Source organism: Staphylococcus simulans (genome assembly GCF_002902285.1).
GTDB classification, from domain to species: domain Bacteria; phylum Bacillota; class Bacilli; order Staphylococcales; family Staphylococcaceae; genus Staphylococcus; species Staphylococcus simulans.
Window position 1 is genome coordinate 1 of the sequence record NZ_PPRU01000007.1, and the last position, 57,671, is coordinate 57,671.

Annotated in this window: 27 protein-coding genes, 1 tRNA gene and 1 pseudogene (1 of these 29 running past the window's edge); 23 read left to right on the plus strand and 6 right to left on the minus strand. The window is 37.6% G+C overall.

The genetic code is table 11. The features are described from left to right. The 4 genes and pseudogenes from CD112_RS01425 to CD112_RS01435 form a co-directional block, all read left to right on the plus strand. Positions 1–1,562 (plus strand): Rib/alpha-like domain-containing protein (locus CD112_RS01425; RefSeq protein WP_142380800.1); only part of this gene is annotated, 1,562 nt, incomplete at its 5' end. Positions 1,563–1,860: 298 nt separating this feature from the next. Then, positions 1,861–2,691, plus strand: a complete 831-nt coding sequence (locus tag CD112_RS01430) for an AraC family transcriptional regulator (RefSeq protein ID WP_023015618.1) — start codon at positions 1,861–1,863, stop codon at positions 2,689–2,691. 195 nt (positions 2,692–2,886) lie between these two features. Beyond that, positions 2,887–2,986: pseudogene (locus tag CD112_RS13925) on the plus strand (YSIRK-type signal peptide-containing protein); the annotation flags it as partial. A gap of 1,778 nt (positions 2,987–4,764) precedes the next feature. Then, the gene (locus tag CD112_RS01435) at positions 4,765–12,132 is read left to right on the plus strand and encodes a GA-like domain-containing protein (RefSeq protein ID WP_373364847.1); all 7,368 of its coding nucleotides are present in this window, start codon (positions 4,765–4,767) and stop codon (positions 12,130–12,132) included. Positions 12,133–12,415: 283 nt separating this feature from the next. Here the strand turns inward: CD112_RS01435 and CD112_RS01440 are convergent. Beyond that, positions 12,416–12,505 (minus strand) — tRNA-Ser (locus tag CD112_RS01440). A 370-nt stretch (positions 12,506–12,875) separates the two neighbouring features. Here CD112_RS01440 and CD112_RS01445 point away from each other — a divergent pair. Further along, complete coding sequence (locus tag CD112_RS01445; RefSeq protein WP_002480021.1) at positions 12,876–13,709, plus strand: helix-turn-helix domain-containing protein; 834 nt, start codon at positions 12,876–12,878, stop codon at positions 13,707–13,709. A gap of 155 nt (positions 13,710–13,864) precedes the next feature. After that, positions 13,865–14,977, plus strand: coding sequence for a hypothetical protein (locus CD112_RS01450; RefSeq protein ID WP_103363714.1), 1,113 nt, complete (start codon positions 13,865–13,867; stop codon positions 14,975–14,977). Between the two features lie 89 nt (positions 14,978–15,066). On the opposite strand, the gene CD112_RS01455 is transcribed toward CD112_RS01450, so the two are convergent. After that, the gene (locus CD112_RS01455) at positions 15,067–16,353 is read right to left on the minus strand and encodes a YhgE/Pip domain-containing protein (protein ID WP_070462683.1); all 1,287 of its coding nucleotides are present in this window, start codon (positions 16,351–16,353) and stop codon (positions 15,067–15,069) included. Positions 16,354–16,516: 163 nt separating this feature from the next. On the opposite strand from CD112_RS01455, the gene CD112_RS01460 reads away from it, so the two are divergent. Then, a complete protein-coding gene (locus tag CD112_RS01460) occupies positions 16,517–17,116 on the plus strand; it encodes a TetR/AcrR family transcriptional regulator (RefSeq protein WP_070462685.1) in 600 nt (199 codons plus the stop codon). A 523-nt stretch (positions 17,117–17,639) separates the two neighbouring features. On the opposite strand, the gene CD112_RS01465 is transcribed toward CD112_RS01460, so the two are convergent. Further along, entirely contained in the window at positions 17,640–18,752 is a 1,113-nt protein-coding gene (locus tag CD112_RS01465; protein WP_103363715.1) for a DsrE/DsrF/DrsH-like family protein, read from the minus strand. Positions 18,753–18,935: 183 nt separating this feature from the next. Here CD112_RS01465 and CD112_RS01470 point away from each other — a divergent pair, with 183 nt between their 5' ends. The 3 genes from CD112_RS01470 (at position 18,936) to CD112_RS01480 (ending at position 23,328) form a co-directional block, all read left to right on the plus strand. Next, a complete protein-coding gene (locus CD112_RS01470) occupies positions 18,936–19,391 on the plus strand; it encodes a MarR family winged helix-turn-helix transcriptional regulator (RefSeq protein WP_002480016.1) in 456 nt (151 codons plus the stop codon). Between the two features lie 160 nt (positions 19,392–19,551). Then, positions 19,552–21,195: an alpha-keto acid decarboxylase family protein gene (locus tag CD112_RS01475; RefSeq protein WP_103363716.1), complete on the plus strand. Its 1,644-nt coding sequence runs from the start codon at positions 19,552–19,554 to the stop codon at positions 21,193–21,195. Between the two features lie 516 nt (positions 21,196–21,711). Then, positions 21,712–23,328, plus strand: a complete 1,617-nt coding sequence (locus CD112_RS01480; protein ID WP_031262674.1) for a BCCT family transporter — start codon at positions 21,712–21,714, stop codon at positions 23,326–23,328. A 120-nt stretch (positions 23,329–23,448) separates the two neighbouring features. On the opposite strand, the gene cudC is transcribed toward CD112_RS01480, so the two are convergent. Continuing rightward, positions 23,449–24,003, minus strand: a complete 555-nt coding sequence (cudC, locus tag CD112_RS01485) for a choline uptake/conversion transcriptional regulator CudC (RefSeq protein ID WP_002480012.1) — start codon at positions 24,001–24,003, stop codon at positions 23,449–23,451. Positions 24,004–24,227: 224 nt separating this feature from the next. Here cudC and betB point away from each other — a divergent pair, with 224 nt between their 5' ends. The 10 genes from betB to CD112_RS01535 all read left to right on the plus strand — a co-directional run bounded on the left by betB (position 24,228) and on the right by CD112_RS01535 (position 52,289). Continuing rightward, positions 24,228–25,718: a betaine-aldehyde dehydrogenase gene (betB, locus tag CD112_RS01490; protein WP_103363717.1), complete on the plus strand. Its 1,491-nt coding sequence runs from the start codon at positions 24,228–24,230 to the stop codon at positions 25,716–25,718. A 119-nt stretch (positions 25,719–25,837) separates the two neighbouring features. Beyond that, complete coding sequence (betA, locus tag CD112_RS01495; protein ID WP_070848703.1) at positions 25,838–27,526, plus strand: choline dehydrogenase; 1,689 nt, start codon at positions 25,838–25,840, stop codon at positions 27,524–27,526. 337 nt (positions 27,527–27,863) lie between these two features. Beyond that, a complete protein-coding gene (locus CD112_RS01500) occupies positions 27,864–43,709 on the plus strand; it encodes a G5 domain-containing protein (RefSeq protein ID WP_103363718.1) in 15,846 nt (5,281 codons plus the stop codon). Between the two features lie 427 nt (positions 43,710–44,136). Further along, on the plus strand, positions 44,137–45,342 hold the full coding sequence (locus CD112_RS01505; protein ID WP_070848701.1) for a DegT/DnrJ/EryC1/StrS family aminotransferase: 1,206 nt from the start codon (positions 44,137–44,139) through the stop codon (positions 45,340–45,342). Further along, on the plus strand, positions 45,339–46,448 hold the full coding sequence (locus CD112_RS01510; protein WP_070462695.1) for an ATP-grasp domain-containing protein: 1,110 nt from the start codon (positions 45,339–45,341) through the stop codon (positions 46,446–46,448). Before CD112_RS01505 ends, CD112_RS01510 begins: the two co-directional genes overlap by 4 nt. Continuing rightward, positions 46,449–47,354: an NAD-dependent epimerase/dehydratase family protein gene (locus CD112_RS01515; RefSeq protein WP_103363719.1), complete on the plus strand. Its 906-nt coding sequence runs from the start codon at positions 46,449–46,451 to the stop codon at positions 47,352–47,354. Then, entirely contained in the window at positions 47,332–47,922 is a 591-nt protein-coding gene (locus CD112_RS01520) for a sugar transferase (RefSeq protein WP_061055164.1), read from the plus strand. Before CD112_RS01515 ends, CD112_RS01520 begins: the two co-directional genes overlap by 23 nt. A 16-nt stretch (positions 47,923–47,938) precedes the next feature. After that, positions 47,939–49,195, plus strand: a complete 1,257-nt coding sequence (locus tag CD112_RS01525) for a glycosyltransferase (protein ID WP_070626790.1) — start codon at positions 47,939–47,941, stop codon at positions 49,193–49,195. Between the two features lie 104 nt (positions 49,196–49,299). Beyond that, on the plus strand, positions 49,300–50,757 hold the full coding sequence (locus tag CD112_RS01530) for an O-antigen polysaccharide polymerase Wzy family protein (RefSeq protein WP_002480002.1): 1,458 nt from the start codon (positions 49,300–49,302) through the stop codon (positions 50,755–50,757). A 2-nt stretch (positions 50,758–50,759) separates the two neighbouring features. Further along, positions 50,760–52,289, plus strand: coding sequence for an oligosaccharide flippase family protein (locus CD112_RS01535; RefSeq protein ID WP_103363721.1), 1,530 nt, complete (start codon positions 50,760–50,762; stop codon positions 52,287–52,289). An 80-nt stretch (positions 52,290–52,369) separates the two neighbouring features. On the opposite strand, the gene CD112_RS01540 is transcribed toward CD112_RS01535, so the two are convergent. Beyond that, positions 52,370–53,095, minus strand: coding sequence for a hypothetical protein (locus CD112_RS01540; protein WP_103363722.1), 726 nt, complete (start codon positions 53,093–53,095; stop codon positions 52,370–52,372). Between the two features lie 230 nt (positions 53,096–53,325). Between CD112_RS01540 and CD112_RS01545 the strand changes: the two genes are divergently transcribed. Then, entirely contained in the window at positions 53,326–54,852 is a 1,527-nt protein-coding gene (locus tag CD112_RS01545) for a DUF6056 family protein (RefSeq protein ID WP_103363723.1), read from the plus strand. A gap of 73 nt (positions 54,853–54,925) precedes the next feature. Here CD112_RS01545 and CD112_RS01550 read toward each other — a convergent pair whose 3' ends face one another. Then, positions 54,926–55,498: a TetR/AcrR family transcriptional regulator gene (locus tag CD112_RS01550; RefSeq protein ID WP_103363724.1), complete on the minus strand. Its 573-nt coding sequence runs from the start codon at positions 55,496–55,498 to the stop codon at positions 54,926–54,928. A gap of 235 nt (positions 55,499–55,733) precedes the next feature. On the opposite strand from CD112_RS01550, the gene CD112_RS01555 reads away from it, so the two are divergent. Beyond that, the gene (locus tag CD112_RS01555) at positions 55,734–57,233 is read left to right on the plus strand and encodes a glycosyltransferase (RefSeq protein WP_231911523.1); all 1,500 of its coding nucleotides are present in this window, start codon (positions 55,734–55,736) and stop codon (positions 57,231–57,233) included. Positions 57,234–57,398: 165 nt separating this feature from the next. Further along, positions 57,399–57,671: the beginning of a bifunctional glycosyltransferase/CDP-glycerol:glycerophosphate glycerophosphotransferase gene (locus CD112_RS01560; RefSeq protein ID WP_002479996.1), read on the plus strand. It continues 1,902 nt past the right edge of the window; 273 of the gene's 2,175 nt are visible here — the first part of the coding sequence; it begins with the start codon at positions 57,399–57,401; its stop codon lies off the right edge, out of view.

Sequence of the window (57,671 nt, forward strand, 5' to 3'; positions counted from 1 at the left end):
TAAACGAAATCGTAAATCAAGTAACTGTACCTGATTATCCAACAGAAGGTAACCAACCAAAAGTAACAGTAGATAATCCAGCATTAATTCCTGATGGCAAAGTTCCAGGTGAATATGAAGTACCAGTAACAGTCACATATCCGGATGGTACAAAAGATCATGTATCTGTGAAAGTAGTCGTTGGTCCAAAAGATTCAGATACGTATGAACCGACAACTCAACCAATTGAAAAACCATATGGCAGTCATACAACGATTGATGAAATTGTAGGTAAAGTAACTGTTCCAGGTTACCCTGATACTGAAAAACCATATAAAGTTACAGTGGATAATCCAACATTAATCCCAAGTGGTTCAATTCCAGGTGTGTATGATGTACCAGTAACAGTCACTTATCCAGATGGCACAACTGACCATATAAATGTCACAATCACTGTTCATCCGCAACCAGATGCTGATGTATACAATCCTGGATATAACGATGTCCAAGTGAACCCTGGAGAATCTATTGAAATTCCTCAAGTCAAAGATGATGTTCCAACTGGCACACGCTTTGAAATTCCGAGTGAATCAGGAATAGATAAAGATTGGACAGTTACAGTAAATCCTAATACTGGTAAAATTACAGTTACAGTACCAGAAGATGCTGCTGAACGAGATGTTGTTACAGTTATAGTTAAAGTGACATATCCAGATGGTTCAACAGAAAATGTTACTGTTGATGTCACAGTACATGATTCAATTGCACCAGAAGCACCAGTTGTGAACCCAATTGAAGCAGGAGACAGAACTGTCACAGGAACTGGCAAAGAACCAGGTTCAACTGTAACAGTGACATTCCCAGACGGATCTACTGTAACAACTAAAGTAGATAAAGATGGTAATTGGAAAGTAGATGTTCCTGAAGCTGTAACATTGAAAGATGGAGACAATGTGAAAGCAGTAATTACTGATGAAGCAGGCAATGTTTCAAAAGAAACAGTAACACCAGTTAAAGATACAGTTGCACCAGAAGTACCAGTTGTTAATGTAATTCATGCTGGAGATAAAGTAGTCACAGGTACTGCTGAACCAGGTACAACAGTTACTGTAACGTTCCCTAATGGCACAGTAGTTACAGTCAAAGTTGGACAAGATGGCACATGGTCAGTGGATGTTCCTTCTAATGTAATGTTGAAAGATGGAGATAAAGTAACTGTAGTTGCTACTGATGAAGCAGGTAATGTTTCTAAATCATCAACTGCAATCGTAGTAGGCGACAAAGAAGTTGTACCTGCTCCGAATAAAGAAAAAATTAATACACCAGAATCTGATGGAACAAACACAATTGATACGAACACAACTGATACAAACAATAAATCTTCTAAAGTTGGAGTATCAACAGTGAAAGATGAATCTTCAAATAAAACAGCTGACAAATCAAAAGCAAAATCAACTGCTAAAGCTTTACCAGATACAGGTAAAGACACTGTTAATAGCGGCGTATTATTTGGCGGATTATTCGCAGCCCTAGGTTCAATCTTGTTATTCAGAAGACGTCGTAATCACGATGACAATAAATAAAACTAAATCATAAGTAGTTTTTAGACCGTACACTTTATTGGGTACGGTCTTTTTTATGCATATAGGGAAATCCCCGATTTTGTAATTTAGTACAATTGAATTTAGAAAAAAGTATTCAACTTTTACGATTAATAAGCTATGATAAACAAAGTTAACTCTCATAAGAGCCCCTTTTTAATTCCTAACACAAACATTTTCTAGTTTGTTTTGACACTTTTAATTCACTTCTAACTATCACTTTTTAATTCATTTTTTAGACACCTTTTTCTTAATTTTATACTTGATAGGAGAATCAATGATGGACTATACCTACAATATTTTTACTTCGTCCGTATGTAATTTTGACTTAATGCACGACAACCAATATATTACTGTGTACTTTGTGATAAGTGGTTTGGCTAAAGTAACTATTGATGAGATCGAATTAGAATATGGAACTGGCGATATATTTGTCACAACACCAGAAATGAAATACTCACAGATCCAAAGTATCGATGGCAGTATTGTTTGCCTCTCTATCAATAAAGTACACTTCAATAAATATTATTTAAGAAATGCGCGTAACATCACTAAAACAGACCAAACACAGCTTAGTATGAAAAAAGCGTTTATGAACTATATTCGTTTTATGTATGAAGAAGATTTATTTATGGCTGATATCAATATCATTAAACTCATTAATTATTTGCATATATACTACAGCGAAAGTGAAAGCTATGTTTTTAATTTCACTACAAATGAGAATGTGTTAAAAGCTGTTTCACACGTTAATCATAATTTTAAAGCACCATTAAAGTTAAGCGATGTCGCGCAAGTACTTTATGTAAACAGTAGTTTTCTTTCGAGAAAGTTCAAAGAGGAGATGCAGATAGGTTTTAATGAATATGTAAGACGACTCAAGCTTTATAAATTAGCTGAAGAATTACTCATCCGCGGTAATGAAAACGAGTTATGGAAAGAATATAATTTTGCGAGTTATCGTACATATTTAAAAAACTTTAAAAACCAATTTCACATGAGTCCCAAAGAATTTATCAACCAAGCTCAATATTATAAACGGGCAGAAAATATGATATCTGAATTGATTTATAGAGAAGCTTTGTCCTATTTAGAAACAGTAAACAACTAAAAATTTAAGGGGTATTCATCGCTTGCACTTTTTTTACTTTTGACATGCACTTTTTTTACTATTCCTTTGATGTCTATTTATTTTCGAAAAAAATCAGTTAATATAAATTTTGTTCTCTTAAAAAGAGGATGTAAGCAAATGATTTTTAGAAAAGAACACTCAGCATATAGACACAGACACATCGGAGGAACAACAATGAAACAACCCAATCGTAGACTTGATTTTTTGCCTAATAAGCAAAACAAGTACTCTATCCGTAAATTCACGGTAGGAACCGCTTCTATCCTTGTAGGAGCAACACTCATGTTTGGCCTCAGTCATGACGCCCAAGCAGCAGAAGAACATACATCTAGTACAGACACCACTCAAACTCAGTCTGAATCACCAAATCCTAACTCAGACACAACGTCTCAACCAACCCAAGAGACAAAAACAACAGCAGTCGTTACACCACCTGTAACAACAGAAGCTCCTGCCTCTGAAAATACTGCACCTCATAATCCAGAATTAAACCAAACAACATCAGAAGCACCGACAACTATAGAACAAGCACCACAACCAGAAGAAACAAATCCAACAGCAAAAGACACAACTTCAGAATCAACACCAACGATTGACCCAACATCAGAATCAAATCCAACGATTCATACACGTGAAAAGCGTTCATTAGACACAGAACCACAAGTTGAAGCACCCGTTAATAATGAAACGTACAATGGAAAAATCATTGATTATACTGGTAGCGATTTAGTGAAGAAAGTAGCGAATCCAGGACAAATAGTTGTACCAGATTACATTGATTTTTCACCTAAATTTAAAGATCATGACAGTAAATCTTATTCTTTCCTGACAAACAAAGAAACAATGACAAGTAAAAAAACTACAACTACAAATGGTGGTGGCATTCATGCGTATCTAGGTGATTATATTACTCTTGATGATACTCAACCAGAAGCCTATGTATATATCAATAATGTAGGTACAGCGAACGGTCATAAAGTAGATGCATTGGTGCATGTCAAAATGGATGAACCATCTAGAAAGTTTCCAACTAATAAAAGATATTTCTTCACTTCAGGTCGAGACATGTTGTCTATGACTTCTCAAGATGGTGGTGGTGCAACAGCTAACATTAAATTCATGTCTAATATCGATAAGACAAAACTAGACGGTTTTTATAATAAGGTTACTAACGGTACGTCTATTACTTCTGTAATAGAAGAGCTAAAGACTCTCAATGATAAACTTCATCCTGTAAGCGGGTTATTAAATATTTATGATCTTGATGATTATGATCGAAATAAAGAAGTAGATGTTAGAAAGTCCGTCACTTTTAACCGAAATGAAATTAACGAACTGTATATTAGTAGTAACACTCTTTCAGAGGCTACAGCTAATTTAGAGTTAAAAGATAATAAAGTCATTATTTCGACAGGTGAACACCCAAGAGGGGCTGTTGAAGATTATCCAAATAGAGTAACTGCCACTTTCAAAGATAAGAGTGAATTGACTTATAGTATGACTGGAAGAAATGCATCAGGTACAGCGTTTCATGTAAAAGGTATCTTACTAGTACCAGTACAACCTTATACAGTTCAAGTCGTTAATCCAACTGGAAATGATGATGCGAAAGTAACAATCACCCAGTATATTCCAACAAGAGAAGTACATCAAACAGCGACTTTACCAAGCAAAATTGAAATGACAGCAGAGTTTCCACAAGACATCGTTGCAAATGTTCAACCTAATACAAATTACTTTGCTGCCACTCAAAATAATACAAACAAAGTGATACTAACTAACAGCAACAATGCTTTATCACAAGCAGCTTTCTATGATAAAACTTATACGCCTTCAATCACTTTGAAACATAACTTAACAACTGAAGATATCAGCACAAGTTCAGAAAAATGGACACGATTAAAAGAATATTACGATGGAAATGCATTAAACGTTCCAGTGAAGTGGTCATTTGATAATGGGACAAAGCACATTGAAAACCTAACAACAGATTATCAAACCGTTGCATTAAAACTCTCTGATGAACTTAAAAAAGAAATTGATAAGCAAATTATGGCAGAAGCAACCGCTTCGATTGAAGAAGCTAAAAAAGCGCATGCCCAAGCAAAAGCAACAGCTCAAACAATCGCTGCCGACCAACTTGTAAGCAAAAATGAAATGGACGGTTTGCAAAATGAAATTCAAACAGCAACATCTAGAAAAAATGAAGCGCAAATAAAAGTGAATCAATTGCCGGAACGTTTAAAAGCAACATTACAACAAGAACTAGATCAATTAACTGAGATTGAATTACCAAAAGTAAATGATGAAAATAACAATTCAATTTCTGATGATCAAGACAAGTTGATAGCAGATGCTGAGCAACTGTTAAAAGAAGCGCAAGAGGCTGAAAGCAAAGCGAAAGCAACATTAGAAACATCAAATGAAAACAATGCGATTTCTCCAACTGAACATGATAATTTATCAGCACTTCAAAAAGAATTTGAAACTAAGAAAAAAGCAGCAGAAGCAAAGATAAAAGAAGTTAATGAGAAACATCAATCTCCATTAATTGAAAAATTGAATAAGCTTGTGGGTATTACAGTTCCTGTAGCAAACGACAAGAACAACAATGGTAAACCAGACGAACAAGATGAAAAGGAACAACTCATAGCAGCTTTAGATAATGTTGAAGACTTAGTGAAGAAAGCAGAAGTTGCAGACCAAACAGCACAATCACAATTACAAAACGCAAATGAAGACAGTCTAATTAAGCCGCAAGAGCATACAGAATTAACCGCTGCAAAAGAACTTGCAACATCAACAAAATCAACAGCAGAAGCAGCAGTTAAAACATTACCTCTGGAGCAACAACAATCATTCTTAGACAGATTGAATCTTTTAAAAGGGATTGTTGTACCAGAAGTTAATGATAAAAATGAGAATGATATTCCAGACACCCAAGATGAGTTAATCAAGTTGGCAGAAGCAGCGATTAAATCAGCAGAAGATGCTGAGAAAAAAGCAGTTTCCGAATTAGCAACAGCACAAGAAAACCAGGCTATCAATCAAGAAGAAAATGCGAAATTAACAGAACTTCAAAATGACTTTGAAACTCAAAAACAAGCAGCAACAGAAAAAGCTAATGCAGTTGATAAGAAATATAACGATAAACTATTACAACAAATCAATGCGTTAAAAGGAATTGAAGTTCCGGTTGTTAACGATACTGATAATAATGGAAAACCGGATACTGCTGATCGTGCCGAAACAGACCAAAACTTAGCAGAAGCGAAAGCGGCAATTGAGAAAGCAAAACTTGCTGATAAAGCAGCGCAAGCTAAATTAGCTGAAGTAAAACAAGATGATGTAATCTCACTCAAAGAATTAGAAGGATTATATGTTGTAGAAAATCAGGCTGACGAAGCAAATTCAACTGCAAGAGGTTTAGTAGAAGTACTTCCAGAAAACATGCAAGCTCCTTTATTAGACGAACTTGATGCATTGAACGGTATTGAAATTCCATCTATTAATGATACTGACAACAACAACATTCCAGACGAACAAGACGCATTAATCGCAGAAGCTAAAGATTTATTAGCCGCAGTTAAAGCAGCAGATCAAAAAGCAAACGAAGAATTAACTAAAGCTGAAGCTGATAAAGCCATCAATCAACAAGAGCACGACAACTTAGAAAACTTACAACAAGATTTTACAACGAAGAAACAAGCAGCTAGCGATAAAATCAACCAGATTGAAGAGAAATATCGTGGTGATTTACCAACACAACTTGAAGCATTAAAAGGAATTACAGTTCCTGCTGTTAATGACACAAATAGTAATGGTAAACCAGATGATCAAGATGCAAAAGAACAACAAGATGCAGCATTGAAAAACGCAGAAGATTTAGTTAAGAAAGCAGAAGCTGCAGACCAAGCAGCACAAACACAATTACAACAAGCCAATGCAGATAACTTAATTAAAGCTCAAGAACATCAAGATTTAACTGTCTCAAAAGAAAATGCAGATACAACAAAAACAACAGCAGATAAAGCAGTTAAAGCCTTACCATCAGAAGTACAAACATCATTATTAGAAAGATTGGCTAAGTTAAAAGGTATTACGGTACCAGGCATTAATGACAACAATGATAACAACATCCCTGATGAACAAGATGCGTTGATTGAAGCGGCTAAACTTTCTATCAAAGCAGTTGAAGCAGCGGATAAATTAGCTAACGAAGAATTGGTTAAAGCTAATGATGACAAAGTTATTAATCAACAAGAACATGACAACTTAGATAAGTTACAACAAGATTTCACAACGAAGAAACAAGCAGCTAACGATAAAATCAATGCGATTGATGTACAGTATCGTGGAGAATTACCAACACAACTAGCAGCGTTAAACGGTATTGTTGTACCAGAAGTAAATGATAAAGATAATAATGGTAAAACAGACGATGTTGATCAAGCTGAACTAGAAGCATTGCTTAAAGAAGCACAAGTATCTTTAGACAAAGCAAAAGCAGCAGATTTAGCAGCGAAACATAACTTAACAGACGCAACACAAGATAAGCTGATTAATCCGAAAGAACATCAAGATTTAACAGAAGCTCAGAAAACAGCTGTTTCAACAAAAGCAGAAGCAACAGAAAAAGTGAATGCATTACCTGAAGTATTACGTACACCTTTAGAGCAAGAACTAGCAAAATTAGATGGTATTCGTGTTCCAGACATCAATGACGATAACAACAATATGATTCCAGATACTCAAGATGCTTTAGTTAAAGCAGCAGAGGAAGCAATTGAAAAAGCAAAAGCAGCTGATGCTTTAGCAAAATCTGAATTAACAAAAGTAAACGAGAATCAAACTATTTCACCAGAAGAACACCAGACACTACAAAACTTACAACATGATTTTGAACAAAAGAAAGCAACAGCACAACAAGCATTAGACGCAGTTGAATCAACATATCAAGGTGTATTGCCTGGGAAATTAAAAGCATTAACAGGTATTGATGTACCAGAAATGAATGATGCTAATAGTAATGATGTAGCTGATGATAAAGAGGCTGAACTCAGAAAACTTGTACAAAAAGTTATAGAAACAGATAAAGCAGCAAAAGCAGCGATTTTAGCGATACAAGATGATGGATTAGTTAATCCAGACGAAATCGAATCATTAAGACCTTTCAAACTTGCTGCATATGAATCTAAAATGAATGCCTTTACCGATGTTCATAATCTCTCAGATGGAACACCTTTAAAAGCAGAGTTACTGAGCGTTTTAAGACAATACCCTGATTTAATCGTTCCACCAGTAAATGACAACAATGCAAATGATATTCCAGATTCAGAAGATTTATTAATACGCTTTGCCGGAGATGCATTGAAAGAGGCACAAGCAGCAGATAAAGCAGCAAAAGAAATGTTAGCTGAAGCACTAAAACCAAATGAATTAATTGATGAAACAGAACACCAAGCATTAGTAGCAGCACAAGCTAACTTTGAACAAAAGAAAGCATTAGCAAATGAAAAAATTAATGCGATTCAAGAAGTATACCGCAAAGACCTGCCACAACAACTTGCGGCATTAACAGGTATTACTGTACCAGAAGTGAATGACAAGGATAAAAACGGGATTCGTGATGACGTAGATCAAGCCATTCATAAAGCGAAAGAAGCGGTAGAAGCAGCAAAAGCAGCTTATAACAATGCATTGACGCAAATGGATGATATTCAAAAAGATAATATCATTACACCAGAAGAAAGCGCAGATTTAGCCAAAGCAATTTCATTAGCAGAGGACAAAAAAGCAGCAGCACAAACGTTAGTAGACGCATTATTATCAGAACCTGTTAAACAAACGTTACAACTAGAACTCGATGCATTAACACCAATTGGACTACCACAAGTCAACGATGAAAATCATAATGGTGTGCCGGATAAAGAAGATAGCTTATTTGATGAGGCAGCCAAAGCTTATGAAGTAGCTAAAAATGCAGAAGCAGCAGCACAAACAGCATTAGAAGAAGTTCAAGCAGATGGTGTGGTAAACCCTGATGAACAAGCACAATTAAAAGCGTTACAAGAAGAATTTAAACAAAAGAAAGCATTAGCTGAAGAAAAGCTTGAAGCAGTTGAGAGTAAATACAGACAAGATTTGCCTGAAAAAGTACAAGCGTTAACAGGAATTTCAATTCCATCTGTGAATGATAAAAATCAAAATGGTATTCGTGATGATATTGATACATTAATAGACAAGGCACAACAATTAATCAATGCGACTAAAGATATGGCGCAAGCAGCACAAGCTAAAGCAGATGAGGCATCAGTAGACGGTTTAATCAATCCTAGTGAATTAGAAGTTCTAAGCGGTGCTAAAAATTTAGTAGAAGCTAATAAAGCTGCGGCGCAAGCAGTAATTGATGCTTTACCAGCAGCATATCAAAAAGACTTGCAGTTACAATTAGATGCGATTAATGAAATTACTTTACCAACTGTCAATGATCAAGATAATAACCACATTGATGATCATACAGATGCATTGAAAGCAGCTGTTCAAGACTTAGTTGATGAAGCAAAACGTGCACATGAAACAGCAAAACAACAACTAGAATCAATTCAACAAGATCAATTAGTCACACCAAAAGAACAGTCAGAATTAATTAACCAAGTCAACTATGCGAAGACAGCGAAACACTATGCTCAAAAAGCAGTGGATATGATTGATGAAAACTTAAGACCGGAATTCCAACAACAATTAGATGCGTTAAAAGCAATCGATATCCCAGAAGTGAATGATAAAAATGCAAATGGTATCGATGATAACCAAGATCAATTGATGAGTGATGCATTACAAGCAATTAAGGCAGCAGAAGCAGCAGAAAAAGTTGCGAAAGCAGGATTAGAAACAGCTCAGGACAATGATGTTATCAACGACGATGAACATGATATGTTATCAAATCTTCAAAAAGCATTCTTAGCACAGAAAAATATTGCTAAAGATAAAATTGCTTTAGTTGATGATGCACTAAAAGGTGAACTTCTAAAAATGCTTGATGCTTTAACAGGTATTGCAGTACCAGAAGTTAATGACCACGACCATAATGATGTAGATGATACGTTAGATCAAACACTTCAAGATTTAATAAATGCAGTAAAAGCTGCACATGAAACAGCACAAGGTGATTTAACAAAAGTGACTGCAGATCACTTAATTACACCACAAGAACAAGACACATTGATTGAATCACAAAATCATGCATCAAAACTAAAAGAACAAGCAACTGAGACGATTCAACAAAGTAAGATTCCAGCAGCAGTTAAAGATGAATTAGTGAATGCTTTAGCGCAAATGCAAGCTATCTCAATTCCGGACATCAGTGACCAAAATGCTAATGGCATTGCAGATGATATTGATACATTGCTAGAACAAGCAGAAGCACGTGTGGCACAAGCTGAAAAAATGAATCAAGAGATACAATCTGAACTTGATACAGCAAATGAAAATGGCTTGATTACACCACAAGAATATCAAAACTTATCACAACATCAAGCATTGTTTGAAGGTGCTAAAGATTCAGCACAACAAATTGTGAAGCAATTACCAGCAGCTTATCAATCACCATTTGAAGTACGTTTAAAACAACTTCAAGGCATCACAGTTCCAAACATCAATGATCAAAATGCCAATAATATTTCAGACGCAGATGATGCTGCATTAGCTGAAGCAACAGAGTTTGTCAGAGTGGCACAAGCAATGGATGCTAAACTACAGGAAAAACTAGCAACGAATACAGCAGATGGTTTAGTTACACCAAGCGAATATAAACAATTAGCTCAATTACAAGCAATTTACGAAGATGTGAAAGCACAAGCAAAAGAAAAGGTAAATCAATTACCATTAACATTGCAAGGTAATCTTCCAAAAGATTTAGCGTTGCTCAAAGGTATTACATTACCGCAGATTAATGATCAAAATGAAAATGGTATTGATGATAATGTAGATGTATTAATCAATGAAGCGAGAGATGCGGTGAAAGCAGCACAGTCAGCTGATGAGCATGCTCAAACATTATTTGATTCTACAGTCTCTGACAATTTAGTTACACCACAAGAACAAACATTATTGAAATCTGCCCAAGAAGAAGCACAAACATTAAAAGCAACAGCAGAGAGAAAAGTAAACGCACTGCCAAGTGAATTAAAAGGCAATTTACCAGCGTTATTAGCACAACTGCAAGGCATCGACATCCCAGAAATCAATGACGCTAATGCGAATGGCACGAACGACATCCAAGATCAATGGTTAAATGATGCCGAAGCCGCTGTGAAAGCAGCAGAACTTGCGGATAAAGCATCCCAATCAGCATGGAACATGGCAGTTTCCGACAACTTAATCACACCGCAAGAACAAGCATTATTGAAATCAGCACAAGAAGAAGCACAAACATTAAAAGCAACAGCAGAGACAAAAGTAAACGCACTACCAAGTGAACTAAAAGGCAATTTACCAGCGTTATTGGCACAACTGCAAGGTATCGACATCCCAGAAATCAATGACGCTAATGCGAATGGTACAAACGACATCCAAGATCAATGGTTAAATGAAGCAGAAGCAGCGTTGAAGGAAGCAATATCAACAAATAATGCAGCACATATTGAACTTGAAAAAGTACTTTCAGATCATCGTGTACAGACAGAAGAACAAGAAGCATTAGCGATTGTTCAAGAAAAAGTAAAGACAACAAAAGAATTAGCACAATCAGCAATAGCTCAGTTACCAAGTGAATTAAAAGGCAACTTGATTTCAGAGTTAAACAACATAGAAAATATTGAAATTCCAGCAGTAACTGAAGATAAATCTACAACTTCTCTTGAAACAATTTCAAATGAAGTAGTATCGGAAAAGCCTGTTACAACAACTACACAACAAGAAGAAATACACCTAGAAAATGCAGATGAAACTTCTCTTAACCAGATGGTTTCTGAAAAAACTTCATCAGTTGATTTGAATACTGAGGGTGAAGTTAAACAAGAAGTCAAAACAGAAGATACAAATAAACAACAAGAGCGTACAACAGAAGAGGAAGCATCATCTGAACGCACGTCTTTAGAGGTAGAAAATCAAACCGAAATAACACAAAAACATCAGACGTCTAAAGATAACAATGCTTCTGATGAATCAACAAATGAACATCAAGATACTACTCGAACTTCTGATAGACATATGTATCAAAACGATGAAGAGCGTTCATCACAAACATCAAACAATCCAACAACTAGAACTACACATCCAGAACAAACAGTTTCTTCTAAACAACAAAAAGCTTTACCAAATACAGGTCAGTCACAATCTAACAGCATCCTTGTAGGCGGATTAGCCACATTGATCGGCGTCGCATTCTTAGTAAGCAGTCGTCGTAGAAAAAATTAATATTTAAACAAAAGTCGTACTCGTAGGGAGTGCGGCTTTTTTGATAGCGTACTATATTTTATATCTTAATATCAGCTATATCTTTACCGTTTCGTCTAAATACTCGTAATAAGTGAGACAAAGTAGTCTCGCCATAAAAAGAACCCCATTCTAAGATGATAGAGTGGGGTTTAGTGATGTAGTCTAATATTTGTTAAGCGTATGATAATAACTTAGTGAAATTTTTACGTTAAGTTAATAAAAAAGGATGAGACACTGTTTAGTATCTCATCCTTTATCGTAGCGGAGAAAGAGGGATTCGAACCCCCGCGAGCCGTTAAGCCCCTGTCGGTTTTCAAGACCGATCCCTTCAGCCGGACTTGGGTATTTCTCCATAGCTTTTTAACACAAGATTTATTATATAGGAGAATGTGTAACGCGTCAATAATTTTTTAATGAAATCCACAGAAATCATAAAGTAATTTTACATATACTTAAAGAATGGACTAAAGGCTTTCTGGTTGAATAAAACAGATAAAAATATAACGTTTTAGCACAAAAACTTACAATAAAGCATTCAATTTTCTGAACATTTAGTTTATTATAAATAGGTGTAGTCTTATTTTGGATAATTTCATCAGTTATGAAATGTATCTACCTCAATCATCACTTCTTTTACTCTTCTATTTTACTGCTTGCTTTTCTATGGATATTTAGAAGAACTCATTCACATTATCATTTTATTTTATTAGGGGGGTATATTTTTGGATTACAGTTACAATATTTTTCAAGGTTGGTCTTGTATAAAAGATAATTCGAAAAGCGAGGAGTACGTTAATATTTATTTAGTTTTATCAGGTACAGTCTTCGTTAAAAAAGGGGCACAGCACTTTACCTATAAAACAGGAGATCTTTTTGTTCAAAAACCACATTTCACAAATATGGAAGTGGAAATAAAAGAAGGGAAAGTTGTCTGCTTATCAATTCATTATGTCTATTTTAAGCCGGCTTGTTTAAAAGAAATCAATCATGTTGAAAGCAATTTTGAAATCCACCATATCATTAAAAATGATTATATTCAGGCTTTACGTTATGTATGTGAAACAAATTTTGTGAAAGCGAATGCGACCATTGTGCGACTGGTAAGATACTTACGTGTTTACTTGGAAAACTTCGACATCTACTTATTCAATATGACTAATAACCCGACAATCAACCACATTATTGAGTACATCAATCACCATTCAGATGAAGCGTTAAAGTTAACAACTATCGCTGAAAGTTTTGATTTAAATATCAGTTATTTATCACGTGTATTTAAAGATGCAGCACGTGTTAACTACAATGATTACGTACAACAAGTGAAAATCTTTAACGTGGCAGAATATCTATTAATTAATGGTGAAGATAATCAAAAAACCAAAGAAGTTTGGAAAAGATATTCATACTCTAGTAAACGTTCTTTCCTCAACAATTTTAAGAAACAATTTAATATGGTGCCCATGGAGTATGTGGCTCGGTCTCAAAAAAGACGCATTAAAAATAATGAACGTTCTCAAAAAGTGTATGATGAAGTTTTGAAATTCATGAATGGCTGATTCTTATAAAGCGTGTACTCCTGTACCGCTTTTTTATTTTGAGTGACGCAAATCTAAATTAGTATTCAATCTAATAAAATCTTAATCTTATTTTGCGACTGATAGGGTATAAGTTACTAACTTAGTGTATAAATCAAACCTATGGGGGAATTAACATGAAAATCAATATCGCAGATGCTTTAACTAAAAGATTGGGCAAGTTAGAAGGTAACTTTAAACACTACGCAGATGATATGGCGTATTTAACTTTAGTGTCAGGTATAGATAAGTCATTAAAAGATTTATTAGGAATTCAAGTTTTGCGTCAAGCACAGTCAGAAACTGTCGCTAGAGAGATGTCACGTTTAGATTTAGCAGTTCTAGATCAAAATGAAATGACAGATATGGTAAAACTAAGAACGGTTTATGTACATGATTTTGAACCAAGCGCTAGCGGTCAAGCAGGTCATGCGGTATCAACAATTCAACGTGATTTTACTGAACATTTAAAGAAAATGACAAACCCGCCTAAATCTTGGGTTTACAATGTTTCTGACCAAACAAAGTTCCATTATGCGGCAGTCTATATCGATGTAAAAGCAAAGAAAGACTTTGAATTACCAGAAACTAAAAGCGCATTTTTAAAACAATATCCGGAGTTGAAAGATGCTGATTTAATTTATAAAAGCATTCAAAACCATCAACAAGAACGTGATCATTCTATTGAAGAAATTGTAGAAGAACCTATACAAACTAACGTAATAGAACCTGCGTTAACAGAACATACTGATTTACAATCTCGTCAAAGTGATGTTCAAGCTATCTATAAAGGTGAATATAAAGACTTCCAAGTAACCGTTTATTTACAGGTCTTAGAATTGGGTTACCATCTAGATGAAGAGCAAGATGAAGAATTAGAAACAACACTCACTACAGATGACAAAGGTGAAGTCATCGCAGTAGGAGAACTAGAAGAAGAATTTACCGTAGTAAAAGAAGAGCCTGCAAAAGAAGAGAAAATATCTTCAGAAAATGAACCTTCTGAAGATGACAAGTCTGCATCAGAGTCGTCTGAAGAGAAAGAAAAGAAACAAGAAGATAAAGAAAAAGTAGAATCAAAAGATAAGAAAGACAAAGATAAAAAAGGAAAAGGTAAGAAAGACGACAAAGACAACAAAGATAAGAAATCTAAGAAGAAAGGTAAAAAGAAAGACGATAAAAAAGAAGATTCAAAAGACAAGAAGAAAAAGGATAAAAAGAAAAAAGACAAAAAGAAGAAAAAGAAATAATGTTGTTTAAATAAGGTAAGATATGAAAATCCACCTTCAAAGCCAAGCGTGTTTGAAGGTGGATTGATTTTTGTATTTGAGAATAATCTTTAAGCTGGGATTTCAGCTTTTTTATCTGAATGTTTACGTACAAACGCAGCTACAATCACTGAAATAATACCGAAAGTCATAAAGCCGATGAACATCCATACGGTAGTGTTAAGTTCAATAGGATGATGCATATAAATAATTTGTCTTAAGGTTGTCGCATAGTTAGAGAATGGATTCCAACCTGCGATATAGTCGCGATAAAATTTAGGCAACATTTCTTTTGGCGTAGTGACCAATTGCATACTGAAGAACATCAATAAGAAGAAAATTGGTACGCTCTTCATGCCTAACCAAGTCATTGTACCTAAAATCAAACCGATGAAACCTAAGAATGCTAACATCACAAAGCATGCGACACGGTTTGGATGGTCAAAGTGGAAACCTTGAACGCCTGACATAAAGTAAATGTATCCAAAGCTTCCGATAAACGCTGTGAGGACAGCCACAACAATTTGACTCAATGCCGCAATAACACGCTGACTACGTTGAATTAAATGACTAGTTCTAAACGCAAAGAATAATAAAATTGAGCTGACAATAGATCCCATCCAAACTGGCATAAACATTAAGAATGGCGCATTACCATTGGCTTGGTGATCTTTCACCTTATCAACAGACACTGCTTTGGTTTCAACAGGTTGAATTAAACTTTCAATCTCTTTAGCTGGAATAGAGACATTTTGTTTATTTAGAATGTTTAAGCCTTGTTTCATGACTTTTTGGTTTAAATTCGTGCTGATCCCATTAAAAACTTTGTTTGCTATTTGAGAGCCTTGTAAACCAGAACCTTCACTTACAATTGTTTTTAAATGTGCAGCTTGTGGTTTTACTTGTTCTAATCCAGATTGTTTCATTTTTTCCGCCATTTGCTGTGCAACTTGTGGTGGAATCTCTCCAGATTTTACTTTGTCTTCCATTTCTTGTTGTTTTGCTTTCATAACAGTTGCTTGTGTTTTGCTTAAGGCGTGTTTTGAGAAATCCTTTTCTAAGACAATGATTCCGTAATATTTTTGGTTGAATAATCCTGATCTAGCTTTATCCTCACTGGATACAGCTTTCCATTGAATGGCCTCTGATTTATTTTTTAGTAAATGGTCTTCTAAATTTTTGCCGATATTAATAGATTTACTTTGAATAGATGTACCCTCATCTAAATTCACAATCGCTAGTGGCAAGTCTTTTGGTTTTGAGTTATATGCTGGATAGAATGCGACTGATAATAACATCATAATTAAAATTAATACGATAGGCGCAATCCAAAGTAGTTTATTTTTTAAAATGTTCATTTTTTTCACTCCTTATGATTTATTGAACATAGTGTTGATTTATCATTACTTTGATTATTATAATTGGTAATGAAATAGATGCAATGACCAATTTAATGCATCGTGTTCGTTAATCAACACATTGTTGATAATTGTTCATTAAAGAATAAGGAAGTGTTCATTTATGGCTGTAGACCGACGTGTTCGTAAAACACAAAGCGCGATTAAAAAGGCTTTTATTCAATTACTTAAACAAAAAGACTTAGATCATATTACTATTCATGACATTACAGAAGCCGCAGATATTAATAGAGGAACTTTTTATCTGCATTATGAAGATAAATATGATTTATTAGAAAAGATGGAAGATGAATATGCGAATGTGCTTTATGATAAAACACGTATTTTTGAAAGTATGAAAACAATTGAATCTATTGATAAGTTCTATGAAGTCTTTTCTAATCAAGTGTTAAGAAATGTGATCACTCATGTTTATAATAATTTAGAGTTTTATCAAGTTATTTTAACAATAGAAAGACAAAGTCAAATAGAGGAACGAATCTCTGAAATGATTTTAGAGAACATGAAATTACGAATGAATCCAAAAGGAGATATAGCTGGTATTCCTGTGATGTATTTCCATAGTTATGTCAGTGGATCAATGTTGAGTGTGATTAAATATTGGGTTCAAGACGAACAGCGTGTGGATATAGATACATTAATTCAATATATTTCTAAGATTGTATTTAATGGGCCATTGCGATTATTAGCTACTGATCAATAGCATGATGTATTGTATGGAATCTTGTTTTAGATGAACCGCAATTTAATTGAAAGTGGGCTATAAATTTGGTAAGCTTTAGTTGTATTAAAATAGCCCTCAGTCTTACAGGACTGAAGGCTAGAGTAAAGGCTCACAACGCACAATTGTGATTACCAAACGAACCGAATGAGAGACTAGTTATGTTGCTGCATAGCTAGTCTTTTTTGTCGTTCTTGCTGATAATAAACTTGATGGCTGTTGCTAAAAGTGTCACTTGCACAATTGAAGAAAAATTAATCGTGAGTTCATGGATAATGATGTCCATCCATATCACCTCACTTTCTTGCAGTTCAAGGCACGTGAGGTACTCACAATATAGTAGAACGACCTTTACTCATGAATTAAGTTTAGCATTTTACGAACGCGTTTTCAAAGAAAAAGCGAACAAATGTTCGATTGATTTTTGAAGAGTAAGAAGGATATTTAAAGATGATGTAAAAAAATCCTCTGCCTTAATTTGAAGACAGAGGATTATCTATATGCTTTAGATAAACAAATTATGTTTGGCGTGTTCTGTATCGCCGATATATGTGCCAACACCGCCGATTTGGACATCATCACGCAATTCTTCACGTTTGATACCCATGACATCCATACTCATAGTACATGCGATTAGTTTTATATCATTTTCGATTGCTTTATCGATTAAAGCAGGTAATGAATCGACGTTCTTTTGTTTCATTAAGAGTTTCATCATAAAGCGTCCTAAACCGAACATATTCATTTTAGATAACGGCATACTTTCTGGACCTTTTGGCAACATGAAATCAAAGAGTTTTTCTAATCCTTTTTTCTGCACTTTAGGCGCATCTGTACGTTTTAATGCGTTCAATCCCCAGAAAGTAAAGAAGATAGAAACCTCACGACCTGCTGCACGTGCGCCATTCGCAATGATTAAAGCAGCTAAAGCTTTATCAAGTTCACCGCTGAATAAGACAATCGTTGTGCCATTATTTGATTCGTGGACAGACATAGCTTGATCAGAAGCTTCACCTTTTTCGATGATAGCTGTGACTTTTGAATCATCTGTTTTTAAATCAATTAAGTGATGACCCGTTTGTTTTGCCCAACTTTGTATATCACTCGCAAAGCCTAAATCCGTAACAATCACTTCAACTTGTTCGCCAGGTTGTAGTTGCTTGATGGCTTGACTTAAATTCACGATAGGACCTGGACATTGTAAACCACTGTAGTTTAATTGTTCGCGTTCTGGTTTAATTGTTTTCTCAGAGGCAGTGACTTCGGTCTGCTCCTGCTTACTTGTAGTTTGATGTTGTGGTTGTGCTTGTGCTTCTTGTTGAGAAAGATATGCTTCATAACCGCCATTTAAATTAATCACATCAAAACCGCTGTCACTTAACATTTGGCTGGCTTGTTGACTGCGTCCGCCTTTTTGACAATAAATGTAATACGTTTTGCCTTGGTCTAATGGGAATTTCGTATTTAACGTTGAAAGTGGATAATTCAACGCATCTTCAATATGACCAGCTTCATATTCATCAGCTTCTCTTACATCAATTAGTTGATCTTGTGCCCCCATAGCTTGTAAGTCTTCTTCAGTTAAGTCTGTGATTTGAACAGTTTTAAATCGAACCATTCGATCATCTCCCTTTTGTTCTATATTGATGTCATTGTACAAAGAATAAAGACAAATTGCACAAGTTTCTATTTGATTGAACCAAGCTTAAAAGAAAAATCAGTGCTTTAGGTCTGTTATAAGACTTGCTATAATAAAGTTAATTATCAGAAAACAACATTTTGAAATAAAGGACTGTGAACCATGACTGCACATAATAACGACTATGATCATCTCTTGTTCTATTTTGCCTATAAAACATTTATTCATACTGCAGATGAAATTATTGAGAAGAAAGGAATGCGCCGCCAACACCATCGCTTCTTATTCTTTATCGATAAAGTGCCTGGGATTACCATCAGAGATTTACTAAGAAGTATGGAAATCTCTAAACAAGGCAGTCATCAAACGTTGAAAAAATTAAAAGATGAAGGTTTAGTTGTCGAAAGAAAATCTAAAATAGATGGCAGAGTCAAAGAACTCTTTGCGACTGATAAAGGTCATGCATTGGTTACAGAAATCAATAAAGCACAAAATGATTTACTTCAAAGTATTAAAGCTGAAGTCGGAAATGATTGGAATGCGATGATGGAAGAACTCGCAAGTAAACGTCCAGGATTCCAAGAAGTAAAATATTTAAAAGGGGAGTTCAAGGAATAACCTTGAATACGCTCTCTGTAGAGTACCGTCTTGAAACATTCAAGGCGGTATTTTTTTATATGGTTACAGATATTTCAGTTAAGTCAACTTACTTGACCTAATATATATGGAAGCGTTATCCTAGAATTGTATAAGAGAAAGAGAAAAAGGTGGAATGAATATGAATAAACGTGTTGGAGAGTATTTAATGGACTGCCTGAGTACTGCAGGCGTAGATAAAGTATTTGGTGTACCTGGAGATTTCAACTTAGCTTTCTTAGATGATATTATCAACCGTGATGATATTGAATGGATTGGTAATACAAATGAATTAAACGCAAGTTATGCGGCAGACGGTTATGCACGCATGAATGGTTTAAGCGCAATGGTGACTACATTTGGTGTAGGTGAATTATCAGCGGTCAATGGTATCGCAGGTTCTTATGCAGAACGTATTCCAGTAGTTGCAATTACAGGCGCACCGACACGCAGTGTAGAACAAGCAGGTAAATATGTTCACCACTCACTTGGGGAAGGTGAATTCGATAACTACCGCAAAATGTTCAAAGAAATTACAACAGCACAAGGTTATATCACACCTGAAAATGCACAAGAAGAAATTCCGCGTCTGATTAATGAAGCATTAGCCGAGAAAAGACCGGTACATTTACACTTACCGATTGATGTCGCAATGACAGAAATTGAAGTGAAAGATGCTTATCAATTACCAGAATTTAAAGCACAAGATGTCTCAAACTATATTGAGATGGTTAAAAATAAATTAAACAGTGCGTCTCAACCTGTAATTATTGCAGGACATGAAATCAATAGTTTCAAACTGCATGACAAACTAGAACAATTTGTAAATCAAACACACATTCCAGTTGCGCAATTGTCATTAGGTAAAGGTGCCTTCAATGAAGAAAATCCTTACTATATGGGTATTTATGACGGCTCAATCGCAGAAGAAAATATTAGAAATTATGTTGATAACAGTGATGCAATTTTAAATATTGGTGCGAAATTAACAGACTCTGCCACAGCAGGTTTCTCATATGAATTTGATATTGATGATGTCGTGATGTTGAATCAACACAATTTCAAAATGAATGACACAGAAGATCAAGATGTGACATTACCAGATTTATTAGAAGGTCTGTTAGAGATGGACTATGTGAATGATGCAAATTACCCACAATATAAACGTCCAGAAGCAGATCAATATGAATTAACGAACGAACCACTAACACAAGAAACGTACTTCAAGATGATGCAAGACTTTATCGCACCTGATGATGTGATTCTAGCCGAACAAGGAACATCATTCTTTGGTGCATATGACTTAGCGTTATATCAAGCGAATAAGTTTATTGGTCAACCTTTATGGGGCTCAATTGGTTACACATTACCAGCAACATTAGGTACACAAATTGCTGATCCAAATCGTCGTAACTTATTATTAATCGGTGACGGTTCACTGCAATTAACAGTTCAAAGTATTTCAACAATGATTCGTGAGAAATTAAAACCAGTATTGTTTGTCATCAATAATGATGGCTATACAGTAGAGCGTAAGATTCATGGTGAAAACGAACCATATAACGACATCTTTATGTGGGACTACAAAGCCTTACCAGCAGTCTTCGGTGCTAAAGATGATGTGAAAATCCATGATGTTTCAACAAGTGAAGAGTTGAAACAAGCCTTTGAAACTATTAAAGCTTATCCAGAAATGATGCACTTTGTAGAAGTGAAAATGGCAATGCACGACGCACCGCATAAATTAGAAGCTATTGGTAAAGCTTTCGCAAAACAAAATAGCTAAAGATAATTTGAAAAATAATACACATAAAAATGAATGAAGTGATTCGCACTTTCATTTAAAATCCCTGACGCTTAAAGTCGGGGATTTTTTTATGAGAGCTTTTGATAAATGTAATTTTAAATCACTAAAAATTGACGATTCTAGAGGATGTTTTCAGTTTTTCTAAAAAAATATTTATTCGCATAAAATGTATATTAATGCATAAAAATGGGTGGTTAAGTTCGTTCAATTCGTTAAATTTAAACTTAACATAGGGATATAAGCGATTAGGACGCTTGAATTACTAATCTGAAATATATATTTATTCATTTTTGCCAACATATTCTTCTGTATGAATTTGCATTATTATAAATAATTCGTTAATGTCTTTATGTAACATAAGAAATGGGGAGTTGGAAAAATAAAAAGAGAAGTAGAATTTGATTTTTATGTTTTCAACGACAATTAATCAATATAGGGAGTGCAAAAACATTGCAAAAAGCTAAAAAGCAAAACAAAGCTAAAAAGTCCCAAATTATGGACTGGACAACGTTTTATGGTACTGTCGCTATTTTATTAATTGCTGTCATTCCGATGATGGCATTTCCTAAAGCGAGTCAAAAAGTAATCACTGACATTAACGAAGCAGTATCCAATTCGCTAGGTGCAGTTTATTTATCACTGGGCTTAATTGTTTTAGGTTTCGTACTGTACATAGCATTTGGCAAATACGGAAACGTAACTCTGGGGAGAGCAAGTGATAAACCGGAATTCGGTAACTTTACTTGGGCAGCAATGCTGTTCTGTGCCGGTATCGGTTCAGATATTTTATACTGGGGCGTTATTGAATGGGCCTTCTATTTCCAAGTACCGCCACATGGCGAGAAAGGTATGACAGATGCTGCCTTAGAATATGCCACAATGTATGGTATGTTCCACTGGGGTCCAATTGCTTGGGCAATTTATGTTTTACCAGCTTTACCGATCGGTTACTTAGTTTTCGTGAAGAAAAAACCAGTTTATAAAATCAGTCAGGCTTGTCGACCGATTTTAAAAGGACAAACTGAAAAATTACCAGGTAAAATTGTCGATATCTTATTTATCTTCGGTTTACTTGGCGGTGCAGCTACATCACTTGGATTAGGTGTGCCAATGATTTCAGCTGGTATTGAACGTTTAACAGGTATTGATGGACAAAGTATGGTGTTACGTTCAGCGATTTTAATTACAATTACGGTTATTTTCGCAGTCAGCTCTTATACAGGACTGAAAAAAGGGATTCAACGTTTAAGTGACGTGAACGTTTGGTTGTCATTTATTCTATTAGGATTTGTCTTTATTGTAGGTCCAACTGTATTCATCATGGAAACAACAGTTACAGGCTTTGGGAATATGTTAAAGAATTTCTTCCAAATGGCTACATGGTTAGAACCATTTGGCGGTATTGACGGACGTAAGGAAACAAACTTCCCACAACAATGGACAATTTTCTATTGGTCATGGTGGATTGTGTATGCGCCGTTTATCGGACTCTTTATCGCACGTATTTCTAAAGGTCGTACGTTAAAAGAAGTCATCTTAGGTACGATTATTTACGGTACATTAGGTTGTGTCTTATTCTTTGGTATCTTTGGTAACTATGCAGTGTATCTTCAAATTACACATCAATTCGATGTTGTATCATTCTTGAATGCACATGGTACGGAAGCAGCCATTGTTGAAGTCATTCACCAACTACCGTTCCATAATATTATTGTCGTTCTATTCTTGATTTCAGCGTTCTTATTCTTAGCAACGACGTTCGACTCTGGTTCATATATTCTTGCTTCAGCATCTCAAAAGAAAGTAATTGGTGAACCATTACGCGCGAACCGTTTATTCTGGGCATTTGCGTTATGTTTATTACCATTCTCATTAATGCTAGTCGGTGGTCAACGTGCGCTGGATGTTCTGAAGACAGCTTCAATTCTAGCCAGTGTGCCGCTCATTGTGATTTTCGTCTTTATGATGATATCGTTTATTATCACCTTATCTAGAGACCGCGTTAAATTACAATTACGTGCCGCACGATTAAGAGAAGCAGAACATCGTTCCTTGAAGATTAATCAGATTGCGGAAGAACGTGAAGAGGAACAACACGCACAAAGATCTTAACGATTTATAAGCAGAATTACTTTTAAAGATAAAAAATGAATGAAGTAGAAATAAAAAATGGCACGCATTCCAAATCTGGAGTGCGTGCCATTTTTATACCGATAAGTTATGGAAAGTGTATTATACATCTTTCGGGTCAGGAATCGGGAAATATTTAAAGATTTCGCCTGTACGGATGGCTTCATTAATTTGAGAGAGCCATTCGTAATAGATACGAGAATGTTCGAGTTGTGCATTGACGCGTTGTGCATAGTCATAAGTTGCCTCATCGACATCATCTGATTCTAGAACGTGTTGAATAATTTGTTCTGCTTCATCAAGAGAAGCCATATTTACGTTTATTTCACGACTGAATTTCACATCGAAGAAGTGTCTGAAGAATACAAAGAAGTCTTTCTCAGCAACAAAGTGTTGTTTACGACTGCCGCGTGTAAATTGTTGTTTTACTAAGTCATACTCTTGTAGACGTTTCACACCTGTACTCATACTTGGCTTACTCATCTGCAACTTCTCGCGCATTTGATCCAAGGTCATATTATCTTCAAATACCATAGTCCCGTAAAGGTTGCCGACACTACGATTAATGCCGTACAAATCCATTGTTTCGCCAATCGCGTTAATCACTAAATCTTTAGCTTCTTCGATGGCTTGTTCATGTTGATTTGAACTTGTCATACTTAAACCTCCGTCCACTACATTTATATTCATTTTAGAGTTATTTCCCGCATTCGTCCAATGTTGAATCATGAATAGTATATCAAAGTACAGGATTATCTTTAACTTGCTATGCAGTGTGTTATATAAAAAGTGTGTTTGACACTTTCTCTTTATTCATGCTAACATAAACTTTGTAAAATTCGTTAAATAAAAATTTAACAAAATTAACGGGGGTCTAAATGATGGAACTTGTAAAGCGTTTATCTCACCAACAATACATTGATGGTGAGTGGATAGACAGTGCGAACCAAGCCACACGTGAAATAATCAATCCTTATAATCAAGAAGTTATATTCGAAGTATCAGAAGCAGCAGCTGAAGATGCAGAACGTGCAGTAAAAGCAGCAAGACGTGCTTTTGATCAAGGTGACTATGCGAATGAAACAAGTGAAGTCAAAGGACAAAAAGTCAGAGCAATTGCTGACAAGATTAAAGAAAATCGTGAAGAACTTGCGAAACTAGAAACGTTAGATACTGGTAAAACGTACGAAGAATCACTTGCAGATATGGATGACATCCATAACGTCTTTATGTATTTTGCGGGGTTAGCTGATAAAGACGGCGGTGAAATGATTAATTCACCAATTCCAGGTACAGAAAGTAAAGTTGTGAAAGAACCAGTCGGTGTGGTTACACAAATTACACCTTGGAACTATCCTTTACTACAAGCATCATGGAAAATTGCGCCAGCCTTAGTTACAGGTTGTTCATTAGTGATGAAACCTAGTGAAATCACACCATTGACAACTATTCGTGTATTCGAATTGATGGAAGAAGTCGGTTTCCCTAAAGGTGTTATTAATTTAGTATTAGGTGCCGGTTCAGTTGTAGGTGATGTTTTATCAGGTTCACCAGAAGTAGACTTAGTGTCATTTACAGGTGGTATTCAAACTGGTAAACACATTATGAAACAAGCAGCAAATCATGTGACAAATGTCGCATTAGAACTTGGCGGTAAAAATCCTAACGTTATTTTTGAAGATGCTGACTTTGATTTAGCAGTTGATCAAGCGCTAAACGGCGGCTATTTCCATGCAGGTCAAGTATGTTCAGCAGGTTCACGTATCATTGTTCAAAACTCAATTAAAGATAAGTTCGAAGAAGCGTTGATTAAACGCGTGAAAAATATTCGTCTTGGTAATGGGTTTGATGAAGATACTGAAGTGGGTCCATTAATCTCAGCGGAACATTTAGCAAAAGTTGAAGGTTATATGGATGTTGCGAAAGAAGAAGGCGCAACGATTGCGACAGGCGGTAAACGTCCTGATCGTGATGACTTGAAAGATGGCTTCTTCTTTGAACCGACAGTGATTACAGATTGTGATACGTCAATGCGTATCGTACAAGAAGAAGTATTCGGACCTGTTGTGACAGTTGAAGGGTTTGAAGATGAAGCGGATGCGATTCGTTTAGCGAACGATTCAATTTATGGTTTAGCAGGTGCAGTGTTCTCTAAAGACATCGGCAAAGCACAACGTGTCGCAAGCCGATTACGTATGGGTACAGTATGGATTAATGATTTCCATCCTTACTTCGCACAAGCACCTTGGGGCGGCTATAAACAATCAGGTATCGGTCGTGAATTAGGTAAAGAAGGTTTAGAAGAGTACTTAGTTTCTAAACACATTTTAACGAACTATCATCCAGAACCAGTGAATTGGTTTAAAGGCTAATGCATTTTAAATAAAGCGAGAATACAGGTGAAATAATTTTCGCCTCTCTGTTCTCGCTCTCTTTTTGGACAAATTAAGATAAATCGAGCATAACCATTTTCTATAGGAGGAAGACATAAATGAGTAAATCTTATGATTATGATTATATTATTATCGGCGGGGGCAGTGCCGGTTCAGTTTTAGGAAATCGTTTAAGTTTAGACAAGAACAATGAGGTATTAGTATTAGAAGCAGGACGCAGCGACTATTTCTGGGATTTATTTATTCAAATGCCAGCAGCATTAATGTATCCATCAGGAAATCGTTTCTACGACTGGATTTATGCGACAAACAACGAACCACATATGGGCGGTCGCCAAGTTGCACACGCACGCGGTAAAGTATTAGGCGGTTCAAGTTCAATCAACGGTATGATTTATCAACGTGGTAACCCGATGGACTATGAAAAATGGGGTTCACCAAAAGGTATGGAAACTTGGGATTACGCACATTGCTTACCATACTTCAAACGTTTAGAAACAACATTCGGTGCAGAACAAGATGACGAATATCGTGGTCATCATGGTCCGATTAAATTAAAACGTGGACCAGCGAAAAACCCATTATTCCAAGCGTTCTTTGATGCAGGCGTGCAAGCAGGCTACAATAAAACACCTGATGTGAACGGTTTCCGTCAAGAAGGCTTCGGACCTTTCGACAGCCAAGTTCATAATGGTCGTCGTGTATCAGCTTCACGCGCTTACTTACATCCAGTAATGAAACGTAAAAATTTACATGTTAAAACACGTGCGTTTGTGACGAAATTAAACTTTGAAGGTAATAAGGTTACAGGCGTGACATTTAAACGTAATGGTAAATTACACACGGTTACCGCAAAAGAAGTCATCTTATCAGGTGGTGCCTTCAATACACCGCAATTACTTCAATTATCAGGTATCGGTGATTCTGAACACTTGAAATCATTAGGTATTGAACCACGTATTCACTTACCTGGTGTCGGTGAAAACTTCGAAGACCACTTAGAAGTGTACATTCAACACGCAGCATCTCAACCTGTGTCAGAACAACCAAGTTTAAATCCATTAAAAATGCCATTTATCGGTTTACAATGGATCTTCAGCCGTACAGGCCCAGCTGCAACGAACCACTTTGAAGGTGGCGGATTCGTACGTTCAAACGATGATGTGAAGTATCCAAACTTGATGTTCCACTTCTTACCGTTAGCGGTACGTTATGATGGCGAGAAAGCAGAAACAAAACATGGTTTCCAAGTACACGTTGGACCAATGTATTCTAACTCTCGCGGCAGCTTGAAGATTAAATCAACAGACCCATTTGAACATCCTGACTTTGTGTTCAACTATCTTTCAACAGAAGAAGATAAACGTGAATGGGTAGAAGCTATTCGTGTTGCACGTAATATCTTATCTCAACCTGCACTTGCACCTTATAACGATGGAGAAATTTCTCCAGGACCAGAAGTTCAAACAGATGAAGAAATTTTAGATTGGGTACGCCGCGACGCTGAAACAGCATTACATCCTTCATGTAGTGCGAAAATGGGACCTGCTTCAGACCCAATGGCCGTTGTAGACCCATTAACAATGAAAGTACATGGCATGGAAAACTTACGTGTTGTTGATGCATCAGTCATGCCTACAACAACAAACGGTAATATTCATGCGCCTGTCTTAATGATTGCGGAAAAAGCTGCAGATATTATTTTAGGCAATGATCCAATGAAACCAGAATATATGGATTATTATGTACATGGTAAACATGATAAAAATGCAGGAACAGTTCAATAATTAACGTTTTAAAAGGAGTCTTCAAATAGTGGAGGACTCCTTTTTTTATATACTTTTAGAAAGTCTGTTTATTGCCATACGATGATGCAAAATTATAAATGTTTAAGTTTTGATACATAGGGATAAGAGAAACGTAACGAGGAAGTGTACAAAAGTAAATTTCATGTTAAAAATATTTATCAAAATAAAAAAGTGTGAAACTTTTGAATTTTACTAAAATAGTTATAGACACTTCTTGAAATTTCAGTATAATTAACTCAATTAGCAATTTTTAAACGAAACTAAATGTTGAACAAGCGAAACAAAGGTTTGGAGAAAACGAGGAGGAATTTTTTCTATGAAAAAATTAGATTTTCTTCCGAATAGACGGAACAAGTATTCTATACGTAAATTTACCGTAGGAACAGCTTCGATTCTATTAGGAACAATGTTGATTTTAGGAGTAAACGATGAAGCAAGAGCAGCTGAAAACAGCACATCTGATTCATCAGGCAGCAGCTCAAGCAGCTCGACGGGAAGTGGCGACACTTCAACAACTGAGTCAACTACAGAAACTACACCGACACAAGAGACACAAACAAATACGCCAGAAACAACGACGAATACGACAGAAACAGCACCACAAGTTGATACCTCTCCACCACAAGAACCGGCTCAAAATACAACTGAAACAACAGAAACACCTGCGACATCCACGCCATCTGGTGAGACGTCTGCGCCAACAACTGACCCTGCGCCAGCACCAGATACGACTACAGAACAAGATTCAACACCTTCTAATCAAGAATCTTCAACACCAACATCTTCAGAAACACCAACACCTTCACAGCCATCATCAAGTGAATCATCTCAAACACAAAGTACTCCTGATACTAAGACAACACCTTCAACAGACGCACCTTCAACAGACGCACCTTCATCATCAAACGACACTTCATCAGACTCTCAAACAACACCATCAAATGATACATCATCAGAATCTCAAGCGGCACCATCAAATGATACATCAAATCTAGATACATCAACAGGAACGTCAGGTGCACCATCAACAACTGACAGTAATACTACAAATAGTACAGCTAATGATACTTCTACGCCAAATTCAACGAATGACACAACAATTTCATCTATTGAATCACCAACACCGACATTGTCTCAAGATTTATCACAAACATTGGATAGCAGTACAGATAAGGAAAGTGCTTTAACAGATTATTTAGCAACTGAAGAAAATTTATCACCTGAAGCAGCACAACAAGTGGTAGATGGTATGGCAGTAGATGCGAATACTGCGACAGATGAAGAAATCGCAGGTGCTTTATTGACTTCTTATTTACTGAATACATCGAGCGCACCTGGCAGTGATCCTGTGGGTGAATTACCATTAACAACATCTACACAATCATCAACGACATCAAGTTCAACAAGTATTTCACCGACGTTTCGTATGATGGCATTTTCAGCATATGCAGCACCAGCACCAGCGACACAAGTCAGCACGTGGGATCAGTTTATTGCGGCGTTAAATGACAAAACAGTCTCTAATATTCAATTGACTGGCAATATCACAGGTACAAGCTCACCGAACCTTCAAACTTCAACAGGACGCTCTGTGACGATTGATGGTGGCGGTTATACGTTGAATACGGGAACGAATATTATTAACGCCCCAGCAACATCAGGCAGTTGGAATATGACGTATCAAAATATGAATATTACAACAGGCAATACAGGTGGTTTAGTAAACTTCGGCGCAAGTACGACGACTAACAACACTATCTCGTTCAATAACGTCAAACATACTGGCAGTAACTTGGTGAGCAGTACACTCGCAAACCAAAACGTGAATGTCAATATCAGCGGCAACTTCAGTTCAATTAGTAATGACAGTACTTTAAACCGTTCAAACATTGGTGCGAAGAATATTAATATTGCGCCGAATGCTACTGTTAATATTACACGTACTGGTTTAGGTAACGCACTACAAGTGGTTGATGGCGGCGTCATTCAAACAGGTACGAATTCAAATATTACAATGAACGTTTCGCCAACCAACCCATGGGGCACAACGAACGGTACAACTGCATTCCAAGTCGGTAATGGTGGCTCTGTGTTAATTGGTGATGGTTCGACATTAAATGTTACCGGACAAAACATCTTTGCTTTCGCAAATGACGGCAAATTGTATACAGGTGCGAATTCTACAATCAATATCAGTCAAAAAGGTAACGGTAACATTGTTGATATGGGGACTGGCAGTACTTTCGAAGTTGGCCAATACTCTAAATTCATCGCATATTCCGATGGACATCGTGCGGGTGATTACTCAAACAACAACCTGATAGGATTAGATGGTAACTCTCAAATTTTAATTGATGAGTACGCGACATTATTCTTAGATGCGAAAAACCATCAATGGAACCCAGATACTAAGACACAAGTCGGCGCTTATAATGACTTAGTCAACATTAATGCGACAGGTACGCAAAGTGCATTATTATGGGTGAAAGATAATGCGACATTAGACTTGCGTACAGATAACCGTGACTATTACGCGGAAGTTTTATCGATTCCTTTAGGCGGAACAAGTCAAAACCGCCAATTTATCTTTGATAATGCGAACTATATCAACTTCCAAAAGAACAGTATTGTCACAAGTGGCCAAAGTACAAATGGCAGTAAGCCGAACTTGATTTATATGGATCCTGGCTCTCCAGGTTATATGAAGTGGAATGGCTCTTATATTGTTAAAACTTGGAATGCGACACACTTTAGTGATCCAAATCAAAGTGCAGATGCGGATACAGTTTGGTCTGACGTTGTAGATTTACAAGCAGCACAAAAAGGTTTCTCTACAGGTACACCAACTTATAATACGACAGAATCTACAAGTGCCAGCTCAACACCTTCAGGTACAAGCAGTAAAGACTTAAGTACTTTAAACTTAAATACGATTCAAAGAATTGTGTTAATCAGTAATAACTCAGTCAACCCTGAAGCGGTACCGGCACAAACAACAGTAGAAACAATTGAGCCAAGCACAAGTTATCAAGCTGTTTCAGACCCGACAAAACCGCTTGGTACTGAAACGATTGTGGTAGAAGGTGTACCAGGTTCACAAACTGTAACAACAGAACCAGGTAAAGATACTATTGTGAACGTGACACAACAGCCAACAAACGAAGTTATAGGTGTGAATAATGTACAAGCGACGACAACAACTATTCCTTACAACACACAATATGTCGGTGTAAACCAACCAACGGATTATACAAATGTGCGCACACAAGGCCAAGCAGGTTCAACAACAACGACAACGACTTACACTGTAGATTCAACAACAGGTCAATTATCTAATCCAGTGACTACTACATCGACAGTTCAACCTGTAACACAAGTCATTGAAAAAGGAACAGTTCAAACAACAACAGCAGATGTACCATATGAAACGATTTATAGAGAAAATCCAAACTTACCTCAAGGTACACAAAACGTTGTTCAACAAGGGGTAACAGGTCAAACACAAACGACAACGACTTATACAGTGAACCAGACAACAGGTGCATTAGAAAATCCGACAAAATCAACAACGACATTAACACAAAAGCAAGATCAGATTATTGAAGTAGGATCAGGTGTGACAACGTCAACAACTTCACCGATTCCATCAGGTACGACATATGTTGCAGATCCAAACCCTGATGCAGGAGTTGGAGACCAAACAGTTGTGACGCAAGGTCAAGATGGTGTCGCAACAACAGTAAAAGAACCAGGTCAAGAAGCAGTTACAACAACGACAACACCAGCTGTTGATGAAGTCATCAGTGTGGATAATGTTGATACTAACGTGACACCGATTCAATATAATACGGTGTATCGTTATAACCCGGATTTAGCAGTAGGAACAACGAATACGTTAGTTCAAGAGGGACAAAATGGTTCAACAACGACTACAACAACGTATGATGTAGATGCGACAACAGGTGCATTATCTAACCCGCAAACTGTGACAAATACAATCAATCCAGTTGACCAAATCTATGAATATGGACCAGTCGCAGGCGATACAGTGTATCAAGTCGACCCGAACTTACCATACAACCAAACAAATACAGTGCCAGGCACGCCAGGGGATCCGAACGATCCAAACAACTTGCCGACGGACACAATTGTTTATGTTGGTAATGTCAGCACATCAACGACACCAATTATTCATAGTACCAAATACATTGGTGTGAATGAACCGACGACGTATAGAAATGTAGTGGCTGAAGGCAGTGATGGTTCAACAACAACGACAACAACGTATGAGGTCAATCCTCAAACAGGTGAATTGATTAATCCGCAAATTAATACAGAAACAGTGCCTGCAGAAAATCGCATAATTGAAAAAGGGACAGTCCAAGTTACAACAGCAGATGTACCATATGAAACGATTTATAGAGAAAACCCAGATTTACCACAAGGTACAGAAAATGTGTTGCAAGAAGGTGTGGTAGGTCAAACACAAACAACAACAACTTATACAATCAACAGCACAACAGGTGAATTAGAAAGTCCCGTTTCAAATACAGATACTTTAGTACAAGCACAAGATCGTATTATTGAAGTGGGTACAGGTACGACGTCTGTCACAACTACACCAATTCCAGCGACAACGGTTTACCAAGCGAATCCTGACAAAGATTCAGGTACAGGTGACCAAATTGTGATTGTTGAAGGTCAAGATGGTGTGTCAACAACAGTGAAAGAACCTGGTCAAGAAGCGGTTACAACGACAACCACACCAGCGGTTAATGAAGTCATCGGTGTAGATAATGTTGATTCAGCGACAGCACCGATTCCATATGAAACAATCAACCGTTATAACCCAACATTACCTGTTGGTTCACAAAATGTGGTCGTTCAAGAAGGAAAAGAAGGTACCGCAACGACAATCAAGACATATGAAGTTGACCCAGCAACAGGTGCGTTATCTAATCCGGTGACAACGGAAGAAGTGTCTCCATCAACACCGCGTATCGTAGAATACGGACCAGTTGAAGGTAATACGGTTTATCAAGTCGACCCGAACTTGCCATATAACCAAACAAATACAGTACCAGGTACACCTGGAGATCCAAATAATCCGAATAACTTACCGACGGATACTATTGTGTATGTCGGTAATGTCAATACAACAAATGAAACATTACCTTATGACACGCAATATGTAGGTGTTAATCAACCGACAGATTATACAAATGTACAAACAGCGGGACAAAATGGTGTGACGACAACGACAACAACTTATGAAGTTGATCCAAATACGGGTACATTGATTAATCCATCTATTTCAACACAAACGACACAACCTGTGACAGAAGTGGTTGAAAAAGGAACAGTCCAAGTTGCGACAACACCAGTACAATATGAAACGATTTATCAAGAAAATGCGAATTTACCTGTAGGCGTTCAAAATGAAATCCAACCAGGTGTGGTTGGGGAAACAACAACGACAACAACGTATACAGTGAATCCTGAAACAGGCGCATTAGAAAATCCGTCATCAACAGATGCGACAACAGTTCAAAAACAAGACCGTATTATTGAAGTCGGTACAGGTACAACTGTTGTGACTACAGATCCAATAGCGCCGACAACGGTTTACGAAGCAAACCCTAATCCAGATGCGGGCACAGGTGATTACACAGTAATAACACCTGGACAAGCAGGTGAAACGACAACTACGAAAGAACCTGGTCAAGAGCCAGTCACTGAAATTACGACACAACCTGTGAATGAAGTCATTGGTGTGGATAACGTAGATACAACAACAGAAACAATTCCGTACCAAACAGAAACACGTTATAACCCGAACTTGCCAGTAGGCAGTACAGATGTAGTGGCACAACCAGGTCAAGATGGTGTGATTACGACAACGACAACGTATGACGTAGATACAACGACAGGACAACTGTCTAATCCACAAGTGTCAACAGAGACAACACAACCTGTGACACAAATTATCGAATATGGTCCGGTTGCCGGAGAAACGATTTATCAAGCAGACCCGAACCTGCCATATAATGAAACAACGACGGTTGAAGGTACGCCTGGCGATCCGAATGACCCGAATAATCTGCCTACAAACACAGTGATTAAAGTAGGTAATACAACACATGAACTCGCAACATTACCTTATGACACGCAATATGTAGGTGTGAGTCAACCGACAGATTATACGAATGTCAGAACGGAAGGACAAGAAGGATCAACAGCTACGACAACGACGTATACAGTGGACCCAGATACAGGTGCGTTATCAAATCCGGTCACTTCTGTTCAAACGATTGGACCAGTTACACAAGTGGTTGAAAAAGGAACGGTTCAAACGACAACAGCGGATGTCCCATATGAAACGATTTATAGAGAAAACCCAGATTTACCACAAGGCACACAAAATGTGGTTCAACAAGGCGTGGTTGGTCAAACACAAACAACGACAACGTATACGGTAAATCCAGAAACAGGTGCGTTAGAAAGTCCGACATCTGACACAATAACTACGATTTACAAACAAGACCAAATTATTGAAGTAGGTACAGGCGTAACGACATCTACAACGTCACCGATTTTACCGACAACAACTTACCAAGCGAACCCTGATGCAGACCCTGGCACAGGAGACCAAGTTATCTTAGTGCCTGGTCAAGAAGGTGTTGCGACAACGGTAAAAGAGCCAGGTAAAGAAGCGGTCACTACAACAACTACAGAACCGGTAAATGAAGTGATTGGCGTGGATAACGTGGATACTACAACGAGCACGACAGCTTATGATACGATTACACGTTATAATCCGAACTTGCCGACAGGCAGTACAAATGTAGTCGTTCAACAAGGTCAAGATGGCGTTACAACAACGACAACTACGTATGAAGTAGACCCGACAATAGGCCAATTATTAAATCCGCAAGTAGAAACAAACACAACAGAACCAGTGAGTCAGATTGTGGAATATGGTCCTGTCGCAGGCAATGTCGTGTATCAACCTGACAGTAATGTACCTTATAATCAAACTAATACTATTGAAGGTACACCTGGAGATCCAAATGACCCGAATAACTTACCGACAGATACAGTTGTCAAAGTGGGTAATGTGCAAACGGATGTGACGACACAACCATATGAAACAACATATGTAGGTGTGAGTCAGTCGACAGATTACACAAATGTTCAAACACAAGGTCAAGACGGTACAACGATTACCACAACAACGTATCAAGTGGATTCAAACACAGGTTCACTATCAAACCCTGTGACTGCAGTTCAAACGATTGCGCCAGTGACACAAGTGGTTGAAAAAGGAACAGTTCAAACAACAACAGCGGATGTCCCATATGAAACGATTTACAGAGAAAATCCGGATTTACCACAAGGTACACAAAATGAAGTTCAAACAGGTATTACAGGTCAAACACAAACAACAACGACTTACACAGTGAACACACAAACAGGTGCACTAGAAAGTCCAGTTGAAAACACAACGACATTAGTTGAAAAGCAAGACCGCATTATTGAAGTGGGTACAGGCGTAACAACGTCTACGACAACACCAATCCCACCTGAAACAACTTATCAAGCAAATCCTGATAATGATCCAGGTGTCGGCGAACAAACGATTATTACACAAGGTCAATCTGGTGTATCAACGACAGTCAAAGAACCTGGGCAAGAGGCAGTTACGACAACGACAACAGAACCTGTGACGGAAGTCATTGGCGTAGATAATGTGGATGTGACACAACAAGATATTCCGTATAACACGATTGAACGTTATAATCCGAATTTACCAGTGGGTACAACGAATTCAGTGGCACAAGAAGGGCAAACGGGTCTTAAAACAACAACGACAACGTATGAAGTTGACCCAGATACAGGCGCATTATTAAATCCTGCGATTAATACAACAGAAACTGCGCCAGTTGATCGTATTATTGAATATGGTCCAGTGGCAGGAGAAGTAATTTATCAACCAGACCCAAGCTTACTAGTAGGCCAACAAACGACTACTGAAGGTGTACCAGGAGATCCAAACGATCCAAATAACTTACCGACAGATACGGTTGTTAAAGTGGGTAATGTCGATACTGCGACAACAATCTTACCGCACGATGTGACATACGTGGCAGTAGATCAACCGACAGATTATAAGAATGTCGCAACAACAGGTGTCGATGGTTCAACGACTACTACAACAACGTATCAGGTGGATCCAAATACAGGTGTGTTAAGCAATCCGACATCAGTTAATCAAACAACAGAACCTGTGACAGAAGTTGTGGAAATCGGTACGCAACAAGTCACTACAGCTGAAGTACCTTATACAACGATTTATAGAGAGAACCCAGACCTTGCGGAAGGCACACAAAATGAACTTCAAGCAGGTGTCATTGGACAGACACAAACGACAACAACTTATAGCGTGAATCCAGAAACTGGAGAGTTATACAATCCAGTTGCGAATACAGTAACGCTGACTGAAAAACAAGATCGTATTGTAGAAGTCGGCACTGGCGTGACAGTAACAGACACAACAGTGATTCCGCCGATGACAACGTATGAAGCAGCACCGAATCCAGATGCAGGTGTCGGTAACACGACAGTGATTACAGAAGGTGTACCAGGTGAATCAACAACAAAGAAAGCACCAGGACAAGATCCAGTTACTGAAACAACAACACCGCCTGTCAACGAAGTGATTGGTGTTGATAATGTAGACACAACAACAGATACGATTCCATTCGATACGCAATATGTAGCAGTAGATCAACCTATCGGCTATGAAAATGTGGCGACATCAGGTCAAAATGGTACAACAACGACAACAACAACGTATCAAGTCGACCCGAATACAGGTGCATTGATTTCTCCAGAAACAACAACGACGACAGAACAACCAGTGGCACAAGTGATTGAAATCGGTACAAAACAAGTGACAACAAACGATATTCCATTCAATACAACGTATGTCGATAATCCGAACTTGCCAGTAGGAACTGAAAACGAAGTCCAAGCAGGTATTGTGGGACAAGAAGAAATCACAACAACATATACTGTAAATCAGACAACAGGCGCACTTGAAAATCCGGTGTCTGTGACAACAACACAAGTTGAAAAACAAGATCGTATTATTGAACGTGGTACAGGTGTCACAACAACTGAAGTGACAGAGCTGCCACCGAAAACAATCTATGTTGCGGATTCAGATAGTGATGCAGGTGTGGGCGGTACGACTGTTCTTACGCCAGGACAAGCAGGTTCAACAACGACAACGACTGAACCAGGTCAAACACCTGTCACAGAGACAGTTCCGGCTGTAGACCAAGTTGTAGGTGTTGATAACGTAGATACAAGCACAACAGATGTTCCGTTTGAAACGCAATATGTCGGTGTGAACCAGCCTGTGGGTTATGAAAATGTTGCAACGACAGGTCAAAACGGTACAGAAACAACGACAACAACGTATGATGTGAATCCAGAAACTGGAGCGTTGACGAACCCTCAAGTTTCAACAACATCAACACCAGCTACTGCACAAGTTGTGGAAATCGGTACAACGCAAGTTGAAACTAACGATGTGAATTACGAAACAATTTATAGAGAAAATCCAGACTTGCCTGCAGGTACACAAAATGAAATTCAAGCAGGTATTACAGGACAAACTCAAACAATAACAACTTATACAGTAAATGCGCAAACAGGTGCGTTAGAAAATCCAACTTCAAATACAGTAACAACAAAAGAAGTACAAAACCGTATTGTTGAAGTCGGTACAGGTGTAACGACACAAACTACGACACCAATCGCACCAACAACAAGTTACACCGCAAACCATGATACAGCGCAGCCAATCGGAGAACAAACAGTGATCACAGAAGGTGTGCCAGGTGAATCGACAACAACGAAAGCACCAGGACAAGAGCCTGTTACTGAAACAACAACGCAACCTGTGAATGAAGTCATTGGTGTAAACAATGTGACACAAACAGAAACGGATGTACCATATGAAACAATTATCCGTTATAATCCGAATCTGCCAGTCGGCACAACGGATTATGTAGCACAAACAGGACAAAATGGTTCAACTATTTCTACGACAACTTATGAAGTTGATACAAACACAGGAGCATTGATTAATCCGAACACACAAACAACAACAGTTGATCCAGTAAATCAAATAGTAGAATATGGACCAGTTGCTGGCGGTACAACATATCAAGCAGACCCGACATTACCAGCTGGTCAAACAAGTACAGTACCAGGTCAACCAGGAGATCCGAATGATCCGAATAATCTGCCGACGGATACTGTGGTAAAAGTGGGCAACGTGACAACAGAAACAAGCCCAGTTCCTTATAACACGCAATATGTAGGTGTTAGTGAACCGACAACGTATACAAATGTTCAAACACCAGGACAAAATGGTACTGAGACAACAACGACAACGTATACTGTGAACCCAGAAACAGGTGCACTTGAAAGTCCAGCAACTACAACAACGACAATTCCTTCAACAACTGAAGTGATTGAAAAAGGTACAGTACAAGTTGTAAATACGGATATTCCTTACGACACAGTATATAGAGAAAATCCAGATTTACCTGCAGGTACACAAAATGAAATTCAAGCAGGTAGCGTTGGCACATCACAAACAACAACAACTTACCAAGTGAATGGTCAAACAGGTGCGTTAGAAAATCCAACGTCAGAAACAACAATTCTATCTGGAGCACAAACACGCATAATTGAAGTAGGTGTCGGCACAACTGTTACGACAACAGATGTGATTGAACCTAAGACGAATTATGTCGCAAATCCAGATGCAGACCCAGGCACAGGTGATCAAACAGTCATCACACCAGGTGAGCCAGGTGAATCGACAACAACGAAAGCACCAGGTCAAGAGCCTGTCACTGAAACAACAACACCAGCTGTTGATGAAGTGATTGGTGTAGACAATGTGGATACGACAACACAAACAATTCCGTACGAAACCATCATCCGTTATAATCCAGATTTACCTGTCGGTACAGTGAATCAAGTGGTACAAGAAGGTCAAGACGGTACGACAACAACGACAACGACATATGATGTAGACAGCACAACAGGTACATTGTCTAATCCGCAAGTAACACAAAGCACAACAGCACCTATCAATAAAATTGTAGAATATGGTCCGGTTGAAGGTACGATTGTGTATCAACCAGATGCGAATCTGCCATATGGTGAAACAGAAACAAATCCAGGTACGCCAGGCGACCCGAATGATCCGAATAACCTACCGACTGAAACAGTAGTGAAAGTGGGTAACCAAGTTACAACAACGGATGCGTTGCCATATGACACGCAATATGTTCCAACAACTGAACCAGTAGGCTATGAAAATGTGAAAGTCGCAGGTCAAGATGGTACATCTACAACGACAACAGTGTATGATGTGGATCCAACAACAGGTACATTAAGCAATCCAGCAGTGACGACAAATACAACACCAGCTGTCACACAAGTTGTTGAAAAAGGCACAACGCAAGTCACAACAAGTGCTGTACCATATGACACGGTTTATGTAGAAAATCCTAATTTACCTGAAGGTGCACAAAATGTGCTTCAAGAAGGTTCAGCAGGTCAAACACAAACAACGACAGTTTATTCACTCAATGCGGAAACAGGTGCTTTAGAAAACCCAGTTTCTTCTACAGTGACAACACAAGAAGCAATCAATCGTATTATTGAAGTCGGTACAGGCGTAACGACAACAACGACAACACCGATTGCGCCGACTACGTCATACGAAGCTAATCCAGATTATACGCAACCTGTCGGAACACAAACTGTGACAGTTCCTGGTCAAGCAGGGGAATCAACGACAACGAAAGCACCAGGACAAGAAGCGGTTACGGAAACAACAATTCCTGCGGTGAATGAAATTATTGGTGTGAATAACGTAGAACGTACAGAAACAACCATTCCATACGAAACAATCGTACGTTATAACCCAAGTCTTCCTGTAGGTACAACAGATTATGTTGCGCAAGAAGGTACGAACGGTACAACTACAACGACAACAACGTATGAGGTAGATAATCAAACAGGTGCGTTAACAAATCCACAAACACAAACGACAACAGTAGATGCGGTGAATCGTATTGTGGAATATGGACCGGCAGAAGGCGGCATCATTTATCAACCAGATGCGACGTTGCCTGCAGGCCAAACATCTACAACACCAGGTACACCTGGAGATCCAAACGACCCAGATAACTTACCGACAGATACTATTGTGAAAGTCGGCAATACAACAACAGAAACAACTCAAGTACCTTATGAAACGAAATATGTAGGTGTTGATGCACCAACAACTTATACGAATGTACAAACACCAGGTCAAACAGGTACAGAAACAACAACAACAACGTATAGCGTGAATCCTTCAACGGGTGCTTTAAGTAACCCGCAAATCACAACAACATCAACACCAGCTGTTGATGAAGTGATTGAAAAAGGTACGACACAAGTCACAACAGCTGACGTTCCTTACAATGTGGTTTACAAAGAAAATCCTAATCTACCTCAAGGTACAGAAAATGTACTGCAAGCAGGTATCACAGGACAAACGCAAACAACAGTAACGTATACGGTGAATCCGCAAACAGGCGAGCTAGAAAATCCATTATCAACAGATCAAGTGCTAGTAGAAAAACAAGACTTGATTATTGAAGTGGGTGTCGGCACAACATCAACGACAACAACAGAAATTCCGCCAGAAACAACGTACGTTGCGAACCCTGATCCAGACGCAGGTACAGGTGATACACAAGTGGTGACACCAGGCGTACCGGGCGAGTCAACGACAACGAAAACACCAGGGCAAGAAGCGGTGACAGAAGTTACTACACCAGCGGTTAATGAAGTGATTGGTGTAGACAATGTGGATACGACAACGAAAACGATTCCGTATGAAACAATCATCCGTTACAATCCAGACTTACCTGTCGGTACAACAGATTATGTTGCGCAAGAAGGTCAAAATGGAGTCACTACAACGACAACAACGTATGAGGTGGACAGTCAAACAGGTGCGTTGACGAATCCTCAGACTGAAACACAAACAACAAATCCAGTGCAACGTATTGTGGAATATGGACCAGTAGAAGGCGGTGTGGTCTACCAACCAGATTCAAGTGTGCCATATGGCGAAACAGTAACTGTTCCAGGTACACCAGGTGACCCGAATGATCCAAATAATCCACCGACAGAGACGGTCGTTAAAGTTGGTAATATGACAACAGATACAACACCAGTTGCGTATGACACGCAATATGTACCGACAACTCAACCAGTGGGCTACGAAAATATTACGACACCAGGTCAAGACGGAGTAGTAACGACAACAACGATTTATCAAGTGGACAAGACAACAGGTACATTGATTAATCCAGAAGTAACATCAATCAAGACACCACCTGTCACACAAATTGTAGAAAAAGGTACAACACAAACATCAACGAACGATGTACCATACGAAACAGTGTATATCGAGAACCCTAACTTGCCTCAAGGCACACAAAACGAGTTACAGGCAGGTGTTACAGGTCAAACGACAACGACTGTGACGTATACGTTGAACCCACAAACAGGTGCGTTAGAAAATCCGACAGAAGTGACAACTACTGATATTGCGAAACAAGACAGAATCATTGAAGTCGGCAGCGGTACAACAACATCTACGACAACACCGATTGCGCCGCAAACTTCATATGAAGCGAACCCAGATGTATCACAACCAATTGGTACACAAACAGTGATTACAGAAGGACAACCAGGTGAATCTACAACAACGAAAGAACCGGGTCAAGAAGCGGTAACAGAAGTGACAACACCAGCAGTGAATGAGGTTATCGGTGTCAACAACGTAGAACAAACAACAGAAACGATTCCGTATGACACGATTGTCAGATATAATCCGAATCTGCCAGTCGGCACAACGGACCATGTCGCACAAGAAGGTCAAAACGGTGTTACTACGAAGACAACAACGTATGAAGTAGATGCGACAACGGGTGCGTTGATTAACCCGATAACGAATACTGAGACAACCAACCCAGTGCAACGTATTGTGGAATATGGACCAGCTGCAGGCCAAGTGGTTTACCAACCGGATCCGAACTTACCAGCAGGTGAAACAAGAACAGTGGAAGGTCAACCAGAAGATCCGAATGACCCAGATAATCCACCGACAAACACAGTCGTTTATGTAGGTAATGTCGTAACTGATTCAACATCAGTACCATACGATACGCAGTATATCAGTACAGATGAGCCTATTGGTTATGAAAGTGTCGTAACACCAGGTCAAGACGGTACGACAACTACAACGACAACGTATGAAGTGGATCCGATGACAGGCGCATTAGTAAATCCAACAACATCAACTGAAACAACATCACCGACATCGCAAATTGTCGCAAAAGGTACAACTCAAACAACAACGAATGACGTACCATTCGAAACAATTTATCAAGAAAATCCTAACTTACCGCAAGGTACTCAAAATGAAGTACAAGCAGGTATCACAGGTCAAACTGAAACAACAACGACGTATACAGTCAATCCAGAAACTGGTGCACTTGAAAATCCATCAACTGTCACAACAACTGTGACACCGGCACAAAATAGAGTGATTGAAATCGGAGTCGGTACAACCGCAACGACAACAACAGAAATACCGCCGTCAACTTCATATGAAGCGAATCCAGATCCATCACAACCAATCGGTACACAGACAGTGACAACAGAAGGACAACCAGGTATTGAAACAACAACGAAAGTACCAGGGCAACCTGCGACATCAGAAATTACAACACCACCAGTCAATGAAGTGGTAGGTGTGAACAACGTTGAACAAACAACAACACCTATACCATTTGAAACAATTATCAGATACAATCCTGATTTACCAGTCGGTACAGTTAATCATGTGGCACAAGAAGGTCAAAACGGCGTAACTACAACGACAACAACGTACGAAGTAGACAAAACAACAGGCGCTTTATTGAATCCGACAACAACAGAATCTGTCACAACACCGCCAGTTGACCGTGTGATTGAATATGGACCTGTCGCACCATCTACAACGTACCGTCCAAATCCAGACTTGCCAGTTGGCGAGACACAAGTGATAGAAGAAGGTACGCCAGGAGATCCGAATGACCCGAATAATCTGCCGAAAGACAGAGTGATCAGTGTCGGCACGAAAGTGGTCACAACGACAGATATCCCATATGACACAATCTACCAAGACAACCCGAACTTACCAGCAGGTACAGAATATGAAGTACAGCCAGGTAAAACAGGTCAAACACAAACAACAACAGTTTACGGCGTAGATCCGAAAACAGGTGAACTCATCAATCCAGATACAACAACAATTACACTGGTTGAAAAGGTAGACAGAATTGTTGAAAGAGGAACTGGCACAGTACCAGTTGACCCAGAAGATCCGGGCACAACACCAGAAGAACCAGAACAACCTGAAGATCCGGGTACAACACCAGAAGAACCAGAACAACCTGAAGATCCGGGCACAACACCAGAAGATCCAGGTACAACACCGGAAGAACCACAAGAGCCAGAAAATCCTGAGAAACCAACACCAGAAGTTCCAGAAACGCCAGGCACACCAGAACAGCCTGAAAATCCAACGCAACCAGAAAAACCAGAAGAGCCTGAAACAGAAGTGCCAAATGAACCAAGCGAACCAAATCAACCAGAACAACCAATAACACCAAGTACACCTGAGACACCAACACAACCAGAAAAACCATCACAACCGACATCACCAGAAGTTACTGTGCCATCTGAAGATAAAGATGGAGTAACGCCACCACATGTACCATCTGAACCTGAAACTAATGATGGTACAACAGTAACGACTGAAGGTGAACAAGATGTACCAGCTCAGTCAGAAGCTGAAGGTAAACAACCAACAAAAGCAGATAAGCAACAAACTGCTAAAGATAAAGACTTACCTGATACAGGTCAAGATGATGTGAAGAAAACATTATTCGGCACATTGTTCGCTGGTTTAGGTGCTTGGTTACTCTTTGGCAAACGTCGTAAGAAAGATAATGAAGAGAAATAAGTATTAAATTTAAAAACTGAATAAGTAAGATGAGACGTCCTTTGAAAGTTCAAGGGGCGTCTTTTTTATGATTTTATTTCTGAAATGGTAAAGGAGAGATTGTGTTAATTGTATGTAAAGAATGTTAAGTGAGTGTTGATTTTATAATTAGTTTATTAATGGTATGTAATTCTAAAATTAGGATTGTTAAATAATAATTTTAATTACGAATATTGATTGAATACTTTTTACTTAGTGGATTATACTGTTACTAAATTGGAACATAATATCTAATTAGAATATTTGCGATGTGTGTTGAAATGGCAGAAATCTTTTCGGATGGAAGCGATAAACAAAAAACCATTTGGATATTTGGCAGATATTCTAAAGTATTATTTCTTGGCATCATAGTGAGAGATAATCGTTAAAGATAAAGGAGAAGATAGCTATGCAAATACCATTTAGTCCGCCTAAAATTTCTGAAGAGGCCATCGAAAGTGTTGTGGAAACTTTAAGATGCGGTTGGATTACGACAGGGCCTAAAACGAAAGCATTTGAGGAAGCGTTAACTGACTATATGGGGACAGAAGGTACAGTCGCAATGAACTCAGCAACGGCAGCTTTAGAAATGACATTACGTTTATTAGGTATCGGCGAAGGGGACGAAGTCATCACTTCTGCTTATACATACACCGCTTCAGCCTCAGTCATCGCCCATGTCGGCGCTAAAATTGTATTAGTAGACACGCAAAAAGACTCCTTAGAAATGGATTACACACAACTCGAAGATAAAATCACAGAAAACACAAAAGCCATTATTCCTGTGGATATTGCAGGTCAATTATGCGATTACGATCGATTATTTGAAATTGCATGTCGTAAACAAGCACTTTTCCACACGGAAAATCCTGTGCACGCTTTATTAAATCGTATAGCGATTATTAATGATGGTGCCCATTCATTCGGCGCGACCAAAGGGGAAAACAAAAGCGGCAGCTTCGCAGACTTTACCACATTCTCTTTCCATGCGGTAAAAAATCTGACGACTGCTGAAGGTGGGGCAGTTACATGGACGAAAGATTACGAAGCACATGGTTTTGATTTACAGAAACTATACAAAACTTCTATTCTGCACGGTCAAAGTAAAGATGCCTTATCTAAAATGCAGAAAGGGAACTGGGAATATGACATCTCAGAGTTAGGTTACAAATTCAATATGACAGATATCAATGCGGCCATTGGTTTGGATCAACTCAATCATTATGATGAAAACTTAGCACGCCGTAAAGAAGTGGTACGTTTATATGATGAAAATTTAAACTCAGATGTTATCAAGACGCTAAAACACTTTGATAATGATAAAGAATCCAGCTGTCACTTATATATCACGTGGATTAAAGGGGCAACAGAAGAACAACGTAATGCGATTATTGAACATTTGGCGGATGAAGGTATTGCGACAAATGTGCATTATAAACCGTTACCGATGTTTTCAGCGTACCAAGAATATGGCTTTGACATTAAAGATTTCCCGAATGCGTATGCGCATTATGTGAACGAATTGACATTACCGCTCTATCCGCAGTTAACTGATGAACAAGTAGAATACATTATTAAACAAGTGAATGAAGCAGTCGGCGGGGTGCTGGTATGAAGAAGGTCTTAATTCTAGGTGTGGCACCTGTACAAGCTGAAGCTATTGAGAAATTAAAAGAGATGGGTTACGAAACACATGCGTTGGCCATGAAAAAAGATGGCCCTGGTGCTGACAGTGCAGATTATTTCGAAGAGATTAATATTATAGATGAAGCGGCAGTCATCGCTTATATCAAACAACATCATATTGATGCTGTTTATTCAGTAGGCTCAGATTTGGCTATGCCAGTTGCGAATAAAATCTCAGAAGCCTTAGATTTACCACACTTTGTCAGTTATGACACAGCATATGCATGTAATCACAAAGATGTAATGCGTGCACAAACCAAAGGGATTACAGGTTCTGTCCCTTTTGAAATCACAAAAGATGTGAACCATCAAACAGAAATTGACTACCCAGTCTTTGTGAAACCGACAGATGGTCAAGGACAACGTGGCATTACTTTAGTGACACAAGCTGCTGATTTACCAGAAGCGATTGCTTATGCGGTGGATCAGTCTAGAGAAGGCGCAGCAATTATTGAACGCTATATCGATGGTTATGAAATTTCAGTGAATGGCTATGTTGTAGATGGCGAACTGCAATTTACCTTGGTATCGATGCGCGAAACATGGCCGCAACACCCAGGTTTAATCCATAAACATATTATCGACCCTGATTATGATTATCCTATGGCTTCTATTGAAGCAGCGATTGCAGCACACTTAGAGACCCTGAAAATTCAAAACGGTCCTGTGTATGCGCAAGTAAAAGTAATGAATCACGAAGCATTTATTATTGAAATTACGCCACGCTTTGATGGTTGTCATATGCATAAATTGATTCAATATTATAATCATGATGACTTATTAGAGAAAACGTTCAAGCATCTTCTAGAAGAACAAGCCCCTACATTTACGGAAGCGACAACGACACAACCAGTAGTCTTAGAATTTATGTGTGAGACACCGAAACAACCGATTGATTATTATCAATTCAAAGTACCAGATCATACTTTAGAAAGCTATCGTTATTACCAACAAGGAGAATTCATCAGACCTGTTAACGGTGTGTATGACAAAGTGGGCTTTTATATTTATCCGCTGATGAAGGAGGAAGATTAAATGGCCTTTAGAATTACAGGCGGTACAGGATTGCTTGGTCGCTATCTGACTGCTTTATTAGAAGATAAAGCTATTGATTATACAGTTTTATCACGTCGTCAAAATACAGAAGATGCGCATCAAGTTCAAACCGATTACAGCGAGGCTTCTTTGGAGATGATATTTCAAGAAGATGATGTCATTGTTCATCTGGCAGGTAATAGAGGACCAAAGAAAAACATCAGCAGTTATACAGAAGAAGTACAGATGGCACAACATGTGTTTGAAGCGGCGCTTGAACAAAAATGTAAAAAAGTAATCGTGGCTTCTTCTATTTCTGTATATGATGATACTTCTACATTGCCTTGGCAGGAAGAAGACGCAGTGAATGATGTGCCGAAGTCTTTATATGGTTTGAATAAACGTTATATTGAACAGCTGGCTGCGTATTATCGTAAGCATTATCAGTTGGATATAGTGTGTTTACGTTTCTCTCATTTATTTGGCGCACATGAGAAAAATAACTATATGATTAATTATTTTATGCGCTTAGCTTTGTTAGGGAAGCCCTTAACAGTAATGGGTGAGAGTGATGTATCACGCGAATTTTTATATGCGAAAGATGCGGCAAATGCGATTTGGCAAGCGTCACAGTATCCAAATGCTTCCTTAATTCAAAACATTAAAGGCAGTGAAACGTTAACGAACCTAGAAGTGGCGCAACATATCAATCAAGTGTTCGGCAATCCGACTGACATTCAACGTCAAGATGAAGATGTGCCGGATTATTTTGAACCTTCTTATATGGATGGTACACGAGCACAACAAGAAATTGATTTTGTCCCTCAATATCAGTTTATAGATGCATTACAAGAAATTTATCGAGAAATGGAGGGGCTGCGTGATGAGTTACCGGAAAAATATTAAGCGTTTGTTAGATGTGTTGTTATTTGTAGCGTTGTTGCCGGTGTTATTAATTGTAGCTTTGCCTGTTAGTATAATGATTAAGAGAGAAGATAGAGGCAGTATCTTATATAATGGACGACGTTTAGGTGTCGGTATGTTGCCTTTTGAAATGCATAAGTTTCGTACGATGAAAGAAAACGCACAAGATATTCGTAATGCGGATGGCAGTACGTTCAATAGTGATCAAGACCCACGTGTGACAAATATCGGTCGTGTGTTACGTCAAACAAGTATTGATGAATTACCGCAATTGCTGAACGTATTAAAAGGTGACATGAGCTTTGTCGGACCGCGTCCGAGTCCGCTTGGCAATACACATCGTTATCCGGATTACTATAAAACAAAGTTTCATGTGAAACCTGGTATTACGGGTTTAACACAAGCTTTGTTGCGAAATAGTGCTTCGATGGAAGAACGTATGCGTTTAGATGCTTTCTATGCGGCGAATGTCAGCTTTAAAATGGATGCATTTGTGATTTATAAAACGATTTCAACGGTGTTATTACGAAAAAATATTAATCAGAAGTAAGAGAGGAATAGCACTTATGAAGAAAGAACTGATTTTGTTGACGAATTACTTTCCTTACTATAAAGGAGAGGAATATTTAGAAGAAGAAATCAAATATTTGGCAGAAGCCTTTGATCACATTGTGATTGTTCCGACGATGGTCAGTCAGAAGATGAAAGTGACAAGAGAAGTACCGGATGTTGCGACAGTCATCGACTTGCCTTTCCCGCAAGGACTAAAAGATAAGGCCATCAACTTCTTAAAGACAGGGCCAAATATTTTATTGAGTCAACCGCGTTTACGCAGTATTGGTGAAAATGCAGGTTCCTTAAATCCTTATAAGTGGATGTACAACTTGTATTTTGAATCGAGAACAGATGCGATTTATCAAGACTTAGTACACTCACATTTATTACCGGAAAATGATGGCTATACGCAGCTTTATATTTACAGCTATTGGTTTTATATCACTGCGAACCTCGGCAGAAAATTAAAATATGATTATTATGGTGATGATTCTATCCCATTTATTTCTAGAGGACATGGTTATGATGTCAATGATTATATTAAACCGTTTAGCTTCTTGCCGATGCGTCAAACAATGTTGAAACATGTGGATGCGTTATACCCAGTGTCTGATACGAGTTCGAACTATTTAAGCAACAAGTTCCCGAAATATGCAGATAAAATTGAAACCAGACGTCTCGGTGTAGGTGAAGGCAATTATCAAGTTTCATTACGTCAGCCGCCTTTATTTGTCAGCTGTTCAACGATTCGTAAATTAAAGCGTTTAGATGTCATTATTGATGCGTTAGCACAATTGAATGAACAAGGTTATGATTTCAAATGGGTACATATCGGTGATGGTCCAGATGCGCAAAAAATTGAAGCAATGGCAAAAGAGAAATTAAAGCCGTCTCAATATGAATTGATTGGGCGTTTGCCGAACAAAGACGTCAGAAAATGGTATCATGAGCATAACCCGACGTTATTTTTAAACACTTCTGAATCAGAGGGTGTACCAGTCTCTGTCATGGAAGCGATGGCGAATGCGATTCCTGTTGTAGCTTCAGATGTCGGAGGTACAGCTGAAATTGTACAAACAGATGTAAATGGTACTTTAATCAGTGACGCACTTAAGCCAGAAGAGGCAGCGCGTGCGATTGAATATTTCATAAATCTTTCAGATGAAGCTTATCAAGGCTATGCGAAAGGTGCTTACCAAACTTGGCAGACGCTCTGTGATTCTGAAAGTCTTTATACTGAATTTGCGCATGAACTTGCACAACCTTAAGCGTTCACTCAGTATATTGCTAGACACCTATGACACAACCAGACGAAAGCGTGTAATACGCAAGAAACGACAAATAAGTAACGAATGAGTAAGTAGGTGGAAGTTTGACCAAGTTATTAAGATGGTGTGTGCTGATGATTGCGGTGATATTGCTTACTATCGGCATTATCTTTTCGAATATTACCTTGTTATTTAGTGCACTCTTATTATTTTTCCTGAACAATCTGATATATGGACTAGAAGCGTTCAACCAGCGGGTCATCTTCTTTATGTTCAATGTGACTTTCTTTGTCTTTTTAATGGGCAGAATGGTTGTCAGCAAACTGTTCCATTATCATGAAAAGGATTTTAAACTGCTGGGAACGTATTTTACAGATCAAGCCACAATATTTAATATTTTAATCTTATTAAGTTTAAGTTTGTTTTGTCTCTTTTTAGGATTTGCGATGTTAGATCGCACGGTTCAACAAGGATTTAAACAGTTTCAGCCTATTGAGACGACATATAAACAAAATATCCGAATCATCAGTTTAGGTGTCTTTACGATTGCGATTATTTTTAAGCTGATGTATTTGGCAGAAGCGGTTCAAGCTTCACAATCACAAGGGTATTATGCCTATTTTTCTAGTTTTAAATCGAATTTACCAGGTGTGTTTGTGTTGATTAGTCGAATGTTCCCAGTCGCATTCTTTGTATATCTCGCAACATTGCCTGCACAAAAGAAAGCATGGCTGCCGATACTTGCTTATTTATTTGTAGATGGGCTTTCTGTATTAACCGGATCTCGTTCTGACTTTATGTTAGATGTGCTCATCTTGTTTATTTATTTCTGTTATCGCAATATTTTAGCGAAGCAGACAGGTACGCAAGCATGGTTCGGTAAAAAGACAATTATTGCGGGCATTATTTCAGCACCGATTTTATTAGCGTTGATGAATTTTGTCGGTAATAACCGAGGCGGAGAAAAGACTGACGGTGGTTTCTTTGATGCATTGTTATCATTTTTCTTCTCACAAGGTATCAGTGTCAATGTCATTGGTTATACCATCGAGAAGGCGAAAGAGATTCCAGATAAAATCTATTCTATTGGACCGTTAACAGAGTATGCCGTTTACAATATTTGGGGCAATTTAACTGGAGGGCAAGGCGGATGGTCTGGCCAATCGGTTGAACGTGCTTTAGAAGGGTATCAGTACTCGCATACAATGTCTTATGTCATTATGAAAGACTTGTATCTTAAAGGCGTGGGTTATGGTTCAAGTTTCGTTGCTGAAACTTATCATGATTTCGGTTATGTCGGCATGATGTTCGGCAGTATTGTCATTGGTTTATTAATTGCGTTATTTACGAGAATGTTGACCGCAAAACATATTTTAGTGATTGCGGCAGCTTTAATCATGGCACGAATGATGTTATTTATTCCACGTGCTAGTACAATCGCGTTTATTATTGATACTTTTTCACCAGCGAATATTTTCACAGTGCTTGTGATTTTCGGATTAGAACGTGTGATGCGTTCTTACTTTGAACGCAAGCGCAACCAACATAAACAGGAGTTATGAGTATGAATCAAAGAAGAGCTGGCGCCATCTTATCCTACATATCCATATTTGGTAATATTCTAGTGGCGATTTTATATACACCGTTCTTCATTAGAACGCTCGGCACTTCTGAATATGGGTTGTATAATTTGGTTTTATCCTTTTTAGTTTATTTGAACATTATGGATTTAGCGTTCGGTAACACGATCGCCAAATACTTATCACAAAACAGAGTCAAAGGTTCAAAGGCACAAGAGGCACGTATCTTAGGTAATATCTTAAATATTTACTTTTTGTGTTCCTTATTAGTCGGTCTGATGGGCTTGGTTTTGTATTTGAATGCTGAAGCGGTATTCGGCAATACATTAGCACCTCAACAATTATCAGAACTGAAATTGATGTTGATTTTTATCATTATCAATATCATGATTTCATTTTATCCAGGTATTTTTAATGGTATTTTACAAGCGTATGAATACTTTGTGATTGCGAAGAGTATGTTGCTGATCCGAGTGATTATGCCTTCTATCATTGCGACACCGTTTTTATTAATGGGATTTGGCGCAGTTACGATTATATTGATTACGTTAATTGTCAACTTTGCGTGTCTGTTCTTAGGCATGATTTTATGTCGACGCCATGTATCGATACGCTTTGATTGGAAAGGTGCATTATCGTTTAATCACTTAAAACAACAGAAACAATTGAACGTGTATTTAGGTTTAGTTTTGTTTTCTATTGCTATTGAACAATTGACGTTAAATTCTGGTCAAATGATTTTAGGTGCGATTAACGGAACGGTTGCGGTTGCGATTTATGTCATCGCTGTACAGTTCGTAAAAATCTTCCAACAGTTTGCGACTTCTATTAATAATGTGACCTTCCCAGGATTCTCAATGTTAGTGGTAGAAGGTGCAAGTAATGAACGTTTACTTCAACAGATGGTACGCATCAGTCGTATTCAATTGATTGTATTATCGTTTATCTTATCCGGCTTTGTGATTTTCGGTGAGAACTTTATTGTGATTTGGGCAGGGCAAGATTTCAGACCTGCGTATCTTATGACGGTAATTTTAATGTTTACAATTACTTTCCAACTATCACAGTTGCCGGCAGTCAGCATTATTCAAGCACATAATCGCCAAACGTTTCGTTTTATGGCTTTAGCAATTACCTTAGTATTAGCCATGATCAGTGCGGTCATTTTAGCGCCGAAGTATAGTGGTTACGGTGTTTCACTTTCTATCGCAGCGTTCAGCTTTATCGGCTATACACTGATTATGAATGTATATTATCACCGTAAAATCGGTTTGAATATGTATCGTTTCTGGTTTGAGATGAGTAAAATATGGTTGCCGATGATAATCTCTACAGCCATTTACTATTTTATTTATCAATGGATTGCGCAACTCTTAGGTAAAGGGTTAGTCGTGCTAGGTATAAATATTATCGTTTATGTTATTTTGTATTCTGTCGTGTTGTGGACAGTCATTATGAACCAAAGCGAGCGACAAATGGGTATGCAAGTAATACAACGCTTTAAACGTGCGTAAATATAACTATGAAAATGTTAAAAAGAATAAATACAAACAAAGACGCTATTCAGTCAGAAAAACCTGAACAGCGTCTTTGTTTACTTTTTAAGTAAAGTGAGACATACATCTATTAAATGCAGGTGATACACACTATAAATCAGGCCAGAAATAAAGACAGCCAATGTTACAGCGAAGAGTGCAGTTTGAATCCATGAGCGCTTCATAATCGTAATAGCTTTAGTTTTAGCATTCCAAATAAAGTTGAAGCGATTGAAATAAATCATGAACAGCACAATTAAGGTATAAAAGATAGATGATATCAATACCATTTGAATTAAGCCGGGTAATATCATGCGATCGGATAATTGTATAAGACTTTGAATTTTAGAGATAAAATCTTTTGGTTTCGTTTCTCCGAATAAATCGAACCACCAATCTGTAAATTTGATTAAGAAACTGCCGAGAAACATAAGTAATAATAATGTACATGCATTCAAAGTAGTCAGCCAAGCACGACGACCTGGCACAGCAGTGAATGTTAAACGATGCATTAAAATAGCGTGAACTACTAATAAAGCGATACCTATACCACAGGCGAGCACACCATATTCTATTGCGAAAAATGTGTGGTACATATTCGTCTTTAAGGCATTAGGTTTTCCTAGAAATAGTAACAATAAGCCAATGATGAAGCCATTGATAAAGAGTGTATAAAAAACAAACGTACTCAAACAAACTAAAATACGTCGATTACGACGAATCAATATTAAATCTAATAGGGTAAATAACAGTCCAATTGTTAGATACAAGATGATTTGAATCATGATGATAAGTGTTCTCCTTCTTAAAGGTGATAAATCACGTTGTGTTAATAATTAATAATTTTACTATTGAAGTCATAAATTGTCAGTAAAAAAATGAAGTGAGTGAAAATATTATTAAATGACGTATGTTTGACGAGGTATAAAATGGTATGTTTTCTAATTATAGATTATGATGACAATCATATAATTAAAGTGTATTATATGCTTAACACAACAAGGAGAACAACATCATGAGGATTATTAAGGAACACCCATATTGTTTTGTATATGGATTATTAGTGCTTTTTTATTTTGTATTTGCGGCGATTGTTCCGCTTGCGCAAGATGACTGGGGCTGGTATATACATGGCTACAACCAATGGTTCAATGAACATTTTAAAAATTTAAACGGTCGATATTTCGGGAATATTTTAGAAATTTTAGCAGTGAGAAGCCTATTATTACGCATGGTAGTGTATGCGCTAGTTTCATTCTCCATACTTTGGATAGTATTGAAATTCGCAGATAAAACTAAAAGTACAGCTTATATATTAATCGCGTTTATAATGTTACTGCTAATGCCCGCTTCAATCTTCAAACAAACTTATGCGTGGTATGCAGGATTTAATAACTATGTCACAAGTGCCTTATGTGCATTAGTAGTTTTATTATTTGTTTTAAAAACACTGCATAATCAAGAAAGAAAAACACAATGGTCACAACGTATTGAATTAGTATGTTTCTATATCGCATGTATTGCCGGACAGTTATTTATGGAGAATGTCACACTTTATAATATTGCGATTACCGGTTTAGGGTTACTTGTATATTTAGTAATTTATCGCAAAATCAACTTGAAATTATTGATAGGATTCTGTTTAACATGGATAGGCGCGATTATTATGTTTACAAATCCTAACTACATGAATATTTTAGCGGGTAATAGTTCATATCAACAAGTCGGTTCTAATACCTCGATGTATGATAAAGTCATTCAAACGTTATTAAAAATCATTCCGTATTATGGCTACTTCCAATGCGCCATATTTTTAAGTATTTTAGCTGTGGTTTTACTCATTGTTTTATATCGCAGTCCGAAATTTTTAAGTTTGTCACTAGTGTATAAAGTGATAATAACGGTAGCTTTAGCATTCTTTACTGTTTATAAATACTTTGTCTATGAACCTTTTGATTTAGATGCGATGAAACACATTCCGTGGGTTGCTGGTCTGAATTTCTTAGCGTGTTTGATCTATTTCTGTGCAGTCGCAGTAGGTCTCTATTTTATTGGTTTATCTAAGAAGTCATTATTGACGACATACTTTAGTTTAGCTTCGATTGTGATTGCGACCATGCCTTTATTAGTCGTTGCGCCTGTCGGACCAAGAAATTTCTACTTTATGTATGTGTTATGGTTGGTTATTTTATTAATTGTACTTAAACAGTTACCTTTACCTGAAAGACGTACGAGTCTCATTGCGGGTAGTATCGCACTAGTCGCAGTAATCGTGTTTATGAGTGCTTTTTCATTCATGAGTTATGCGAATACACAACGGATTGCGAAAATAAAAGAAGAAGCAGCACATGTCTCTAAAGATGACGTTATTATTGTAGAAATGTTGCCATTTGATGTGTATACCCAACATTCCTCACCATGGTCGGTAAGAACACAGAGAATATTTAAACAATATTTTGGTATACCTCAAGAAGCACGATTAAAATTCGTACCTTATGGTCAAAAATATTTACAACCGAAAGTACAGAAGAAAAATAAATAAAATCACAAAAAAATCAGAACAACTTCCAATTGTGAAGCTGTTCTGATTTTTTGTTTTAAAGTATTTTCCATCGCTATTCTGACTTAACTTTAATGTTGAGTAATTGATTGAAAATCTTGTCCAGCGAATCAGGATTATCAATCGCATTTGAATAGTCGGCACAAAGTTTATGTTCATCGTAAGTCCAATCACCGATAGCGGTAATTGCTGATTCAAAGACACGAGCAACTACTTTGATCGGAGGGTTGCCAGGGACTTCGATAATATCTGCATTGTCTATGATGTCTTGACGTATTTTTTGGATGAAGATTGCGGTCACAGTTTCCATAAATTGTTGATCATGACGTTGTTTAATATCAATTTTTTCAATAGGTTTATCAAAGAAAGAACTTAAAGCTTTAAAAGGTGCTTCAATACGCTCTCGAATATCCTTTTCGAAATAATCTTTAGTCAAATTCGTAATTAAGTAAGATAACAAGTCATATTTATCGTAAAAGTGTTTATAGAATGTCGTACGGTGAACCAATGCTTTATCACATATCATATTAACTGTAATGGCAGAGAATAATTTTTCGCTTAATAAGTTGAACAAGGATTCGGATAAAGCACGTTTTGTTTTAATCACACGTAAATCATTGGGATTCATGTTTGGCACATCTCCTTTTGTTAAATATATATGATAACAACTCGATTTCAGTATAGAACTATCAGTATAAATAAACTACTATGTAGATTAAACTATACTGTATGTTTGGTGGAGAGGCAAATATTTTAACTTGAGTATGAATAAATTTAATTTTTCTGTTTTACTTATTGTTTAAAGTGTAAATATAGAAATGATATAATTTTTTCTAACAAATTTTATGAAATGGGGTTTAGGGTTGATTTATACTGTTACATCAACTTTGCCTCCGAATCATGGAGGAAGAACGAAAGCATTGTTGAAGCGAATTCAATTTATTGACGACACATTAGGTATTAAACAAACTATTTTAACGACCAACTACAATATTGAGTACCCAGAAGTATTGGCTGATTTTAGAGAAAAAGGTATCTTAAACGAAGGTACACAAGTCATTAATCTCTATGATTGGCTTTCTGGCTATAATCTATTTAACATTCCAAAGTCGACTTTTAAGAAAGAAAAGAAATATAAAGCACAACCTGTGGCACTTTCTGATTACACAACACGTACGAATAAAAAAGGGGACGTCGTACGTTATTATGACAAGGCTGATGAAACATATTTACTGTATCGTAAATTTTATGAGGATTCAGAAGTAGTCCATTTTGAAGATGTGATGACGCCTGGAGTTAAACATAAAGTCATCCGTTATGAATACAACACTTATGGTTATCTGCATAAGAAGACTTACTATGCAGCACGTAAAAACATGAAGTTGAGTGAGACGATGTATGATTTAGACGGAAATGTGTATTGTCAAAAATGGTTTGAAGAAAATAAGCAAGGCAAACCAGAAGCGACGTCCATTTTGATATACCGCGAGGGACGTGTGGTAAGAAGTTTTACGCACGATAAAGCATTGTTTGCGTATTTTTATAATGAGATATTTAAAGATGGAGATATTGTGTTTAATGATGCACGTTTATTAGATGAACCATTAATTGACAATCAACATGCGATTAAACCTGTCATTGTCTTCCATAGTTCTCTCTTATCCGGTGATAATATTAAAGGTTCATATCGCTTTGCGATAGATCATCACAAGCAAGTTTCGGCGTATATTGTGCTGACAACTCAACAAAAACAAGATATTTTAGCACAATCAGATATTCCAGAACAAAAAATTCAAGTCATTCCGCATTTCATTGAACCCAGTACGTTACCTGAACAAGAACGTAAAAATCAGTTTGTGTATTTAGGCAGGTTCTCAAAAGAGAAACGTATTGATCACATTGTGAAGGCATTTAAGTTATTTAAAGCTAAAGATTATGAGACGAAACTGAAATTATATGGCGGTGTTTCTGACTCACAAGAAGATGAACTTAAAGATTTAATTTCTAAAGAAGGTCTGTCAGAAGATGTAGACATCGAATCCTTTACTAATCATCCACAAGAAGTTTTCCGTGAATCACGTGCTTCTATTTTAGCAAGTACACATGAAGGATTCGGATTATCTATGATGGAAAGTATCAATGAAGGTTGTCCGGTTCTTGCGTATGATATTCGTTATGGGCCAAATGAAATCATTGAAGCGGGTGAGAATGGGTATTTAATACCTACAGGTGATATCGAGGCTTTAGCACAGGCGATGGAGCGTATCATCAACCATCCATTGAAGCATGTGCACACACGTCAATCATTAACACCAAAAGCCGCCCAACATCATTTCGAACAGTTATTTAAAACGTTAATATAAATAGAGTAATACACCTTTTATTATTTTTCCAAATTAGTAAGACGATGATAAAAAAGTAGATTTAGTATATAATTGTTACGGTTTCTTATTTGGTTTGCTGAGAAATTAGCAGTACAATAAGAAAATGTGGAAAACAGAGATATAAAAAGTAAGGAGATCACAATCATGAATGAATTAACAGTCATTATCACATACTACAACTCAGAAGATTATATTCAAGCTTGTATCGAAAGCTTGAAGCAACAACGCAATCAAGATTTTAATGTGATTATAGTCAACGATGGATCAACAGATGGTTCTCAAGCACTTTTAGAAGACACCTTAAAAAACTATGATAAAAAGGTTGAAGTGATTAACTTTGAACAAAACCAAGGGCATGCGCATGCGCGTAACGTCGCAATGTCACATGTAGAAACACCGTATTTTATGTTTTTAGAT

Bases quoted from the DNA above. Each gene is read 5' to 3' on its own strand.
- CD112_RS01430 (WP_023015618.1), top strand. From the start codon at position 1,861: ATGGACTATACCTACAATATTTTTACTTCGTCCGTATGTAATTTTGAC.
- CD112_RS01435 (WP_373364847.1), top strand. From the start codon at position 4,765: ATGGCAGAAGCAACCGCTTCGATTGAAGAAGCTAAAAAAGCGCATGCC.
- CD112_RS01450 (WP_103363714.1), top strand. From the start codon at position 13,865: ATGAAAATCAATATCGCAGATGCTTTAACTAAAAGATTGGGCAAGTTA.
- CD112_RS01455 (WP_070462683.1), bottom strand. From the start codon at position 16,353: ATGAACATTTTAAAAAATAAACTACTTTGGATTGCGCCTATCGTATTA.
- CD112_RS01460 (WP_070462685.1), top strand. From the start codon at position 16,517: ATGGCTGTAGACCGACGTGTTCGTAAAACACAAAGCGCGATTAAAAAG.
- CD112_RS01465 (WP_103363715.1), bottom strand. From the start codon at position 18,752: ATGGTTCGATTTAAAACTGTTCAAATCACAGACTTAACTGAAGAAGAC.
- CD112_RS01470 (WP_002480016.1), top strand. From the start codon at position 18,936: ATGACTGCACATAATAACGACTATGATCATCTCTTGTTCTATTTTGCC.
- CD112_RS01475 (WP_103363716.1), top strand. From the start codon at position 19,552: ATGAATAAACGTGTTGGAGAGTATTTAATGGACTGCCTGAGTACTGCA.
- CD112_RS01480 (WP_031262674.1), top strand. From the start codon at position 21,712: ATGGACTGGACAACGTTTTATGGTACTGTCGCTATTTTATTAATTGCT.
- cudC (WP_002480012.1), bottom strand. From the start codon at position 24,003: ATGACAAGTTCAAATCAACATGAACAAGCCATCGAAGAAGCTAAAGAT.
- betB (WP_103363717.1), top strand. From the start codon at position 24,228: ATGGAACTTGTAAAGCGTTTATCTCACCAACAATACATTGATGGTGAG.
- betA (WP_070848703.1), top strand. From the start codon at position 25,838: ATGAGTAAATCTTATGATTATGATTATATTATTATCGGCGGGGGCAGT.
- CD112_RS01500 (WP_103363718.1), top strand. From the start codon at position 27,864: ATGAAAAAATTAGATTTTCTTCCGAATAGACGGAACAAGTATTCTATA.
- CD112_RS01505 (WP_070848701.1), top strand. From the start codon at position 44,137: ATGCAAATACCATTTAGTCCGCCTAAAATTTCTGAAGAGGCCATCGAA.
- CD112_RS01510 (WP_070462695.1), top strand. From the start codon at position 45,339: ATGAAGAAGGTCTTAATTCTAGGTGTGGCACCTGTACAAGCTGAAGCT.
- CD112_RS01515 (WP_103363719.1), top strand. From the start codon at position 46,449: ATGGCCTTTAGAATTACAGGCGGTACAGGATTGCTTGGTCGCTATCTG.
- CD112_RS01520 (WP_061055164.1), top strand. From the start codon at position 47,332: ATGAGTTACCGGAAAAATATTAAGCGTTTGTTAGATGTGTTGTTATTT.
- CD112_RS01525 (WP_070626790.1), top strand. From the start codon at position 47,939: ATGAAGAAAGAACTGATTTTGTTGACGAATTACTTTCCTTACTATAAA.
- CD112_RS01535 (WP_103363721.1), top strand. From the start codon at position 50,760: ATGAATCAAAGAAGAGCTGGCGCCATCTTATCCTACATATCCATATTT.
- CD112_RS01540 (WP_103363722.1), bottom strand. From the start codon at position 53,095: ATGATTCAAATCATCTTGTATCTAACAATTGGACTGTTATTTACCCTA.
- CD112_RS01545 (WP_103363723.1), top strand. From the start codon at position 53,326: ATGAGGATTATTAAGGAACACCCATATTGTTTTGTATATGGATTATTA.
- CD112_RS01550 (WP_103363724.1), bottom strand. From the start codon at position 55,498: ATGAATCCCAATGATTTACGTGTGATTAAAACAAAACGTGCTTTATCC.